Here is a 57671-nt window from a genome sequence, read left to right as displayed (position 1 = left end):
ACTTTAATATTATCAAACGGATTAAACATAATTCTAGACCCTATGTTTATTTTTGGATTTGGACCTATTCCTGCTTATGGGGTAGAGGGAGCTGCTATTGCTACTACCATTGGGCGTGGAACAGCAGTATTGTTTCAATTAGCTATTTTGTTTTATGGTTACAGTAAAATAAAAATAGGTATTAAAGATATAATAATTCGAGTAAGCGTGATGCTTAATTTAATTAGAGTGTCATTAGGAGGGATTGGTCAGTTTTTAATAGGCACTTCTAGTTGGGTTTTTTTAATGAGAATAGTAAGTGAGTTTGGAAGCGAAGTGTTGGCAGGTTATACTATTGCCATTCGTGTTATGTTATTCACATTGATGCCTGCGTGGGGCATGAGTAGTGCTGCAGCATCATTAGTTGGACAGAATTTAGGAGCGAAAAAACCAGATCGAGCAGAGCAGTCAGTTTGGAAAACTTCGACGTATAGTTCTATATTTATGGGGACTATTTCCATATTTTATCTCGCTTTTGCTCCACAAATTATCGAGATATTTAATGAAACAACAGATGTTGTAAAATATGGTAGCTTGTGTTTACGAATTATGACTGCTCCATTTATTTTTTATGGTTTTGGTATGATTGTTCTTAATGCATTTAATGGTGCAGGCGACACAAAAACACCTACTTATATTAATTTTGTTTGTTTTTGGTTGTTACAATTGCCGTTTGCCTATATTGTAGCTATTAATTTAGATTATGGTCCTATTGGTGTTTTTTGGTCAGTTGCATTAGGGGAAGTAGCAATGACTATTATATCTGTTATTTGGTTTAAAAAAGGATATTGGAAATTGATAAAAGTATAAGAAAATGGCTAGTATTTGTCAAAATAAAAAAGAGCTCAAATTAAGCTCTTTTTTATTTTGACAAATTTATACTATTAAAGGTGTTCTTCTAATTGGTGGTGTTCATCAATAAGTGGTCCACCTTCCATAATTTGTTGAGATGCTTCATTAGCAAACTTCTCAAAGTTTAAGTGGAAGGAATGTGCTAATTGAATTGCTTTACTAATGTAACCGCCTTTTTGCAACCAAGTATTCATTGGGTCTAACATTTCTATTGGAACATTAGGACAATATTTAGGCATGAATAATCCGAAAATTGGGTGTTGGTCATACTCTACGTTATCTAAACTACCTTTAAGGATTTCAGTAATCATAGCTCTTGTATATTTAAGTTTAATACGAGAACCTACTCCATGAGGACCACCAGACCAGCCAGTGTTGATTAACCATACGTTAACGCCAGCTTCAGTCATTTTTTTACTTAACATTTCAGCATAAACTGTTGGGTGTAATGGCATAAAAGGTGCTCCAAAACATGCAGAGAATGAAGGTACAGGTTCAGTAATTCCAGCTTCAGTTCCTGCTACTTTTGCCGTATAACCAGAAATAAAGTGGTAAGCAGCCTGGCCAGGAGTTAATTTAGATACTGGAGGTAACACACCAAAAGCATCACAAGTTAAGAAGAATATGTTCTTAGGGTTATTAGCATAAGATGGCTTTTGAATATTATCGATATGATATATAGGATAACTTACACGTGTGTTTTGGGTGATAGTTCCGTCCATATAATCTACATCCCCATTTTCTTTAAATACTACATTTTCTAGTATTGCGCCAGGTTTAATAGCTCTAAAAATATCTGGTTCTTTTTCTTCAGTTAAATCAATAACTTTTGCATAGCAACCACCTTCAAAGTTAAAGATATTGTTTTCAGCTGTCCAACCGTGTTCATCATCTCCAATTAATTTTCTCTCCGGATCTGCAGAAAGTGTTGTTTTACCTGTACCAGATAAACCAAAGAAAATGGCTGTATCTCCGTCTTCACCAACATTGGCAGAACAATGCATTGGTAAAACATCTTTATCTGTTGGCAAAATCATGTTTAAGGCAGAGAAAATACCTTTTTTCATTTCACCGGTATAAGCAGAACCTCCAACTAAGGCTACTTTTTTCGTAAAGTCTAATATTGAGAAGTTTCCTTGACGAATTCCAAAATCTTTAGGATCTGGACATACATACCCTGGTGCACATAAGATTAACCAATCTTCTTCAAAATTTTCTAATTCGGATGCATCTGGACGTAAGAACATGTTATATACAAACATATTAGACCAAGGTAATTCGGTTACGGTTCTCACATTCATCCTATATTTAGGGTCTGCACATACGTAACCATCTCTAACATATAATTCTTTACCAGATAAATATTTTTCAATTTCTGTTTGTAATCTGTTAAAATTTTCAGGAGATACCGGCTTGTTAACATTTCCCCACCATACGCGATCTTTTGTATAGTCATCTTTTACCAAAAAACGGTCTTGAGGAGATCTTCCAGTAAATTTACCAGTATTTACAGCAAGGGTTCCATTAGACGTTTCTTTACCCATTCCTTTTGCTACAGTAATTTTCTGAAGTTCTTCCGGTGATAAATTCCAATGGGCAATAACGTCGTTTAGACCATATTTTTTCAAGTCTTTGTTTAATAAAGTTCCTGATTCTTTCATGTTGTTTAAGTTTAAAATAATAATAACTAATTTGACATTTATAGGCTTCCGTAATTGCTCGTTTTTAATTATAGTATAAAATTAAAGAACACAAATTCTTTTATTTATGACAAATATCATACTTTGGCTTGGTGCTTCATTTTTCAATAATTGTTATAATATAAGATAATAAAATTTAAAAATATTTACGAAAACGTAATAGAAATATTGAGTTATTAATAAATATTCGCTTTGTGTATAAAAAATTATGGGATAACATTTATTTCGTTCAAAAAAATATCAAATAATTAAGTCTTCACGGAAAAAAACATGAAATTTGTTATAAATTTATTTCTTAAATAATTCAATTTTGTTGTGATTTTTAAGATGATATAAAATATATAGATATGAAATTAGATATTCTTGCATTTGGAGCCCATCCTGATGATGTTGAATTAGGATGTGCAGCGACATTAGCCAAAGAAATTGCATGTGGTAAAAAAGTGGGTATTATAGATTTAACACAAGGTGAATTAGGAACGCGGGGTAATGCAGATACGAGATTTGAAGAAGCAAACAATGCTGCTGAAATTTTAGGGGTTTCCATGAGAACTAATATGGAGTTTGCAGATGGCTTTTTTGTTAATGATAAGAATCATCAAATAGAGATTATTAAAATGATTCGAAAATTTAAACCAGAAATTGTTATTTGTAATGCTATAGATGATAGACATATTGATCATGCAAAAGGAAGTCAATTAGTGGCTGATGCTTGCTTTTTAAGTGGACTATTAAAAATTGATACAAAAAGGGAGGATGATGACAAATGGCAAGAACCATGGAGACCGAAGCAAATATATCATTATATACAATGGAAAAATTTAGAACCAGATGTGATTGTAGATGTTTCTGGGTTTATGGATGTAAAAATGGATGCAGTAATGGCCTATAAAACCCAATTTTATGATGAAAACAGTAAGGAACCTGTCACACCAATTTCTACCAAAAACTTTACTGATAATATTAAAAATAGAGCAATTGATATGGGTAGATTGATAGGAGTAAAGTATGGTGAAGCATTTACAGTTGATAGAAATATTGCAGTAAACAGTTTGTTTGACTTGAAATAAATCTATTTAATAGTTGTTTTTAAGTAAGTTAAAAAGAAATTTACTCAAATCTTACTATTTGGGAGTGATTGTAAAGTAATAATAATAAAAAATCCATTTAAAATATTGATAAAAATCTTTGCAGAAAAACTGAAATCAGTTACATTTGCATGCGCATTGTAAAATGCAGTTACATGGTGGTTGTAGCTCAGCTGGTTAGAGCATTGGTTTGTGGTACCAAGGGTCGCCGGTTCGAACCCGGTCTTCCACCCAAAAAGATAAGCCTTTCAAAAAAATTGAAAGGCTTTTTTTGTATTTGTAATTAAAGTTAAATTATCTCAACTCAGCTCCAAGTTCATTTTCAAAATTACCTTGAAGGTTTTTCATTATTTTATCAATTTGTTTATCCGTAAGCGTTTTGTTTTCGTCTTGTAGCGTAAAACTAACGGCATAGCTCTTTTTCCCTTGAGGTAAATTTTCACCTTGATACACATCAAACAAAATTACATTTTTAAGTAATTGTTTTTCAGTTCTATTCGCAATACTATGAATATCCTTAAAACTCACCTTGTCATCTAAAAGAAGAGCAAAATCTCGACGTACTTCTGGATATTTAGGTGTGGCTTTAAATGATATTTTGTTTCGTTTAACCATATCAAGAATGGTATCCCAGTTAAAATCGGCAAATACAACGTCTTGTGAAATATCAAAATGCTTTAAAATAGATTTTTTGACTAATCCAAAGTTCACAAGTTTCATTTTACCGAGACCTAATTCTAAACCTTCGCTAAATAAATCATTATTCAAGGGTGATTCTTGAACTCTAGAAATGCCTAGTCGTTCTAATATTGAAAAAATAGTACCTTTTAAATAAAAGAATTCACTCTTTTTATTTGAAGACAACCAGCTATCGGTAGTTTGGTTCCCAGTAGCAAAAACCGTTAAATGCTTGTTCTCTATTCTTTGGCCGTTAAAATCATGATATGTTTTGCCAAATTCAAACAATTTTAAATCAAGTTGCTTTCTATTTAGATTATAAGAAAGAGCTTCCAATCCAGAGAATAGCAGAGATTGCCTTAATACAGACAAGTCATTACTTAAAGGATTTAAGATAGTAATATTGTGCTCTTTCTTTAATTGATCACTTAAACTAATATAGTTAGGTGTGGTTAAAGAGTTTGCTAATATTTCATAAAAACCTTGAGATACTAACTGATTTCCCACAATATTTTGAATTTTATAATCTTCAAATCTGGAAGTGTTAGAAATAGAAGCGTTTAACTTTTCAGTAGTTTTGATATTATTATAACCATAAACCCTTAAAATTTCCTCTATAATGTCGGCTTCTCTTTGAACGTCATTTCTGTACGCAGGAACCGTTAATCCTAATCCCGTTTCAGTGACATTATTCACTTTAATTTCTAAAGAAGTTAAAATACTTTTAATGACATCTTTAGGTATTTCTTCACCAATAAGCATTTTAGCATTATCAAAACTTAAGCGAACTTGAAAATCTTCAATTTTATTAGGATAGAAATCAACAATGTCCGATGAAATTTCTCCACCTGCCACTTCTTGTATTAAAAGTGCTGCTCTTTTTAATGCTAATTCTGTGAGATTTGGATCGATGCCACGCTCAAATCTAAACGAAGCATCCGTATTCAAACCGTGTCTTTTAGCAGATTTTCTAATGCTTACCGGATTAAAATAGGCACTTTCTAAAAAAATACTTGTAGTTGATTGAGAAACACCAGAATGAAAACCACCAAAAACACCCGCAATACACATTGGTTTTTCAGTATCACAAATCATTAAATCTTCACCAGATAGTGTTCTTTCAATACCGTCAAGTGTTGTAAATTTAGTACCTTCTTTAACCGTTTTAACTACAATCTTATTTCCTGTAATTTTTACAGCATCAAAAGCATGTAGGGGTTGTCCTAAATCATGCAACACATAATTAGTAGCATCTACTATATTATTTATAGGCGATAAGCCAATAGCTTTTAAACGGTGTTGTAACCAGCTCGGAGAGTCTTCAACTTTAATTCCTGAAATAGTAACACCACAATAGCGAGGCGCTAATTCTTTGTTTTTTACATCAACATCTATTTTTAATAGCCTATTATCTGTATGAAAAGCGCTCACAGACGGCGTAATAAGCTCTAAAAAAATATCCTTATGCAGCATACCCGCTCTTAAGTCTCGTGCAACTCCTAGATGGCTCATGGCATCTGCTCTGTTTGGTGTTAAGCCAATTTCAAAAACTATATCATTTTCAATTTCAAAAACATCTGCTGCTAAGGTTCCAACTTTATAAGAGTCATCTAAAACCATAATACCGTCGTGAGAAGACCCTAAACCAAGTTCATCTTCAGCACAAATCATTCCATGGCTTTCTTCACCGCGTATTTTACCTTTTTTTATGGTCCAAGATTCTCCTTCAGGTGTATACAAAGTAGTTCCGATAGTCGCAACAGGTACTTTTTGCCCTGCAGCTACATTAGGCGCACCACATACAATCTGTAATGATGTTTCTTCACCCACATCAACGGTAGTTATTTTTAATTTATTGGCATTTGGGTGTTTTATACATTTTAAAACCTTGCCAATCACTACACCTTCTAAACCACCTTTAACAGACTGATAGGTTTCAATACCTTCAACTTCTAGTCCTAAATCTGTCAGTAATTCAGCTGTTTGCTCTGGTGTCCAATCTGTTTTGATGAATTGCTTTAACCAATTATATGAAATCTTCATGTTTTATCCTTAAATAGGTGACAAAGATAATAATACTGGATAGTTATAGAAATGGTAAATAATTTTTATTTGTAAGTTTTTTAAATATCTTACAAATAAAAATAAATTCATATTAAAATGTATATCAAAAAAAGCCTCTTTTTAGTTTTTATAATTGTAATACTATCATGTAATGATGAGCGTAAATACATGGAAATTGGAGTGTATAGAGCTACTTTAAAAATAAATGATTTTATAGAACTTCCTTTTAATTTTGAAGTGACCTCCAGTAATACATTACAAATTTTTAATGCAGAAGAAGTGATACTTGTTGATGAGATTTTACACAAAAATGATTCAGTATTTATAAATATGCCGGTCTTTGAAGGATTTATCGTTGCTAAAATTTCAAAAGAAAATAGCCTTAATGGATTTTTTAAAAATGAAACTTTAAAAAGAAATGTTCCTTTTAATGCAGAAATAAATAATCCCAATCGTTTTGAGGTTTCAAGTTTACAACCTAAAACTGATATTTCTGGTAATTGGGAAACAGTTTTTAGTCCGGACACGGAGGGAGATAAATATTTAGCAAAAGGTATTTTTAAACAAGAGAATACTAAAGTAACAGGAACCTTTAGAACCACAACAGGCGATTACAGGTTTCTTGAAGGTGTTTTAGATGGCGATCAATTAAAATTATCAACCTTTGATGGCTCACATGCTTTTTTATTTACTGCAAAAGTAACCGATAGCACCATGGAAGGCATGTTTTTTTCTGCTAGCCATTGGAAGGAACCTTTTAAAGCAGTAAAAAATGATTATTTTCAATTGCCAGATGAAAATAAATTAACTTTTTTAAAAGAAGGTTATGATAGTATTGATTTTTCGTTTCCAGATATTGACGGAACAATGGTCTCTTTGTCTGATACAAGGTTTAAAAATAAAGTGGTTTTAGTACAGATTATGGGAACATGGTGCCCTAATTGTCTTGATGAAAGTAAATTTTATTCGGAGTATTATAATAACAATAGAAACAATGATGTTGAATTTGTTGCCTTGGCTTTCGAATATGTAAAAACACCAGAAGTTGCTTTTAAAAATATATCACGGTTAAAAAAAAACCTGTCAATAGAATATCCTTTATTATTAGCTCAAGTTGGTAGTTCAAGTAAAACAAAGGCACAAGAAAAGCTACCCATGTTAAATCATGTTTTATCCTATCCTACAACTATTTATATCGATAAGAAAGGAAAGGTTAGAAAGATACATACGGGGTTTAATGGTCCGGCTACGGGAGAAAAGTTTACCGAATTTAAAACGGAATTTAATGGGTTTATTGAATCCTTATTGAAAGAGTGATAATTTATAATTCCTTTTTCGAAATAATAAAAACCTATGATATGTAAATTTCTGTATTGACTATTTAATATCTTAACAAATAGTTTATTAACAGTTTTAGTATATGCTTTAACAAAACACTAACACTGAGCGAAGTGATTAGTAACTAAATTGATAAAAGCAAATCAACAAATCAATCAAAAAACTAACAATTTTGTTTTTAGCCCTATGAGAATAGGGCTTTTTTTAGAAAGCTTAAATCTTTAAATCATTTAAGTATGTACAATTTGTTCATCTGCGTTAAAAACCTTTAGATGATTCATTCCCATGGTAATTGCTTCTTTATTTAGAGGAATAAGGTGATGATATCGTTCAGAAAGCGATTTTTTTAATCCACTTAAAACGTTTTCAAGTTTTACGATAGGTTTTATTTTTAAGAAGGCACCTAGAATAATCATATTAAAAACTTTTTTGTTACCCATTTCCGCTGCTAATTTAGCTCCTTCAATTTGATAGATTTTAATATCTGTTCGCGTTGGATGATGTGAAATTCCGTTCGTGTCATAAAGTAAAATACCGCCAGTTTTAACAGTGCTTTCAAATTTATCCATAGATTGTTGATTTAAAATGATGGCAGTGTCATATACTTTTAAGTACGGAGAACTTATTCTTTCATCACTTAAGATAACAGTAACATTTGCGGTTCCACCTCTCATTTCCGGTCCGTATGATGGCATCCAGCTTACTTCCTGGTCCTGCATAATACCAGAATAGGCTAAAATTTTACCCATTGACAAAACACCTTGACCACCAAACCCTGCTATAATTATTTCTTCAGACATGATTCTTATTTTAATTTACCATTTACTTTGATGTCGCCTAACGGAAAGTAAGGAAACATATGTTCTTCCATCCAGATATTAGACTCATTAGGAGTCATTTTCCAACCAGAATTGCAATTGGATACAATTTCAACAAATGAAAGTCCTTTTTTTAAGCGTGTATTTTCAAAAGCGTTTCTTATTGCTTTTTTGGTTTTTCTAACATGCTTATGTGTATGAACGGATTGCCTTGTAACATAATAAACACCCGGAAGATTGGCTATTAATTCTGTTATTTTTAATGGACTACCCATGTTTTTGATATCTCTTCCGTAAGGAGACGTAGAGGTGTGCATTCCTTCTAAAGTAGTAGGAGCCATTTGTCCTCCTGTCATCCCGTAAATACCATTATTCACAAAAATAATGACGATATTTTCTCCTCTGTTGCAGGCATGAATTGTTTCAGCTGTACCAATAGCAGCAAGATCACCATCTCCTTGATATGTAAACACATATTTTTCAGGCCATGTTCTTATAATTCCTGTAGCGACTGCTGGTGCTCGACCGTGGGCAGCTTGTGTCATATCAATATTCATAAAATCATAAGCTAATACTGAACAGCCCACAGGAGCAACACCGATGGTATTTTCAACAATACCCATTTCATCAATCACTTCCATAGTTAAATTATGCGCAGTACCATGACCACAACCCGGACAATACGACAAAGTCGTATCTGTCATGAGTTTAGTTTTACAGAATACTTGATTCTCAGGTTTTATGATATCTAAAATCTCCATGTTTTATAATTTTTTGTTCTAAAGCTTCTAAGACTTCTTCTGGTGTATGAATAATGCCTCCGGTTCGTCCAAAATGTTCTACAGGAACTTTATGTTCAACTGCAAGTTTCACATCTTCAACCATTTGACCAGAATTCAATTCAACACTTAGAATACCTTTAACTTGGTCGGCTAAGTCGAATAATTGTTTTTTAGGAAAAGGAAATAGTGTAATAGGTCTTAATAAACCTAGCTTTATACCTTTTTTGCGAGCTAATTCAACAGCTTTTTGGCTTATTCTGGCGCTTGATCCGTATGCAACAATTAAGTATTCAGCATCATCACATTGTATGGTTTCATAGCGTAAATCTTCAAGTTCCATTTGGTCATATTTCTTTTGAAGTCTATGCACTCTAGCTTCCATTTTTTCAGATTGAAGATCAAGTGATGTTATAATGTTTCTATTTCTATTCTTTTTTCCTGTAGTTGCCCAACTACCTTGGTTTTTTATAAGGTTTTGATCTGTAATTCTGTCTAGTTGATTATTAAGAGCAACTTTTTCCATCATTTGTCCTATAAGTCCATCTGAAAGGATTAGAACAGGTGCTCTATATTTAAAAGCAATATCAAATGCATCTGCTACAAAATCAGACATTTCCTGAACCGAAGCAGGAGCAAGGACATATAATTTATAATCGCCATGACCACCACCTTTTACAGATTGAAAATAATCAGCCTGCGATGGCTGTATCGTTCCTAGCCCGGGACCACCTCTTACTACATTTACAATCACGGCTGGTAATTCTGCCCCAGCCATATAAGAAATACCTTCTTGTTTTAGCGATATACCTGGGCTTGAAGATGATGTCATTACTTTTTTTCCAGTGCTAGCGGCACCATATACCATATTAATGGCTGCCACTTCACTTTCGGCCTGTAAAACAACCATACCGGTTCTTTTTTCAGGACGCTCGGTCATTAAATATTCAATGACTTCAGATTGCGGCGTAATAGGATAACCAAAATAAGCATCAACTCCAGCTCTAATAGCAGCTTCAGCCAATGCTTCATTTCCTTTCATTAATTTTAATTCTGACATATAATTTTTCTTAAATTATTCAGACGTTTTAACACGATATACTGTTATAGCTCTATCAGGGCACACCAAACCACAGTTAATACATCCTGTACAGTCTTCCGGATGTTCCATATAGGCAAAATGAAATCCTTTTCTGTTAACATCTGATGACATACCAATAACTTTTTCAGGACACACAGGAATACAAACTTCACAGCCTTTACAAGTTTCTGTATTAACTACTATCGCACCTTTAACTTTTGCCATATTGATAATTTTACACGTAAATAACCCCTAATAATTTTATTATATTCAAAATTATGTATTATTTAATAATTAAAACATGATAATTATCAAGTTTGAAAACACAAATTATCTAATTACTAGCGTGATTAGCTAATGTAATTCCAAATGTTTTTGTATTTACCTAATTGTTTATAGGTTTCTATGATGTTTTTATTCTCAGGACGCCTAAGTGAAGGGTCGAGTTTTAATATATTTTTGGCATGATACCTCGCCAATTGAAATATATCTTTGTCTTTAACAATATCAGCAATTTTTAAATTTAAAACGCCACTTTGTTGTGTTCCCATAATATCCCCGGGACCACGCAATTTTAAATCAACTTCCGCTATCTCAAAACCATCATTAGTTTTAACCATGGTTTCTAAGCGTGTTTTACTGTCATTACTTAATTTATGACTCGTCATTAATATACAGTAGCTCTGTTCAGCCCCACGACCAACGCGCCCTCGTAACTGGTGTAACTGAGATAATCCAAATCGTTCAGCGCTTTCAATAATCATGACTGAAGCATTAGGAACGTTAACGCCAACTTCAATCACAGTGGTTGCGACCATAATTTGTGTTTCGCCTTTTATAAAGCGCTGCATTTCATAATCTTTATCGGCAGGTTTCATTTTACCATGTACTATGGATATTTGATAATCTGGTAATGGGAAGTCTCTTGAAATACTTTTATAGCCATCCATTAAATCTTTATAATCCATGGCAGAACTTTCCTGTATTAATGGATAGACTATATAAATTTGTCTTCCTTTCTTTATCTCATCCTTCATAAATTTAAAAACATTCAACCGATTTTTATCATATCTATGAACTGTTTTTATTGACTTTCTTCCTGGTGGTAATTCATCTATCACAGAGATATCTAAATCACCATAAACCGACATGGCCAAAGTACGTGGAATAGGGGTAGCGGTCATAATTAAAACATGCGGCGGAAATGTGTTTTTATGCCATAATTTGCTGCGTTGTGCAACTCCAAATCGGTGTTGTTCATCAATGATGGCAAGGCCTAAATTTTTAAATTTCACCTTGTTTTCAAGTAGAGCATGGGTACCAATTAAGATGTGTAATTCCCCATTTTCTAAAGATTTATGAATTTTTTTTCTATTTGAAGTTTTAGTTGATCCAGTAAGTAATGAGATACTGATATTCAATTTATTACATAGTTCTTTGAGTCCATTATAGTGTTGGACTGACAAAATTTCAGTCGGCGCCATTAAGCAGGCCTGAAAACCGTTGTCAAGTGCTATTAGCATTGACATTAGTGCTACTATGGTCTTTCCGGAACCTACATCGCCTTGCAAAAGTCGATTCATTTGTGCATTACTTCCTAAATCTGCTCTAATTTCTTTTAGAACTCGCTTTTGTGCATTGGTTAATTCGAAGGGTAAATATGATTTATAAAACGTATTAAAATAAGAACCTACATTCCTAAAAGGATAGCCTTTTATTTTTGATTTATGAATAAGATTTTTGATTATTAATTGTAGTTGAATATAAAATAATTCTTCAAACTTTAATCGGTATTGTGCCTTCGCTAAAAGCTCTTGATTTTTTGGAAAATGCACATTAAACAGAGCCTCACTTTTATTAATGAGTTTTAAATTGTTTCTTAAATCATCAGATAGCGTTTCAGTAAACCTTCCTTTAGCTTCTAAAAATAATTGCTGCATGATTTTTATAATGACGCGATTTGTAATACCCTTATTTGATAGTTTTTCAGTTGAGGGATATACTGGTTGCATCACACTTTGAAGATTCTTCTGGTGTTCTTCAAGAAGTTCCATTTCTGGATGGGGCATATTAAACTTATTGTTAAACCAATTAGTTTTTCCAAAAACCACATAGGGCTTATTTAGTTTTAAGCTCTCTCTAATCCATTTATGACCTCTAAACCAAACCAATTCCATAACACCTGTATCGTCTTTAAAAGTTGCAATTAAACGCTTTGAGCGACCTTCACCGGCGTTCTGTAAGCTTATGATGACGCCAGTAACTTGAACATCGGATGAGTTTCTTTGTAATTGATTTATTTTATAGTAATGTGTTCTGTCAATATACCTGTTTGGAAACAGATTGATTAAATCCTGATAAGTATGAATACCTAGTTCTTTACGAAGTAAATCGGCTCGATTGGGCCCAACGCCTTTTAAATAATCAATAGGAGTTTGAAGATTGGTATTCATAGAAGACGAATTTAAACAATTCAATTAAAAGTTTAAACACATATTGTAAGCATTTATAATCTATTGCTTTTACTTATTGTTATACATGTTAGATAAGGTGTTCTTTTGTCATCTCTGTGTGAATTAAATAATTTTTAGAATGCACATTTCTTAATATCTTATTAGATTTAGATTATTTTTATCTGTATTAAAGATTTCTTTTTAAAAAATCTTGAAAACAATACACTTTTAGCGCGTTATTCTATTTCAATAGTTAAATTTGAAATTTAAAATCATAATTAATTATAATTATTAATGAGAAAACTCAACGAATTTATTTGGGAAACACATGGAATTCATGCTGGTACAGAACAGGATCATGTTAAGCATGGTATTGATAGGTTGGAAGATATTGTTGATAAAGCCATTGAAGCTAAACATCCTAGTATCACCTTCATAATTCATTCGCCACGTTTAACTAATTTTAGATACATTGCCGAAAGAGATACCAATGTAAAATTTATTCGCGGTAATAAATCGTATTTAAATTATCCAAAACGTATTGCAAATCTTCGTGAAAAATATAATGGCCAAATTAACATTAAATATGGTGTAGAATTAGAATGGATGGGGCCAGATTTAGGGTTACAGTGGAGTAGATCAAAGATTTTTCAGGCCGAAGATGCCGATTATGTGATTGGATCTGTTCATTTTGCTCCTGAAGGATTGCCTTATGATGGTTCTAAAGAAGAAGCTCTTGAGTTACTTAAAATGCGAGGTAGCCTAGAAGCTTATTGGGATGGCTATTTTAATGAAATGATACAAATGATTGAATGCTTTGGCGATATGATTCAGATTATTGGTCATATTGATTTGCCAAAGCTTAATGTTGATATGCCCGACGCTCTCATGAATTTTGAAACCAGTTCTCATCCATTAGCTAATAAGTTTAGAACACTTTTAGAATTGATTGCAGACCGCAACTTGTCTCTAGATGTTAATATGGCTGGTAAATTTAAAGGTGTAGGTGTGTATCCTGTTCAGGGTATATTGCGCAGAGCTAACGAACTGCATATTCCAGTTTGTGTTGGTACAGATACACATCATGTACGTTATTACGGGTTAAACTTTCAGGAAAGCTTAGAGTATATTCGGGAAGCAGGTTACGAGAGTTATGTAAGCTATTCCAAATTAATTCCAGAAAACAGGACGATTTTTGATGACCACGAGTTAAAAGTGAAATATACCGTTTTAAACAAAGGGATTGAATTGTTAAACCAGCGATTAGATAGTGATCAAAGACGGATTATTCCTGATTTCTCATTTGGAGGTTCGTTTCTAGAATTTGTTGACATCTATAAGAATGCGACAGGTATGGGGGATTACAATGCCATTAGAATTAGAAAATGGGGTAAGTCAATTACGATTACCAATGAGATCCCTAAAATGACGAATCAAAAGGTAAATGGATTGTTTTCGGAACATTTAGATGAACCTGGTGTCATTTCATCATTGTTTAACACCTTGGCGTCAGAAGGTATTAATGTGGAAACTGCCCGATTAAAATCTAATAATGATGGCACTGCTATGGCGTTTTTATCTATTGAAAGTGATAACGGTAACGTTATAAATGCGATTGATTTTATTAAAGGAACGGATGCTGGTCTCTTTAAAAAATTGACCTATAAAGAAAATGCAGAACTACCAAATTATTATAGCGAGGGTGTTTACTTATTAGAAATGGATGGTGTTAAACTAAATTTGGCATTAAAAGAAAAAGTAATACTTACGAAACATCATAATGCGCCGGGTGTTCTTTTGATATTGCTATCTGCTTTAGCTTCAAAGCATATTAATATTATAGATTTACGATTAGGAAAACTGAATAATACGGGCTATTCTGCTATAGCAACAGATGGTGATAGTAATATTATTAAAAATTTATTATCAAAATTAGGAGACCAATATTATGAAGCTAATCTAATTGAGTTTCACAGTATGTAGTTTCATTTTTTGTATGTTTTATATGAATCGTTTTATAACTATAATATTTTTTTTTGGTATTCAATTTTCGATAGCCCAACAAAGTCAATATGTAGATTTTAAAACGGCTAAAGCTAATCTTGTTTTTGGAGATATAAAGAAACATGAAGTTGGGGGAACTATTACTTATGAGTTTCAAATTTTAAAAGATATTGATTCTATTTTTGTTGATGCCATAAACATGACCTTTGAAAACGTTTCATTAAGTAATGAAACTATTTCGTATTCAAATGATGGTAAAAAGTTATGGTTGAAATACGAGTTTAAAAAGGATTCATTGTATCAATTGTCATTCAATTATAAAGCATCGCCAAAAAAATCTATATATTTTATAGATTGGGGTATTGAAAATGGTAACCGGCAAATATGGACTCAAGGACAAGGGAAATACACGAGTAATTGGTTACCTAGTTTTGATGATATGAATGAAAAAGTCGAGTTCGATTTAAACATCACTTTCGATAAAAACTATGACGTTATTGCTAATGGTAAATTAACCAATAAACAAATTAACGATTCCACAATAGCCTGGCATTACGATATGCAACACCCCATGTCGAGCTATTTAGTAGCTTTAGCAATAGGTAAATACGATAAAAAAGTTACCTACTCTAGCAGTGGTATTCCATTAGAAATGTATTATTACCCAGAAGATTCTCTAAAGTTTGAACCAACATATCGCTATACAAAACAAATCTTTGATTTTTTAGAAATAGAAATTGGTGTTCCATATCCATGGCAAAATTATAAGCAAGTCCCTGTAAAAGATTTCTTGTATGCAGGTATGGAAAATACGACCACTACTATTTTTTCCGATGCTTTTGTAGTTGATTCGATAGCCTTTGTTGATAAAAATTACGTAAACGTCAATGCGCATGAACTCGCACATCAATGGTTTGGTGATTTGGTGACGGAAACCTCGGGAACACACCATTGGTTGCAAGAAGGATTTGCAACCTACTATGCGTTACTAGCAGAACGAAGCGTATTTGGAAACGATTATTATTATTGGAGACTGTTTGAATACGCTCAAGAATTATTAGAGCAAGATAAAGCTGGACAAAGCACTTCTTTGCTAAATCCAAAATCGAGCAGTACGACGTTTTATAAAAAAGGCGCCTTGGTATTACATATGCTTCGTGAAAAAGTTGGGGATAAACCTTTTAAAAAAGCAATACAAAATTATCTTCAAAAACACCAGTTTAAAAATGTTGAAACTGAAGATTTTATAAATGAAGTAGAAAAGACGAGTGGACGAGATTTAAAATCATTTATCACACTTTGGTTAGAGAGTGATGTTCTTAACTTTGATGGGATTATAGAAAATTTAGAGTTGAATTCAACATCTATCAAGCAATATCTCCAATATGACTGTAAAGAAACTCCTGAAATTTGTAAATTATTTTTATTAAATCAAAATGATTCGTTTTATAAAGAAAGAATTGTTGAAAGTTTAAAAAATAACATTTCTAAATCTACATTTTTAACAGATGACATTAAAACTCGTCAAGCAATCGCCAAATCATTAGTTGCGGTCCCTTCAAATTTGAAACAAGATTATGAGACACTTTTAGATGATAAATCGTATCTTACTATGGAAATAGCTCTCTACAATCTTTGGAAAAATTTTCCTGAAAGCAGGAAAGAATATTTAGGAAAAACAAAAGGTGTTTATGGGTTTAACGATAAAAATGTACGAATGCTTTGGTTGGCATTAACCTTAAACACACCTGAATTTGAATTTGGTAATAACGATGTGTATTTTGAAGAATTAAGAAATTACACGAAACCAAGATATGATTTCAATATTAGGCAAAATGCATTTCAGTATTTAAGCGCAATGCAAGCATGTGATTCTATTTGTAAAGCCAATTTGCGAGAAGCAACACAGCATCATAATTGGCGTTTTTCTAAATTTGCAAAAAGCATGTTATCTGAAATTTCAGAGACTAAAGAATAATTAATAAAAAAATGAATGCATTAGTTATTTCTGGTGGCGGTAGTAAAGGTGCCTTTGCAGGCGGCGTGGCGCAATATCTTATTGAAGCGCTAAAACGCGATTATCAATTATTTATTGGAACCTCTACAGGGAGTTTGCTAGTCTCTCATTTAGCTCTAAATAATATTGAAAAAATTAAATCGGTTTATACAAATGTTACTAATGAAAGTATTTTTAACGTTTGTCCGTTTATTATTAAAGAAAAGCACGGTAAACAGAATATTGCTATTAATCATTTCAGTGTATTATTGAATTTTTTAAGAGGGAGTAAAACCTTTGGCGAAAGTCAGAATTTAAAAAAACTCATTAAAAACACATTATCAAAAGATGATTTTTTAACTTTAAAGAATTCATTGAAAGACATCGTGGTTACGGTGTCAAATTTATCTTTAAATCAGGTAGAGTATAAGTGTTTAAAAGACTATGATTATGATGAGTTTGTAGAGTGGATCTGGATTTCGTGTAATTATACGCCATTTATGACACTAGTTAAAAAAAATGGTTGTGAATATGCTGATGGAGGCTTGGGAAGTATGGTGCCTATTGAAGAGGCAATTAGTCGTGGAGCAACAGAAGTTGATGCGATAATTTTACAAACAGAAGTGACTCAATTAAATAGAATGCCATCTAGAAACCCTTTTTCATTATTAACTAACATGTTTGGTTTTATGTTAGACCGAATTGAATCTCAAAATATTAAAATTGGTAAATATGTAGCAACTCATAATAATACGGTCATAAATTTTTATTTTACTCCAACCGTATTAACGACAAATTCATTAATTTTTAATAAAGATAAGATGACAGAATGGTGGCAAAGTGGCTACAATTTTGCGCAGCATAAAAATCAAGAAGTAAGCCCCATAGAAATCTAATTATGAAAACTTATTTTTTAAATCGTTAGCTAGACAACATATCAGAAAAGGGTATTCACTTCACTTTAATAGAATAATAAATAGTAATAAATGAAAGCATTAGTAGTGTCTGGTGGAGGCAGTAAAGGAGCATTTGCAGGCGGTGTTGCGCAATACCTTATGGAAGAGAAAAAACATGAGTACGATATGTTTTTAGGAACCTCTACAGGTAGTTTGTTAATCCCACACCTCGCCATAAATAATATTCCTAAAGTATATGATATTTTTACCAATGTCAATCAAAAAACTATTTTTAGTATCAACCCTTTTATTCAGCGGAAAAAGGATAATCGAGAGTACGTAACTATAAATTATTTTAATTCTGTTTTGCAGTTTATTCGAAAGAAGAGAACCTTTGGAGAGAGTAAAGCTTTAAGAAGAAACATCTTTAAAAATTTTACCATAGAAGAATATGATATTATAAGAAAAACGAAGCAAGATGTTGTTGTAACCGTGTCTAACTTATCAAAAAATCGAGTAGAGTATAAGTCTATTAAAGACTTTAGCTATGAAGAATTTTGTGATTGGATTTGGATTTCTTGTAATTACATACCATTTATGTCATTAGCCACACGAAATGGATTTGAATATGCCGATGGTGGTTTAGGTTGCGTTATACCCATTAGAGAAGCTATTTTAAGGGGTGCAACTGAAGTTGATGCGATTGTCTTAGAAAGTGAAAATTTAGAATACAATAAGGTGCTTGGTAAAAATCCTTTTTCGTTACTAATTAGTTTGTTTGGTCATTTGTTAGATCAGGTTGAAAAGGGAGATATTGCAATTGGCAAGTTGGCCGCAGCTCATAAAAATGTAAAACTTAATTTATATTATACACCAACGCAGCTTACTGAAAATTCTTTGATTTTTAGTAAAAAATTAATGATAAAATGGTGGCAGCAAGGTTTTGATTATGCAAAGGGAAGAAATCAAAATGGTTTAGAAATGAATGAATTGAGGAATAAGTAATATTACCATAGATCATTCACTTCTTCTTTTATAAAAGACAGCGCAGTATCACTAGGAGCATGTCGCTCCATCATTTCGGTTAAAACGACTTCGCGAAGTTTGTTGGCAGTATCAGTTTTTTCAAGTAAACTAGCTTTTCTTATTAATTGAATCGTGGTATTTTTTGAAGCATTAATTATGCTCCAACATTTATCACTGATATAAATTTGTTGCGATAAATTATGTTCAAATTCTTGTTCAATGTTTTGTATAATTAAGGATGCATATTCCTCTTTATTTGAGGTGTTTGGAGTTACTCTTATTAATAATTTTGAAGGTTTTATTCTTTCTAAAAAAATAGTTAAACGCTCATAAGCTTGTAATCGTAATGGCAAAGACTCTACTTGCATATCTTTTTTTAATAAAAAGCGTCTTCTGCCATCTTCATTGTTTGTATGAGTTTTAAAAAAATAATAAGCAATAAGCCCTGTTATTAAAGAAGGGACAGTATATAAAATCAGGTCAAATAAACGATTTACTTCCATTTTTTAAATTTTAATTTTTTCTATAAAAACCACCCAAATATAAACAATCTTTTAATTGTTGCATATTTTCAAAAGGGACTTTTATTTTTCGTTCCCAAATGTCATATTTAATGTATTTGAATATTTTAGTCATCATCATTTATTTTTATGTTGGTCATTTTAATCTGTTAGGGATGCTCGTAACTTGCTACGTACGTAATTTTAATAAATTCTTTTCTATAGCGTTTAAAATATGCAGCCAGTCGTTCAGATTTTAAAGTTGGATTAATTCTATTTTGTAACCATATGCTTTGGGTTAGCATACCGATATGTCTTTAAAAAAAAGATATCTCGAAAAGCTATAATATATAAAACAATTAAAGGCCATTACCATTAAGAAATAGATATAAAAAATAAATTTAGAAACCAAAAAAAGATAATTGATTTATAAAAATATATAAAATAAAGGAATCCTGTAAGAATTAGAATTGTTTATAATTATTGATAAATCTACTCGATTAAAAGCATAACTATAGTTATTTTCACATCGTAAAATTATATAACCTTTGGAGAAGTATTTAAGTCAGTTAAATGAAGCACAATTAGAGCCAACTTTACAAAAAGATGGCCCTATGATAATTATTGCAGGTGCGGGTTCTGGAAAAACACGTGTATTAACGTTTCGTATTGCTTATTTAATGAATCAAGGTGTCGATGCCTTTAATATTTTAGCACTCACTTTTACCAATAAAGCGGCTCGTGAAATGAAAGAGCGTATCGCTAATATAGTTGGTAATAGCGAAGCAAAAAATTTATGGATGGGTACGTTTCACTCCGTATTTGCAAGAATTTTGAGAAGTGAAGCCGATAAACTCGGATATCCAAGTAATTTTACCATTTATGATACTCAAGATTCTGATAGGTTGATTGCATCCATTATTAAGGAAATGAGTCTTGATAAGGATATCTATAAGTATAAGCAAGTGCGTTCTAGAATTTCATCATACAAAAATAGTTTAATCACAGTTAGAGCCTATTTTCAAAATCCAGAATTGGTTGAAGCGGACACCATGGCAAGACGCCCAAAATTAGGTGATATTTATAAAGAATATGTAGACAGGTGTTTTAAAGCTGGTGCTATGGATTTTGATGATTTGTTATTGAAAACAAATGAGTTACTCACGCGATTTCCAGAGGTGTTGATGAAATACCAAAACAGATTTAAATACATTTTGGTTGATGAGTATCAAGATACCAATCATTCGCAGTATTTAATTGTTAGAGCGTTGTCTGATAGATTTCAGAATATTTGTGTGGTTGGTGATGATGCACAAAGTATTTATGCCTTTCGTGGTGCGAATATCAATAATATTTTAAACTTTCAAAAAGATTATGATGATGTGAAGGTTTTTCGTTTGGAGCAAAATTATCGTTCTACAAAAAACATAGTTAATGCAGCTAATTCTATTATTGATAAAAATGAAACTAAACTTGATAAAGTAGTTTGGACAGCTAATGACGAGGGCAATAAAATTATAGTCAATAGATCCTTAACAGATGGTGATGAAGGACGTTTTGTGGCGAGTACTATATGGGATAATAAGATGCAACATCAATTGAAAAACAGTGATTTTGCAGTGTTATATAGAACCAATGCGCAATCTCGTGCTATTGAAGATGCTTTGCGAAAGCGTGATATTCCTTACAGGATTTACGGGGGATTATCCTTTTATCAGCGCAAGGAAATTAAAGATGTCTTGTCTTATCTAAGGCTGATTGTTAATCCCGCCGACGAGGAGGCTTTAAAGCGTATTATTAACTTTCCCCCAAGAGGAATTGGACAAACAACAGTTGATAAATTAATTGTTGCGGCAAATGGTTATAAAAAGACCATTTTTGAAGTCATCAAACATATTGATAAAACCGAAGTCAATGTGAATTCAGGTACCAAGACAAAACTTCAGAATTTTGTAACCCTTATTGAAAGTTTTCAGGTACTCAATAAAACAGCCGATGTTTTTGAGTTAGCAGAGCATGTTACCCGTGCCAGTGGTTTAATTAGAGAATTCAATAAAGATGGAACACCAGAAGGTGTAACAAGAATGGAAAATATTGAAGAACTCTTAAATGGTATGAAAGATTTTGTTGAAGGTCAAAAAGAATTGGCTGATACAACAGGATCATTAGCTGAGTTTCTTGAAGATGTTGCTCTTGCAACCGATTTAGATGCTGATAAAGGGGATTCTGATCATGTGGCCTTGATGACCATTCACTTGGCAAAAGGTTTAGAGTTTCCTTATGTTTATATTGTTGGACTGGAAGAAGATTTATTTCCAAGTGCTATGAGTATGAATACAAGAAGTGAACTGGAGGAGGAACGTAGATTGTTTTATGTAGCTGTCACACGTGCCGAAAAACAAGCGTATTTAACCTATGCGTTGTCAAGATACCGTTGGGGAAAATTGATAGATTCTGAACCTAGCCGTTTTATAGAAGAAATTGACGAGCAATATATAGAAAACACAACGCCCATAGAAGAAAGACGTTTTAATCCCATGCTAGATGCGAACATTTTTGGAGATGTTGAACCTAATAAAATTAGGTTTAAGCCGGCAAAAAAGGCTGTTTTACAAAAGAGAAGTGCTTCAAATGCTGATGCTGAAAAGTTTCAGGTAACTACACCTAAGAATCTAAAACCCGTCACAAAAACCACCGGAAACACGAACTTGTTCGATAGTAATTTAGTGGTTGGTAATTTGGTTAAACATATTCGTTTTGGAAATGGTAAGGTTATTAAAATTGAAGGTGTAGGCGCTGATATAAAAGCTGAAATTAATTTTGAAAATGGGGGTGTTAAAAAATTGTTGTTGCGTTTTGCAAAATTAGAAGTGATAGGTTAGCCTTATTTAATCATGCACACAGAATTGATGTGTCCGTTATCATCATATTCCATAACAGAGTTGTTAGGATCAACAATCCATTCACCATCAACAATAAATTTGTAATGATGTTTACCTCCGGATAAGGGAATTACATACTTCCAACCATCATCCATTTTAAGCATTTTAATTTCATGTTCGTCCCAATTATTAAAGCTTCCTGTTAAAATAACCTCACGAGCATCAGTATAACCACTAAGTTTAAATGCAGTATATTCTTTTATATTTATATGAGAGTTGTTTTCACCAAACTCATTGACAACTTTATCAATATTATCTGGGTCTTCCATCCACTTCCCATCCACAATAAACCTATATTGATATTCACCTGGTTTTAATTGCAATGTAAGATGCCAACCTTCATCTGTTTTATTCATTATAAAAAGATCTTCACTCCATCTGTTGAAACTTCCAGATAAAATAACTTTTCTTGCATTTTCATACCCTTTCAAATTAAATTGTACATTTCCGTTTTTATCGGGGTAAGCCGTAAATAGCTTTAAATTATAGGTATGAAAATTAAAGCCATATTTCGATTGAGCCGGTGATATGTTTATATCGTTCTTTGAAGGTTCTGCCCAATAGGTGTTGTTTATCACGAATTTGAACTCCCAAGAAAATTCATCCGTAAAATCTATTAATTTTTTTCGAAGCTCATAGATAGAATCATTGATTTTATCCATCTGCCATTTATCTTTAGACCAATCATTAAATTGACCAGATACCACAACACTTTCAATATCAATATCATCAAAATCACGTTTAAAATTAATGTTATCTGCTGATGCTTTTTTATAATCATTTTTATGAAAAGAGAACACAACATCATCACCCTCAATTCTATACCCTTTATATGGATAATCTTGAGCAATTGATGTGAAACTTGTTAAAGCGACAACAATAAAAACAATATGTAAAATCAGTTTTTTCAATGTGCTGTTTTTGGGTAATCAATAAAATATAATTTTTCTTTTTTATAATTAATGATCGTTCTTTTTTGCTTAAAAAATTCATAACCTAAAATACCATCTAAATAAGTTCCAAACGCTTTATTCATATTACTAAGGTTTGTTAGAATGGTGTACATTGGACCAAAATAAACAGTTTTACTTACCTTTACACGATACAATTTTCCTAATAAAACCTCTATTTGATTATTTGCGGCACCAGATAGCAACAATCTCTTTTTTGGAACAAAATATTTTAATACTTTTTTATTTATACTTTTATTTATTTGATTGAATTCTGCACCACTATCTAATCCAAATTTAAGATTTTGTTTATTAATCGTAGTATTTAATATGATGGTATGATTTTTTAATTTAAAATTTATGCTATCAACAATTTTTTCTAAATATACTTTTTCGTTGAGTTTATTACCAAATTGATCAATTTTACTCAGTGTAATTTGATTTAAGTACAAATCGATAAAAACTTCGTAATCTTTTAAAATACTGAAACCAATAACACCTAAAATACTGATATTCTTACTTTTTTCTATGTGCGATAAATTTATAATATCAGAATTTGTACCAAATAGTTTAAAATTTTGTAATCTAAATTCTTTAACTCTTTTTTTATGGATTATGTCAATTTCAGATAAAATGCCAGACGTTTGATTGCTTTTTTCATCATATTTATATACCATAGGAAAATGTACCTTATTAAGAATAAGTGTTTCAGACCCCGTATCTATTATAAAGTTGCCTGTTTTATTTAAGATTTCGGCTTCTACAACTATTAGATGATCAATTAGCTTAAAAGGGATTCGTGTTGTATTACTATTTAATATTTCAGATTTGGGAAATGTAATCGTATTTAATGTGCCATCCAAAGCAAATAAAGAAGGCATACTAAAGAAGAAAATTAGAAAGTATGAAAATAATTTCGTCATACTAAAAAGACTATTTTTTCATCAAATTGTTACATAATTAAATAGTTTAATAACAAAACTTAATAGTATTTAAAAATGTGCTTAATTTGTATATAATTAATTAATAAGGAATTCTATGGCTGAATTTTTAAGAATATATGAAGAAAACCCTAATCCAAAAGAAATTGACAAGGTCATTAAGATTCTAAAAAATGGGGGGTTAATTATTTATCCTACGGACACTGTTTATGGTTTGGGATGTGATATAACCAACTTAAAAGCATTAGAGCGCGTAGCCAGAATTAAACAAGTAAAACTTGAAAAATCTAATTTCTCGTTTATCTGCCATGATTTAAGCAATTTGAGTGATTATGTGAAGCAAATTAATACTTCAACGTTTAAGATATTAAAAAGAGCTCTTCCAGGGCCTTATACGTTTATACTTCCGGGTGCTAAATCATTACCAAATCCATTTAAACAAAAAAAAACAGTTGGTATTCGTGTACCTAACAATAATATTGCGTTAGAGATTGTAAAACAATTGGGTAATCCTATTATATCAACCTCGATAAGAGATGAAGATGAAATTTTGGAGTATACTACGGATCCTGAGTTAATATTAGAAAAATGGGATCATTTAGTTGATTTGGTTATTGATGGCGGATATGGCGATAATGAACCATCAACGGTTATCGATTTATCAGAAGAGGAGCCTATTATTGTTAGAGAGGGCAAGGGGAGTTTGGAGATTTTTTAATGAGCTGTATGCCATTTTCGTCAGCGCAAATCTTTCAACTGTCGCTCAAGCCAGACTAAAGTGAAGTAATCTATAAGTCGTGTGCGTCATTGAGAAAGAAAGGAAGCAATCTTGTTGGTTTTAGTTCCATTTATAAGATTATTTCGTCATTTTCTCTATGCCCAAGAAGGCGCATTCGCTAAAAAAGCATACTATACATTTTATTTAGGCTCTGTGCCGTAATAACGGTTCAATTGATGAAATGACTTTGGTTGTTCCTTCCTTGCAATGGAGAATTGAAGTTATTTTGTAATACATTAAAGGATTTAATCAGTTCGTTATGTGTTGTATTTCGCGATAGGGATAGTAGTGAAAAGCCCTCAGCGAGGCAAGAGCGAGGATTTGTAACATATTGTGCGACCTCCTTTGGCAAAGACAAAAAAAGAGCCCAATCTGATGATTGAGCTCTTTAAAATTATTTTTATCAGGATTTTATTTATCTCCTGCAGAAAGATTTTTCATTTCTTTTTCTATCATATCATAGAATTGATCAATTTTTGGTAATACTACAATTCTAGTACGTCTGTTGGTAGCTCTGTTTTCAGCTGTATCATTTGATACTAATGGCACATATTCTGCACGACCAGCAGCAATTAATTGTTTCGGATTAACGCCTAACTCCTGTAATACTCTTATAATAGATGTAGATCGTTTAACACTTAAGTCCCAGTTATCTAATAATGGTTCTTTTCTGTAAGGTACATTATCCGTATGTCCTTCAACCATACATTCAAAATCTGGTTTACTGTTAACAACTTTAGCTACTTTAGCTAAAACTTCCTTTGCTCTGGTAGTTACGTTGTAGCTTCCACTTTGAAATAATAACTTGTCTGCAATTGAAATAAATACAACACCTTTTTCAACGTTAATTTCAATATCTGGATCATTTATTCCAACTTCACGTTTAAAACTGGTGACAATAGCTAGAGTGATACTATCTTTCTTAGTTAACGCATCTTGTAAGCGTGTAATTTTAAGTTCTTTTTCTTTAATACTTTCTAACGTTTTTTCAACATTAGATGCACCTTTTGATGATAAGACCTGTAAATTGTCATTACTTTTTCTTAAATCAGCAATTTGTTCTTCAAGTGCAGTTGCTCTGGCAGTTGAAGCAGCTTTGTCTGCTAAACAACTGTTTAATTTTACTGTAGCTGTGTTTAATAAATCTTGAGTTTCTTTTTGTTTAGCTTCTAACGATGTATATTCTTTCTTTGAAACACATGAACTTAGAAGCATTAAAATTGAAAAGCTGAGAACTAAAAGTTTTTTCATAATTATTTAGTGGATTAATTTTTTTATTGGGTTATTATTACAAAAGTATATAAAAATCAGTCGTTTTTAGCATTTTAACAAAACTTTTACTAACTATTTACAAACTTTTGTAAAGTCTATTATTATATACGTAATAGCTTAAAACAATAGATGTTTTTTTGTAATATTTTGTTTTTTTTGTAAAAGAGCTTCTTTGAATTAATAAGGTCTTTAATTGAACGTAAAAACTAAAATGAGCATGAATAATGGCTAAAAAATGATTAAACTTAAATTCAAACAAATATTTGAGTCCAGCTAGCCCATCTAAAATTAATCGTGTTAAGATTAAAAAAAATAAATTTCCTTTAGCATTTTTAGTTAAGGTAAATAAACTATTTCTAAAATTAAGATAGGTTTTCTTTGGATTTATGACGCTAAGTGTCGCTCCACCTACATGATAAACTTCAGATTTTCCGACGTATTTCACATCAAAACCCAAATTTTTTGTACGCCAGCACAAATCAATTTCTTCCATATGAGCAAAGAAGTTTTCGTCAAACCCATTTAAGTGTTTAAAAACATTGTTTCTTATAAAAAAACAAGCGCCTGAAGCCCAAAAAATATCAGCAACATCATTGTATTGTCCGTTATCTTTTTCAATTGTATTAAAAATACGTCCTCTACAATAGGGATAACCAAATTTATCAATAAAACCACCAGCAGCTCCTGCATATTCAAAAGTATCTCTGTGCTTATAATCTAATAATTTGGGTTGTATGATGGCTGTATTCAATTCCTCACTAAATATTTCAATAATTGGTTTTAACCAATCTTTCGTAACTTCAACATCATTATTAAGTAGGCACAAAATATCTTCATTCACATTTTTTAGCGCCTCATTATAGCCTTTAGCATATCCGCTATTTTCATTATTATTTACTAACTTTACAGTCGGATATGTCTCTTTCATAAAATCTATCGAATTATCTGTAGACCCATTATCAGCGACATATATGGTCGCTTCTTTTGAATGCTCTATAACTGAAGGTAAAAACTGCTCTAAAAGTTTTTTTCCGTTCCAATTCAATATAACAATAGCTATCTTCATTTTCGGTAATCTGGAATATCCTTTAAAAATTGATATTTTTCTTCTTTAAAGTCCATCTGACAATAATAATGATTTAATCCATTAGTAACCATTAAATAATTGGCATTTAAATTTAAATTATATTGAGCAATTTGATCAAATGTGTTTTGATTAATTTCAATTGTTGGTGATTTACATTCAACAATTAAATAAATGGTGCCATCAGGTTTAAAAATAACAATATCATAACGCTTTCGTAACTTATTAACTTTCAATTCCTTTTCTACATTTATTAAAGATTTTGGATAGCCTTTGTTTTCAATTAAATAATGTATGCAATGTTGTCTAACCCATTCTTCTGGCTGCAGAATAACAAATCTTTTACGTATCACATCGAAAATAGAAATTTTATTTTCGCTATTTTTGAATCGAAACGAAAACTTAGGAAAGTTTAGTTTTTGCAACACGTTTTAACTTTTGAATAATCAAAGTTAAACGACAATATTCAAATAACAAATAACTATATGCTTTTTTGAAATTTGGATGTTTTAATTTGAAATATTTGCATTTTGGACGACGTCAAACAATTAGTTACAGATATTAAAAACGGACTTATTAAACCCATTTATTTTTTAATGGGAGAAGAGCCTTATTACATTGATAAAATTTCTGATTTTATTGAAAAGAATGTCCTTTCTGAGGAAGAAAAGGGGTTTAATCAAGTAGTTTTATACGGTAGAGATATTACTATTGAAGATATTGTGGAAAACGCAAAACGGTACCCTATGATGTCTGAACGGCAAGTCGTTATTGTAAAAGAAGCTCAGGATTTATCTCGATCGATTGAAAAACTGGTGTCTTATGCCGAAAACCCTCAATTATCAACGATTTTAGTCATTAATTACAAATACAAAAAAATTGATAAGCGTAAGGCCCTTTATAAAACAATCAGTAAAAATGGGATTGTCTTTGAGAGTAAAAAGCTTTATGAAAACCAAGTTGCAGATTGGATAAGAAGAGTTTTGGTGTCTAAAAAATATACGATATCTCCAAAAGCAGCTCAAATGTTGGTAGAGTTTTTAGGAACAGATTTGAATAAAATTAATAATGAATTAGAAAAGCTTCAAATTATATTACCAAAAGAGAGTCAAATAACTCCAGAAGTTATTGAAGAGAATATTGGGATTAGTAAAGATTTTAATAATTTTGAGTTACGCAAAGCTATCGGAGAACGCAATGTTGTAAAATCCTATCAAATTATTAATTATTTTGCGGCTAATCCGAAGGACAATCCAATGGTGGTAACCGTTTCTTTATTGTTTAGCTTCTTTACACAAATACTTCAATTTCATGGGTTAGCTGATAAGTCTCCCAGAAATGTAGCCTCAAAATTAAAAATAAACCCTTATTTTGTGAATGAATATGTATTAGCTGCACATAATTTTCCTATGAAAAAAGTTAGTGCCATCATATCGTCATTACGTGAATTTGATGTTAAAAGTAAAGGTGTTGAATCTAATGCGGTTCCTCAAGGAGATTTACTAAAAGAAATGATGGTTAGAGTTTTTAATTAAGATAGTTTTTAAAAAATGGTAGCAATCGTTAACATAATCATGGTAAAAACTAACAAAATCAACACCAATGGCCAAACGAATTTTATCCACTTATCATAGCCCACTTTTACAATGGCTAAAGATGCTAAAATTAAACCAGTAGGATTTACAAATGCAAATAACCCCATTCCAAATTGGTAGGCATTAACAATCATTTCTCTTCCAATACCAACACCATCTGCTAATGGCGCCATAATGGGCATCGTTAAAACCGCCATACCAGACGATGAAGGAATAAAAAATGATAAACAACCATAAATGTATAACATGGCATTAATAAATATGCCTTTATTCATTCCATTGGTCATGTTACTAGCATAATAAAGCATGGTATCGCTTATTAAACCATCATTCATTAAAACCGTAATTCCTCTCGCTATCCCAACAATTAAAGCAACACCAAGCAAATCGCCTGCACCTTTAACAAACGTTTCTATAAAAACAGATTCTTTTATACGACCAATAAAACCTATTAGAATGGCACCAACAAGAAAAACAGTTGTCATTTCAGCAAACCACCATCCTAATATTGACACGCCATATACCATCACTATAAAGCTCATAGAAAACACAAATATAATAAGACGTAACCTCCATGTTAAATTTATATTAGTTAGAGTTATATTTCCAAAAAGCGCTTCTATTTCTAATTTTTGATCATAAATTATAGATTTTGAGGCATCATTTTTAACACGTTTAGCATACCTTAAAATGTATAAAACACAAATAAGGGTACCCAACGAATACATGATAATTCTAAATGTCATTCCAGATGTCCAATTAATACCAGCGGCATCTGATGCAATAATCACGCTAAAGGGATTAACGGTAGAGCACATACTTCCAATGGAAGAACCTACATATATCGAAGCTAAACCAACCATAGCATCATATTTAGCAGCAAGAAACACAGGGATTAAAATAGGGTAAAACGCAATAGTCTCTTCTGCCAATCCGAAGGTTGTACCTCCTATAGAAATTAAAAAAGTAACTAAAATAATAAGAATAAACTCTCGACCTTCTAATGCTTTTGCCATAAAGGCTATCCCTGCATCAAACGCACCAGTTAAGTTCATGATTCCTATTAATCCACCAATAATTAAAACAAGAAAAATAATATCTGCAGCCTCAATAATACCTTTAATAGGAGAGGTGATAAATTCTAATACTCCTTGCGGTTTGGCTTCTAATTCTTTATATGTGTTTGGTATATTTATAGGTTTCCAAATATCACCATCTGTAAATTTTTCAATAGGAATTTTAATATTTAAATTCGTTAAGGTTTCCTGAGTTGCTTCTTTTGATGTTTGTTTCTCGAGACTGTTTAAAATAAACATATTGTCTGAGGCATTATATACTAATGTATCGTACTTTCCTGCAGGAACAATCCATGTAAGTAATGCAACTAAAGCTGCTATGATAAGCAAAATAGTTTGGGCGGTTGGAAATTGAAGTTTTTTCAAAGAATATAGTTTTGTTTAAATAAAGATAATGCTAATTTAGAATAAATTTTATTGATACATATGAATGTTAATATTCACCATAGTTGGAAGAATCATTTAGAATCCGAATTTTCGAAACCATATTTTAAAGATTTAGCAGGTTTTGTAAAGGAAGAATATGCGAAGCACCAATGTTTTCCTCCATGTAATCAAATTTTTAACGCCTTTGAACATTGCCATTTTGATGACGTTAAAGTGGTTATTATTGGTCAAGACCCTTATCATGATGTTGGTCAAGCCAATGGATTATGTTTTTCTGTTCATGACGGTATTAAGCATCCACCATCATTAAAAAATATTTTTAAAGAAGTGGAAAACGATTTAGCAGTTAAGTACCCAAATAGCGGTAATCTTTCAAGATGGGCAGATCAAGGTGTTTTATTACTAAATGCTACGTTAACTGTAAGAGCGCACGCTGCAGGTAGTCATCAAGGTAAGGGTTGGGAAGTTTTTACAGATGCTATTATTAAAACGATAAGCGATAAAAAAGAAAACATAATTTTTCTACTTTGGGGCGGTTATGCTAAAAAGAAAGTTAAATTGATTGACACTAATAAGCATCATATATTAGAAAGTGGTCACCCATCTCCGTTGAGCGCGAATAGAGGGTTCTGGTTTGGTAACAAACATTTTAGTAAAACTAACTACCTGTTGGCACAAGCTCTTGATCAGCCAGTTCACTGGTAGCCTTAGTATTAGGTACGATAGGTTTCTTGTTTATTTCTTTTGAAGAAGTAGTTTTATTACAACTAAATTTCAATAGAAGGAAATTTACCATTACTAAAAACGATCCTAAAAGGGTAATTGTTAAAATCATGGAAAAGGGGATTTTTCTTGAAAATAAATATAAAAAATAAATCGACAAAACACGTTTTTAATCGTTAACAAAGCTTTAATTGTATGTGAATTTTACAAAATATTAAAAATTAACACATTAAAATTACAATATTACAAACTTAATGCTTAAATAATTATTAAAAAATACGTAGTTATGCGTACGTTTTATATTGAAAATTCAACAAAATAAAATTATTGATTCATATTATGTAATATTTGAGTCGTTAGTTTTTAAAATATTTATATAAATATAAAAATTAAGTTAAGGACTCCTCGAAGACCGAGCCCACCAAAGTTATTTTCTTTTTATTTTTCAATCCTGAAATACCTAAAAAGAATAGGACTTAATGCTTAATTTTAAATTAATACATAGCTATTAATAAAATAAAATTTATTTTTGAATAAATTATAGAAAATGGAAGATGTAAATTGGGTAACCGTTCAAGAATATGAAGATATTACTTATAAAAAGTGCAATGGGGTTGCTCGTATAGCCTTTAACAGACCCAACGTTAGAAACGCGTTTAGACCAAAAACAACAAGTGAGTTATTTGATGCTTTTTATGATGCTACAGAAGATGTTAATATAGGTGTTGTGTTACTATCTGCAGAAGGGCCTTCAACAAAAGATGGTGTCTACTCCTTTTGTAGTGGAGGCGACCAAAAAGCCAGAGGCCATCAAGGATATGTTGGAGATGATGGTTACCATCGATTAAATATTCTTGAAGTACAAAGATTGATTAGGTTTATGCCAAAAGCCGTTATTGCTGTAGTTCCAGGTTGGGCTGTTGGCGGTGGCCATAGTTTACATGTTGTATGTGATCTTACTTTAGCGAGTAAAGAGCATGCTATTTTTAAACAAACGGATGCAGATGTTACTAGTTTTGATGGTGGCTATGGATCAGCGTATCTTGCAAAAATGGTTGGTCAAAAAAGAGCTAGAGAAATCTTTTTCTTAGGCAGAAATTATTCCGCACAGGAAGCTTTTGATATGGGAATGGTTAATGCTGTTGTTCCTCATGACGAATTAGAGGCTACAGCATATCAATGGGCTCAAGAAATTTTAGCTAAATCACCAACTTCAATTAAAATGTTAAAATTTGCCATGAATTTAACTGATGATGGTATGGTTGGACAACAAGTTTTTGCCGGTGAAGCTACCCGATTAGCCTATATGACAGATGAAGCAAAAGAAGGTAGAAATGCCTTTCTTGAGAAACGGAAACCTAATTTTGAAAAAAAATGGATTCCTTAATATGAAAAATATTTCACTATGGGTTTCCGCAATGAGATTGAGAACACTTCCCTTGTCAATTTCGGGTATTATTTTAGCATCTTGTTTAGCAGAATACAATGGCGTATTTAATTGGAAAACCTGTACTCTAGCTATCTTAGCGACTTTGAGTTTTCAAATTTTATCAAACCTAGCAAATGATTATGGAGATGGTATTAAAGGAACAGATAGCAATAATAGAATTGGTCCAGAAAGAGCGATTCAAAGTGGTAAAATATCACCGGAAAAAATGTTTAACGGTATTAAAATATCAGTTTTAATATCTATTATTCTTTCAACGTTATTAATTTTTACATCTTTTAGAGCGCGACATTTTTTTCTAGCATTGACCTTTTTTATTTTAGGAACAGCTAGCATTATAGCTGCTATGAAATATACCATTGGAAAAAAAGCCTATGGCTATAGAGGTTTAGGGGATATTTTTGTGTTTATATTTTTTGGTTTGGTAAGTGTTATTGGCTGTTACGTCTTATTTGCAAAGCGCATCGATCATATAACTATTTTACCCGCCATAATAATTGGCTTATTGAGCACAGCGGTTCTCAACCTCAATAATATGCGAGATATTGAATCAGACAAAAAATCTAAAAAGTTAACATTAGCTATTATTCTAGGTGAAAAGAATATGAAAAAATATCACTATATTTTAGTGTTATTAGCTATTTTATTATCAGCCCTATTTGGAGTTTTATATTTTACATCTATATATAATCTCATGTTTATGATTATGTATATTCCTTTATTATTACATGTAATTAAAGTAAAAAATAATCAAGATTTAAAATTGCTAGATCCAGAATTAAAAAAGGTGGCTATTTCTACATTTCTTTTAGCAACCCTTATGGGAATAGGGTATTTGTTATAGATTTTTTGTATTTTTCTTATTTAAAAAATAATACTATTTAGACTTATGAAAATCACATTTTTGGGACATGCATCTTTAGGAATACAAGTTGGAGATATTAATATTCTAGTAGATCCTTATATATCTGCTAATCCAAAGGCTTCACATATTAATATTGAAGAATTAAAAGCAGATTATATCTTATTAACTCATGCACATCAAGACCATATTTTAGATGTTGAAGCAATTGCTAAAAGAACGAACGCTATTGTCGTTTCAAATTTTGAGATTGTATCCTATTTTGAAAAGTTAGGAATTGATGGACATCCTATGAATCATGGTGGTCAATGGGATTTTGATTTTGGAAATGTGAAGTACGTTAATGCCATTCATACTTCATCGTTTCCTGATGGAAGTTATGGTGGGCAACCAGGTGGGTTTGTTATTGAAGGCGAACATAAAAACATTTATATAGCAGGTGACACGGCTTTAACAATGGATATGCAGCTCATTCCTATGTTTATTAATTTAGATTTAGCAATTTTACCAATAGGAGATAATTTTACAATGGGAATTGATGATGCTATTATTGCCAGTGATTTTATTAACTGTGATAAAATATTAGGCTATCATTATGACACATTTGGCTATATAGAAATCAATCACGAAGAAGCTAAGCGTAAATTTTTTGATAAAAATAAAGACTTGATGCTTTTAGAAATTGGAGAGAGTATTGAACTATAATTTTTTTAGATATATTTCTTCTTAAGAAATGAAAAATTATTAAGTATTTTTGGCGTGTGAAATCAGTAACCTACCAAAAATACACCTTAAACTTTAAACAACCTAGCGGAACTTCTAGAGGTTTTTTAAAAACAAAAGATACTTGGTTTATTATTATAAAAGATAATGAAAAACTAGGGATTGGTGAATGCGGTAGGTTTAAAGGGCTTTCAATAGATGATAGACCAGATTTTGAAGAAAAACTACAATGGACTTGTGCTCATATTCATTTAGGTTTAGAAGCTTTATTACAATTATTAACGGAATTTCCAAGCATTCAATTTGGTTTAGAAATGGCATTTATCTCATTAGAAGCTAATAATCCATTTGAAATATATCCTTCGGACTTTACTAAAGGAAAAAAATCAATTTCCATAAATGGACTTATTTGGATGGGTACAGAAGATTTTATGCGACAGCAAGTACAACATAAAATTGAAGCAGGATTTACATGTATTAAAATGAAAATTGGTGCGATAAATTTTCATACAGAAGTTGAAATTTTGAAATCTATTAGAAAACAGTTTTCATTAAACGATATTGAATTACGAGTGGACGCAAATGGCGCCTTTTCTCCATCAGGAGCACTAGAAAAACTAAAAATATTATCAGACTTAGAGTTACATTCTATTGAGCAACCTATAAAGCAAGGTCAAATAGAAGAAATGGCTCTACTTTGTGAAAAATCACCATTACCAATAGCTTTAGATGAAGAATTGATAGGTGTGTTTTCAAAAGAGGAAAAAGAAAATTTACTTAAAGACATCAATCCGCAATACATCATTTTAAAACCCACTTTAGTTGGTGGTTTATACGGCAGTAATGAATGGATAAGAATAGCTAAAAACAATAAAATTGGTTGGTGGATAACCAGTGCTTTAGAAAGCAATATTGGTTTAAATGCGATTGCACAATATACGTTCACAAAAAACAGTGCACTACCACAAGGCTTGGGAACAGGAAGTTTATTCACTAATAATTTTGAATCGCCATTAGAGGTTAAAAATGGTGCACTTCACTACAATATTAACAAGAATTGGAATTTTAATTTATAAAACATGTATATCTCTCAAGCTTTTAATGTGTTTCACGAATGGTGGCGCTATTTAGTTGGATTAATTTTAATAGTCATAGCTATAATAATCGGACAAATACCTTTTACAGTGGCGGTTATGTTGAAATCTTATTACAATGGGGATAGTCTTTTAAATATAGATGAAAAAAAAATGATGTCTCTTTTAGAGCCTAACTTAAACCTTTTTTTAATGTTATTATCATTTGCCATTGGTTTGATTGGGTTGTTGTTGGTTACTAAATATTTACATAATCAATCATTTATTCAACTTACAACTTCAAGAAAGAAAATAGATTGGAAACGTTTTTGGTTTATATTTTGTCTTTGGGGACTTATTTCAAGCAGTTTTATTCTAATAGATTACGTGATGTCTCCAGAAGATTATGTGATTAATTTTAAGGTGATACCATTTTTAATTCTTTCTATTATTGCTATTATTATGGTGCCGTTACAAACAAGTTTTGAAGAATATTTATTTCGAGGCTACTTAATGCAAGGAATAGGAGTGATTTTAAAAAATAAATGGGCGCCCTTATTAATTACCTCTTTCACATTTGGAATGCTTCATATTGCCAATCCGGAAATTGATAAATTAGGAAACATTTTATTAGTTTATTATATAGGAACGGGATTGTTTCTCGGAATTATAACCTTGATGGATGAAGGGATGGAGTTATCGTTAGGGTTTCATGCAGCGAACAATTTATTTGCTTCCTTATTAGTTACAGCAGATTGGACTGCATTTCAAACTCATTCTATTTTGAAAGATATGTCAGATCCAACTGCGGCGGCATTTGTAGATATATTTATGCCTGTATTTGTAGTATTTCCAATAATTCTCTTAATTTTATCTAAAAAATACAAATGGACTAATTGGAAAGATAAGCTATTCGGGAAAGTAACATTACCAGAAAAAGAAAATTAAAAATAAAAGACTAAAACCAACAATTACGTGATACCTAGTTATAATAAAGTACATTTAAAGTTTAAGCTTAACGGCGTTAATTACAATCAAGATGATATTAGAGAAATAGCTTATAGTTTTATTAAAGAAGGGTTCCCTTATGAAGAGGCTATCGGAGATTTTTTATTAGACTGGTTAGATAAAAAGAGTTTTATTAAAGTAAAATCTACTGGAACTACGGGTAGGCCAAAAGTGATAAAAGTTGATAAGCAAACTATGGTTAATTCCTCCATATTTACTGGAAATTTTTTCGATCTTACTCCTGGGGATAAGGCATTACACTGCTTACCTGCTAAATTTATTGCTGGTAAAATGATGTTGGTTCGCGCTATGATATTAGGTCTTGAATTAGATTTAATCGAACCTACATCTTATCCAATATTCAAAAGCAATAAAAAGTATGATTTTGTAGCAATGTTACCCATGCAATTAGAAAATTCACTTCATTATATCGATAATTTTAGAAATGTTATTGTTGGAAGTGTTAAGGTATCAAACAAATTAATAGAAGCTATACAAAATAGTCCTGCATGTGTTTTTGAGACTTTTGGAATGACAGAAACCGCTACGCACATAGCTTTGAGACCTTTAAATAATTTTGAAACTGAGCAAAAAACAACAGCTTTAGGGAAGTCTATTTTTAAGACTTTGCCCGATATATCAATTTCTAAAGATGATAGAGGTTGCTTAGTGATTGAGTCTGGACATTTAGCTAATCACCCTATAATTACAAACGATCTTGTAAAATTGTATTCTGATGATGAATTTGAATGGTTAGGACGATTAGATAATATTATTAATTCTGGAGGAGTAAAAATATTTCCTGAAAATGTTGAAGAAAAACTTACAGATAAAATTAAAGACAGGTTTTTTATAGCTTCTGAAAAGGATGAACGACTAGGAGAAAAAGTTATTTTAGTTATTGAAAATAGTTCCAACGATATTGACCCATCTGTTTTTGATGTTTTAGATAAATATGAAAAGCCTAAGCATGTTTATGCTGTTAAAAAGTTTGACTTAAGCCAAGAAAAAATTCAAAGAAAAAAGATTTTAAATAAATTAGGAATATGTTAAACTTGTAAAACTCCTAAATTAAATTTCTTTTCAATAGGAGCGTGGTTAGCTGCTTCAATTCCCATACTTATCCATTTTCTCGTATTTAAGGGGTCGATGATGGCATCGGTCCATATTCTGGCAGCGGCATAATAAGGTGATACTTGAGAATCATATCTATCTTTTATTTTATTAAAAAGAGCGTCTTCTTTTTCTTTTGTAATAGTTTCTCCTTTCTTTTTTAAAGAGGCTTTTTCAATTTGTAATAATACTTTAGCCGCAGAATTTCCGCTCATAACAGCCAGTTCTGCGCTTGGCCATGCTACAATCAAACGTGGGTCATAGGCTTTACCGCACATAGCATAATTACCAGCACCATAGCTATTTCCAATAATAACTGTAAACTTCGGAACTACCGAGTTACTTACAGCGTTTACCATTTTAGCACCATCTTTTATAATACCACCATGTTCACTTTTACTACCTACCATAAACCCGGTAACATCTTGTAAAAATAATAGTGGAATTTTCTTTTGGTTGCAATTAGCAATAAAACGCGTCGCTTTATCTGCACTGTCATTATAAATAACACCTCCAAATTGCATTTCTCCTTGTTTTGTTTTTACTAGTTTACGTTGATTAGCTACAATACCAACAGCCCAACCATCAATTCTTGCATAACAAGTAATAATGGTTTTGCCATACCCAGCTTTATATTCATCAAATTCTGAATTATCTACCAATCGTTTTATGATTTCGTACATATCATATTGATCAGCTCTCGATTTTGGTAAAATACCATAAATATCTTCTGGTTTTTCTTTAGGTTTTACAGATTCTATTCTATTGAAACCTGCTTTATCATAATCACCTATTTTATCTATGATATTCTTGATAGTATCTAAAGCATCTTTATCATCTTTGGCTTTATAATCAGTAACTCCTGATATTTCACAATGTGTTGAAGCGCCTCCTAGTGTTTCATTATCTATACTTTCTCCAATCGCAGCCTTAACTAAATAACTTCCAGCCAGAAAGATACTTCCTGTTTTATCGACAATTAAAGCTTCGTCACTCATTATAGGTAAATATGCCCCACCAGCAACACAGCTGCCCATTACAGCTGAGATTTGGGTTATTCCTATACTACTCATAATGGCATTATTCCTAAAAATGCGACCAAAATGTTCTTTGTCTGGAAAAATTTCATCTTGTAATGGTAAATAGACACCGGCACTGTCTACAAGATAAATGATAGGTAAACGATTTTCAATAGCAATCTCTTGAGCTCTTAAGTTTTTCTTAGCCGTTATGGGAAACCAAGCGCCTGCTTTAACCGTAGCATCATTGGCAACAACCATACACTGTTTTCCTTTTATATAACCTATTTTAACTACAACACCAGCTGATGGACAACCACCATGTTCTTTATACATATCCTCTCCAGCAAAAGCCCCAATTTCTATTGATTCAGTGTTGGAATCTAGCAAATAATCAATCCTCTCATGAGCAGTCATTTTACCTTTTGCGTGATGTTTTTCAATACTAGTTTTACCACCTCCAAGATTTACTTTGGCAAGCCGTTTTGTGAGTTCAGAAAGTAATAGTTTATTATGATCTTCGTTTTTATTGAAGTTGATATCCATGTTCACTTAGTTTGTTGCTAATGTACAAAAGATTGAAAAAAAGATTTACACAATGTTAATTAATTATTATAATATATTACATGGAAATAGTTTCCTTGGAAAATAAATATTTTTATGGTACATTTGCACTTAATAAATTTAATAATTATGAAACATATAATAGCCTTTGCGGGTTCCAACAGTAAAGATTCCATAAATAAGCAATTAGTTACTTATACAAGTAATATTATAGAAGGTGTTAGCGTATCCATTTTAGATTTAAATGATTATGATTTACCCATTTACGGAATTGATTATGAGCAAGAACATGGCATTCCTGATAATGCACGGAAGTTTTTAAATGCCATTAAAAATTCAGATGGCATTATTCTTTCGTTAGCAGAACATAACGGAGCTTATTCCACAGCATTTAAAAATCTTTTTGATTGGATGTCAAGAATAGACAGTAAAACTTTTTTAGGTAAGCCTATGCTTTTAATGGCAACATCTCCTGGAGGTAGAGGAGGAGCCTCCGTTTTAGATATAGCAAAAGCTAGGTTTCCTTTTCATGATGCAAACATTGTTGGAGTATTTTCATTACCGTTTTTTGAAACTAATTTTAAAGACGATCAAATTATTGAAAAAGATTTGGACGAGCAATTGAAAGATGAAGTTAATAAACTTGTTAATGAACTTTAATAAGCAAATAGAATACTAATGATATCAATATGGGAGATTTTTCAAAAGATATTAATTCAACATTTGCTAACAACAGAATAAAAGCCTTATTGAATATTCTTTATACGGCTAGCTGGATTTCAAATTGTCAGAATGAATTTTTTAAGTCGTATGGTATATCGCCACAACAATATAATATTTTAAGAATCTTGAATGGAGCTAATCAGCCGCTTAATGTTCAAGTTATAAAGAATAGAATGATAGAGCGGTCACCAAATGCTACCAGACTTATGGATAAGTTGTGTGTAAAAGAATATATAGACCGTTTACCCTCTGAACAAGATAGGCGTGTAGTTAAAATTACGATAACGAAAAAAGGAAAGGAATTACTGGAATCGATACCAAACAATTTTAATAAAGATTTATTAAGAAATTTAAATGAAAATGAAGCAGAACAACTAAGTAACCTGCTTGATAAAATGCGATAGTCGTATTTTTTTAATAAATATTTTCCATGGAAACTGAAAAATACCAGAAATGAAAATCAATACAATAAAAACAATAGGGCGTAGTGATTTTGTGAATATGGGACCCATAAGATTGCGTCAGCCTTTACCAAATCAAAAAATTGATATGGTAGACCCGTTTATATTATTACACCATTATGGACCTTATCATATATCAGAAGAACATAACCCTTTTGATTTGGGACCACATCCACATCGCGGTTTTGAACCCATAACATTCTTATTTCAAGGTGAACAATTACATAGAGATTCACTAGGAAATGAAAGTGTGGTAAAGGCAGGAGATGTTCAATGGACAACTGCTGGTAGAGGTATTGTTCATGCGGAAGCGCCAACAAAAGAATTTATTAAAAAAAGTGGTTACATTGAAGGTATTCAATTATGGTTGAATTTACCAGCTGGAAAAAAAATGATACCAGCCAATTATCAGCATGAAAAAAATAAAGATTTTAAAGTGGTTTCTTTTGATGATGAAAAAGTTAAGCTTAAAGTCATAGCAGGAGAACTTGAAGGTGCTTTTGGACGTATTAAAACACAAACGTCTGTTAATGCTTTGATAATTGATGCTAATGAAGAAGGAATTGCTTCTATAAAAATACCTAGTAATCATCAGGCCTTTTTATATTTAATTAGTGGAAGTGTTATGGTTAATAATGCAGAACAATTAATACAAGATGAGAATCAATTTGTTCAATTTAATCAAGATGGAGAAGGCATTTTAATAAAAGCAGATAAAGAAAGCAAATTGTTATTAATGTCTGGAGAACCCTTAAACGAGCCCGTTACTAGTTATGGACCCTATGTTATGAATACACAAACTGAAATTCTGGAAGCTATGAGAGATTACCAAATTGGGAAAATGGGATTTCTTCCAGTTAGTTAAATTTTTTAAAAAAATAAAATGAACATAATAATTGATAAATCAGAGAGTAGAGGTTTTGCAAACCATGGTTGGTTAAAATCATATCACACGTTTAGTTTTGCCGGTTATCAAAACCCAGAGCGCATGAATTTTGGAGCACTAAGAGTACTTAATGATGATCTTGTACAACCGAAAATGGGTTTTGGGACACACCCGCATCAAAATATGGAAATTATATCAATTCCGTTAAAAGGCGCTTTATCTCATAAAGACAGTATGGGGAATAAACGTGCTATAGAGGTTGGTGAAGTTCAAGTTATGAGTGCTGGAACAGGATTAACACATTCTGAATTTAATGACAGTAAAACTGATGAAACTAATTTTTTACAGCTTTGGATAATTCCAGAAGAAATGGGTGTTACTCCAAATTATGAGCAGCGTAAATTTGATACAACTTTACAAAAAAATAGTCTGCAAACAGTTGTTGCTCCAAAAGATAAACTGGTAGAAAATGCATTACCTATAAGTCAACAAGCTTATATATATCGTACGGAATTAGATAGGGAGAAAACAGTGTTATTAACTCCAAAAAACCAAAACAACGGCTTTTACATTTTTGTTGTTGAAGGTGAAGTTGAAGTAGGAGATACTAAATTGGTTTCAAGAGATGCTATAGGTATTTCAGAAACTGATGTTGTTAGCGTTAAGGGAAAATCAAATTCTAGTTTAATAATTATTGAAGTGCCTATGGTGTTTTAAATATTAATTTAATCGAAACATATAATTAAGCATCCATCAAAGGATGCTTTTTTATTTAAAAATACGATATTTGTGTTTCAATTTGCGCAAAGGATAGAAGCGATATCCTTTTTTAGGCTGAATTAAACAGTGTGAAAAAGATTTAGCGAATAGCCAGACCTTGTTAACTAACAAGGATGCGCCCTAAAAATAAAGATTTAATTATGGCAATGAATAAAAATACAGTTTTGGCATGGGCAACATGGATTATGATTTTGGTAGGCTTAGGATTAATAGCGCTTGGTGCTTTTAGATATGACGAAGTAGCAGGATGGGGGTTTGCCTCTGTAGGGGTAGGCTTTTTTGCTATAGCATGGGTTTTTAACGCATTAAAAGGGAGAGTATAATGAGTGACGATAAAAAAGTAATTTTTTCAATGACTGGGTTAACCAAAACCTATCAAGGCGCTAATACGCCTGTTTTGAAGAATATATACTTGAGTTTCTTTTATGGTGCTAAAATTGGAATTTTAGGTCTAAATGGGTCTGGTAAGTCTACGTTACTTAAAATTATTGCGGGGTTAGATAAGAATTATCAAGGAGATGTAACGTTTTTACAAGATTATTCTGTTGGATATTTAGAACAAGAACCAAAACTTGATGATGATAAAACAGTTATTGAAGTTGTTAGAGAAGGCGCAGCAGAAACGGTTGCTATTCTTGACGAATACAACAAAATAAACGACATGTTTGGGTTAGAAGAGGTGTATTCTAATTCTGATAAAATGGAAAAATTAATGAATCGGCAAGCAGAATTACAAGATCAAATTGATGCTGCTGATGCTTGGGAACTTGACACCAAACTTGAAATAGCTATGGATGCCTTGCGAACCCCTGATGGAGACAAAAAAATAGGTATTCTTTCTGGTGGCGAAAAAAGGAGAGTGGCTTTGTGTCGATTATTATTACAGGAGCCAGATGTATTGTTGTTAGATGAACCTACAAACCATTTAGACGCAGAATCGGTTCATTGGTTAGAGCATCACTTAGCACGATATAAAGGAACTGTGATTGCTGTTACGCATGATAGATACTTTTTAGATAATGTGGCTGGCTGGATTTTAGAATTAGATAGAGGAGAAGGAATCCCTTGGAAAGGTAATTACTCATCTTGGTTAGACCAAAAATCTAAACGAATGGCACAAGAAAGCAAAGTAGCTTCAAAACGCCAAAAAACCTTAGAGCGAGAGTTAGAATGGGTGCGTCAAGGTGCAAAAGGACGTCAAACAAAGCAAAAAGCCCGTTTGAACAATTATGATAAGTTGATGAGTCTAGATCAAAAGCAACTTGATGAAAAACTTGAAATATATATACCTAATGGACCGCGTTTAGGAACTAACGTGATTGAAGCCATTGGGGTGAGTAAAGCCTATGGAGATAAACTATTGTATGAAAATTTAAATTTCAAATTACCGCAAGCAGGAATTGTTGGTGTTATTGGTCCTAATGGCGCTGGAAAAACAACCATTTTTAGAATGATAATGGGTGAAGAGACACCTGATAAAGGAGAGTTTAAAGTGGGCGATACTGCAAAAATTGCTTATGTAGACCAAAGTCACTCTAATATTGACCAAGAAAAAACTATTTGGCAAAACTTTAGTGATGAACAAGAGTTAATTTTAATGGGTGGACGACAAGTAAACTCTAGAGCCTATTTAAGTCGTTTTAATTTCTCTGGAAGTGAACAAAATAAAAAGGTAAAACTATTATCTGGAGGAGAAAGAAACCGGTTGCATCTAGCTATGACTCTTAAAGAAGAAGGCAATGTGTTACTTTTGGATGAGCCTACTAATGACCTTGATGTTAATACATTACGGGCTTTAGAAGAAGGATTGGAAAACTTTGCGGGTTGCGCAGTGGTTATATCGCATGATAGATGGTTTTTAGATAGAATATGTACACATATTTTAGCATTTGAAGGCGATTCTCAAGTATATTTCTTTGAAGGGAGTTTTAGTGAATATGAAGAAAATAAAAAGAAACGCTTGGGTGGTGATTTGATGCCTAAACGAATTAAGTATAAAAAATTAGTGAGATAGTTAAAAAAAAGCCTGCTTTTAGCAGGCTTTTTTTTTTAATTTTGTATTGTAACAAGTTTCATCAATGATCACCATACATATGGCCTTCGGTAAAATCCTTGTATTTTTCTTCTTCTTTGGCCATTTCTTCACTTATTTTGTCTAATCGCTCATTTTCTTTTTTAAGCTTATACGAATTTCTAACGCCTAAAATTAATAAAATTGCAAAAAAGATAACCACTATAATTAACAAGGTAACAATATCACTTTGATCCATTAAAGCATATGTAGAGAAATAAGATAAATAGGTTTTTAATTGCATTTTATAGCAAATTGATTTAAACGCTATCAAATATAATATTTTTTATTTACTACTAAGGATAGTTTGTTTCTTATAAATTTTATAATGATAAATCTTTGTAAATGAAATAATCCAAATATTTTAACGAAATTGCCTAATAAGAACTTAAATATGGTTTATAATGAATTCTAATCCTAGATTAAAAAATATAAAATCAGAATTGTTATCGAATCATTATTATATTTTAAATAAAATTACGTTTGATTATTTAATGAGAAATGGCGAATGGGTAAGCCAAATGCGGGAATGTTATGATAGAGGAGATGGAGCAGGTATTTTATTGTATAACAAAGAAAAGCAAACGGTCATTTTAACGAAACAATTTAGAATGCCAACATATATAAATGACAATGAGAGCGGTTTTTTAGTTGAAATTTGTGCTGGTTTACTTGATAAAGATAATCCTGAAGCTTGTATTATTAGAGAAACTGAAGAAGAAGTTGGATATAGGCTAAAACATGTAAAAAAAGTTTATGAAGGGTATTCGTCTCCTGGTGTTATGACAGAGAAAATGCACTTTTTTATTGGTGAATACACAGACGCGATGAAAGTAAATGCTGGCGGCGGCTTAGAAAGTGAACATGAAGATATTGAAGTCTTAGAATTACCTTTTACAGATGCTGTTAAAATGCTGCATAACGGAGAAATTAAAGATACAAGGACTATTGTATTGTTGCAATATGCCCTTATTCATAACTTGCTTTAATAAAATCTGTTATTAAATAAGAAATCAACTTGCCTATTTGACTTTCATTATCCGGTGTTACTATAGCCTCACATATGTGCAGATAGTTGGCGTTTTCATGTTTCCCAAAGAAATACACAAAGGACCTAGCTTTATTAACACTAAATCCACTTGGTGTCATCGCGCTACTATTTATGTTTTCAATAGCATCACAATCAATTTCAATACCAAATGGCTTGTCGGATACATGATTTGAAGCACGATTTAGTTCCTTTTTAAATTTTAATTCATTTCTTATTTCTAAAGATTCAAATGTATTATAATCAACAGATTTTAATTTTTTAAGTGATTTAAGGAGCTTATCAGACGTGTAATTTTCATGCATTCCGAAAATAAAATAGTTGTTCAGAAACCCTTCTGCAAAGGCATATGAAAACCCATTTCCACTATGCCGACCTTCCTCTGGCCTAAAATCGGAATGAGCATCAAAATTTATAACATTTATTGGAAATCCGTGAGCTAATGAACATCCTTTAATATTGCCATAAGCATTATTATGACCACCACCAATGATAATAGGTTTTTTACCTGCTGACACTATTTGTTGAATTAAGTAAGTAACATGAGAATCCATTTTACTTACCAGCTTTCTAGCTTTTAAAACATCTTTTTTCTTTGATTGATTCAATGCTGAAACTTTTTTCATTTCAGAAGAAAAATCTAAATATCCTAATAATAAAATCTTAGTAGCATCATTAAATTCGTTATTTTGAATATTTAATAAAAATTTTATTGCCGTATTCCAGGTGTTATAAGCTCCTGATTTACCGTGGTTTGCGAAAATACCAACATCTTCTGGCAGACCAATAATAACATGTGTAACGTCCAAATTTTCAAGTTGTTCGTATATGTTAGAAATGGAATCTAGCATAGCAACATGTTCTCCAAATTTGGACTCACCTGTTCGCTTATTTAGTGTTTTTTTTAGTTCAGAATTATTAAATAAAACTAGTTTATCCATTGATAATAATAATATTTATGATTAATTAAAAATACATTTTTATTTATTCATAACATTAAAGAAAAAGTATAAAAATAAAAAAACCGTTAACACAAAAAACAAGTAATTATGGAAAACAATGGCAGTAGTGGTATGGGATTAAAAGTAGCTTTAGGCATCGCATTAGTCCTCTTTTTAGGAACCGCTTTTTACTCTCTTAATCTTTATAAAGAAAGTAATGAAACAAAAAAAGATTTGACTGAACAAAAACAATTAGTAATGAATGACTTAAATGCTATGGCAGAACAATATGATGCTGCTATTAGTGAAAATGAAGTTACTAATAATAATTTAACAGTAGCTAGAGAGCGTATTCAAGGATTGATAGATTCTTTAAAAATATCTGAGACGAATGTTAGAAGTTTATGGAGATATAAACAAAAATATGTATCCCTTCAAAAAGAAATGGATTTTCTATTAGCTGAAAATGATTCGTTAAAAGTACAAAACTCTTATTTAGCGACATCTTTAGATAGTACAAGAGTGCGTCTTGAAGAAAGAACTATGTTTACTGACTCATTATTAATTCAAAACACAGCATTGGCAGAAGTTGTTAATAATGCAGCTGTTTTATCGACAGTAGGTTTAAAAGGTTTTGGAGTTATTGAAAGAACATCTGGGAAATTAATACCTACAGAAAGAGCAAGTCGTACTGATAAAATTAGAATTTGTTTTACAGTTGCTAAAAATAATTTAGTACAAGCAGGAGATCAAGAATTATATGTACAGGTAATAGATCCTAAAAGCAACACATTAGGAGCCAATGAACAAGTTACTTTTGATGATAAAACATTAAACTACAGTATTGTTAGTAAGTTTAATTATGAAAACTCAAGTCTTAATATTTGTGAATTTGTAGAGTCAAAGACATCTAAAGATTTTGAAAAAGGGCGTTATATAGTAAACGTTTTTAATGAAAAAGACTTAGTTTCTACATCAGAATTCACATTGAAATAGGAATAATTATAATTAAACAAACCAATTTTAAAAGCCGAAAGACAAAACCTTTCGGCTTTTTTTACGGTTATAATTTGATAATTAATTTTTTAAATTTATAAATATTGTCATGTTTTAATACATGAAGTGAATGATTAAAAAAACTATTTAGTACTCAATTTCACATGTTTATTTTTAAATTATCAAAATTATCAAATGGGAAATATGAAAAGTTTATTAGAATTTATAAATAATAATAATTACTAAAAAATTCAATAATATGACTAAAATCATTTTTCTTTTCAAGAAAATAAATCCTAAAAATAATACCGTAAAAATCTTCTAAACCCTTGATATTATTGTGTTTATTATTTATCCACATAAAAATTTTAAAGTATCTTTGCAAAAAATATATACCAATGAATAAAGCAATTTATATTGCAACCAGTGAGCCTAACAGTGGTAAATCTATCGTTGCATTAGGTTTAATGAGAATGTTGTTAGGCAAAACCGCAAAAGTAGGGTATTTCAGGCCTATTATTGATGGAGGTTCATTAGAAAAAAAAGATAATCATATTAATACCATACTATCTCACTTTGATTTGAATATAGATTATAAAGATGCTTTTGCTTTTACCCGTCATGAATTTATAAATAAAAGAAATTTAGGAAAAGAAGGAGAGATTTTTGATACCATCATTGAAAAGTATAAGGCTCTTGAAGAAAAAAATGATTTCATGCTGGTTGAAGGAACTGATTTTTCTGGTGAAGGAGCAGCCATAGAATTAGATGCCAATATTTTAATTGCTAAAAATTTGGGCATCCCTGCAATCATAGTTTCCAGTGGTGTTAATAAGACTTTAGATGAGTTTGTTAATGGATTGCATTTAGCTTATGATACATTTTCTGAAAAAGAAGTAAAGGTTTTAGCGGTTATTGCAAATAAAGTTCAAGAAGAAAATTTAAATACTGTTATCGAAGGTGTTGAACAAAATTTACCAAAAGATGTTTTAGTAAATGCTATTCCTTTAATTCCTTCTTTAAATAATCCTACGGTAAAAGAAATTGTAAAGGCTATTAATGCAGAAATTCTTTTTGGTAAAGAATATATAAATAATCAAACTAACAGTTTCAAAGTTGGCGCTATGCAGTTGCGTAATTATTTGACTAAGATTGAACAAGATTGTTTAATAATTACACCAGGGGATAGAGCTGATATTATTTTAGGTGCTTTACAAGCCAATATTTCAAGTAATTATCCTTCAATCTCTGGTATTGTTTTAACAGGAGGGTTGATTCCAGAAAAGCCCATTGTTAAATTAATTGAAGGATTGCAACAAATTGTTCCTATTGTATCTGTTGCGTTTGGAACTTTTGAGGTTGCAAATAGAATTGGAGCTGTACGTTCACATATGTATGCTGAAAACAAGGACAAAATAGCCATGTCTTTAAACACATTTGATAAATATTGTAATGTTGAGAAGTTAACAGATAAATTTTTCACCTTTGAGAATGATGGTATAACACCAAGGATGTTCCAATATAATTTATTAAAGAGAGCTAAAATATCTAAAAAACATATTGTTTTACCAGAAGGTAATGATGATAGAGTTATTGCTGCAGCAGTGAGGTTAATTTTAATGGATATTGTTGATTTAACAATACTTGGAAATAAAAAACAAATACAAGAGACTTTGGTAAGGTTAGGATTGAAATTAGATTTAGATAAAGTCAACATTATTGACCCATTAGATTCTGAATACTCAAAGGATTTTGCAAATACTTTTTATGAATTAAGAAAAGCAAAAGGTGTAACCATTGATATGGCCGAAGACTTAATGAATGACGTGTCTTACTTTGGAACTATGATGGTTTATAAAGGGTTAGCCGATGGCATGGTTTCAGGTGCAGCTCATACGACTCAACATACAATTAAACCTGCCTTACAATTTGTAAAAATGAAACCTTCAGTTTCTGTGGTTTCTTCTGTGTTTTTTATGTGTTTGGAAGATAGAGTATCTGTTTTTGGAGATTGCGCCATTAACCCTAATCCAAATGCCGAACAATTAGCAGAAATAGCGATTTCTTCTGCCGAATCTAGTCTAGCTTTTGGTATTGAACCAAGAATTGCCATGTTATCCTATTCTTCTGGGACTTCAGGTAAAGGTGAAGAAGTTGATAAAGTTAGAAAGGCAACAGAAATAGTAAAAGAAAAACGTCCGGAATTAAAAATTGAAGGACCTATTCAATATGATGCCGCTGTAGATGCTGGTGTTGGAAAAAGTAAAATGCCAGATTCTGAGGTGGCAGGGCAAGCCACTGTTTTAATTTTCCCTGACTTAAACACGGGGAATAACACCTACAAAGCAGTGCAACGGGAAACAGGAGCTTTGGCTATAGGCCCTATGCTTCAAGGTCTAAATAAACCTGTAAACGATTTAAGTAGAGGTTGTACTGTTGATGATATTTTTAATACAGTTATAATAACCGCTATACAAGCTCAAGGAATTTAGGATGAATATATTAGTTATCAATTCAGGAAGCTCCTCTATAAAATATCAATTAATACAAATGCCTGAAGAGCATATCATTTGTTCAGGATTGGTAGAACGTATTGGATTAGATAATGCTCAAGTTCATTACAAAACAGCAGCGAATAAAATTAGTGAAGAAACACAGATACCTAATCATAAAATAGGTTTAGAAAAAGTTTCGGTTTTACTAATGGATACAGAGGTTGGCGTTATTAAAAATGAAAGTGAGATACATGCCGTTGGTCATAGAGTGGTGCATGGTGGAAGTTCTTTTTCTAAAACAACCGTTATTAATCAGATAGTTAAAGATAAAATAAAACAGCTTTTCGCCTTGGCACCGCTGCATAACCCACCTAATTATGAAGGGATTGAAGTTTCTGAAACTATTTTTAAATCTGCTACACAAATTGCTGTTTTCGACACAGCTTTTCATCAATCCATTCCCGTTGAAGCTTATAAATATGCGATTCCAAATGAATTTCTAACAGAAAAAAAGATTCGTTTGTATGGTTTTCATGGTACTAGTCATAAATACGTATCAGAAAAAGCAAAAGAAGTTTTACCAAATAATTGCTCAAAATTAATTACAATTCATCTAGGAAACGGATGTAGTATTACCGCTATAAAGGATGGAAAGAGTATGGATCATTCATTAGGTTTTGGTCCAATGAATGGTCTTATTATGGGAACTCGTAGTGGCGATATAGACCAATCTGTTATTTTTTATTTAGTAAATTCTTTAGGATATACCTTAGATGACGTCAATACCATTTTACAAAAGAAAAGTGGCATGCAAGGGCTTACGGGTTATAGCGATTTGCGAGATATTGAGTCAGAAGCTGAAAATGGAAATAAAGATTGTCAATTGGCTTTAACCATGTTTGCTTATCGTGTAAAAAAATATATTGGTTCATATGCCTCAGTATTAAACGGATTAGAAACCATTGTTTTTACAGCAGGAGTAGGAGAAAACTCAATTTTATTGCGTAAAATGATTTGTGAGGGTATGGATTATTTGGGTATCAAAATAAACCTTGAAAATAACAATGTAAAAGCTCGTGAGATTATAGATATTAGTGCTGTCGATTCAAATGTAAAAATATTGGTAATTCCTACTAATGAAGAGCTTGAGATAGCAAAACAATCCTATCGTTTGATATCGTAATTTTTTAGATATTCTACATTTTTTTTCAATAATAATAGAATTTAGTTTAAATTTGGTGGAATCCTTCTTAATTGCTATAATTAACGATAATATTTGAATCCAAATTTAGAATATTTAAATTCTTTTATTGATGTGTCTGATGAAACTTTTGAGAAGCTTCAAAAGATTTCCACATTCAAAAGGGTAGAAGCTAATATTCCGATAGCAAAGGCTGGAGAAGTGGCTTCCAATGTATACTTGTTAGTTTCTGGACTCATGCGAGTTTATTTAAGTTCAGAATCTGGTAAAGAGTGCAACAAGAACTTTTTTATACCCCTTTGTTTTGTAGGATCATTTACTTCATTAATTACAAAACAACCATCAAAATTAACTTATGAAACACTTACTGATTGTAAGTTATATGAAATTGATTTTAATGCTTTAGTGAATCTTTGTGAATGTGATATTGTAATAAGTAACTTATATAATAAAATATTAGAACATATTTTTATAGCATATGAAGTGAGACAACTTGAATTAATTTCTCTTAATTCTAAAGAACGCTATTTGGCACTTAGAAAGCGAATTCATAATATTGATGACATGATTACCCAATATCAAATAGCTTCATATTTAAGTATTACTCCGGTACAATTGAGCAGAATAAGAAAAGATTTATTATAGCAATTAACATTTGTTAATGAAAAGTCAACTACTTTAGAATATATTTATATTCCTAAAAGTTGAATTAATTAGCATCGATAACTAACCAACCTAAAAAAAACAGGTAATTTTAATTACCTGTTTTTTTATATTAATTTCTAAATAGAATATTATTGCATTGTTATAACAATAAACTCAGTTCGTCTATTTAGTTGGTGATCTTTTTCTTCACAGATTATTGTTCCATCACAATTATTTATTAATTGACGCTCACCAAAACCTTCATGCTTAGTAATTCTTGAGGCATCTACGCCTTTTGAAACTAAATATTCATACGTTGATTTAGCCCTCGCTTGAGATAACCAATCATTGAAAATTTTGGATCCTCTTGAATCTGTATGAGACTCAATTCTAATTATCATTTTAGGGTACTCATTATTCATTAAATTGACTATTTTATCAAGCTCAGATGATGCATCTTGTCTAATGTCATATCTTTCAAAATCAAAGTAGATAGTGTTTAATTCTGCTAATTTAATAACATCCTCTACAGGATTTAGAGAAAAATTAGCGGTAATACTGCGAGTTGTTTTTGCGATATTTTTAGAAGTAAACACTTTAGAATTTTCAATATATTTATCTTGTTTTACTAAAATATTATAATCTGTATCTCTATCAATATTAATTTCGTAGTGTCCATTTTCATCAGATTGTAGAGAAGCAATTGGATTATCATTAGCATCTAATAACGAAACCGTCGCATTTACTATTGGTTTACCATTAATAGAATCAGTTAAAATGCCCTCTACTTTTAATGGTAATATTCTTTTATAAGCATATATATCATCACTACCAATGCCACCCTCTCTGTTCGATGCAAAATAGCCACTTATGCCATCTTGACTCATAAAAAATGAGAAATCATCTTTACTTGAATTAACAGGAATTCCTAAATTCAACACACTAGTAATAGAATTGTCTTTATCAGAAATGGTTGCAAAAATATCTAATAAGCCTAATCCTTGATGGCCATCTGATGAAAAGAATAAAGTCTCTTCGTTGTTTACATAAGGGAATACTTCATTTTTATCTGTATTAACAATCTCTCCTAAGTTTGTAGGTGTTCCGAAAGTTCCATCATTATTAATGTCAACATAATAGATGTCTGATCCACCAATACCCCCGGGCATATCAGAAGCAAAATATAATTTTGTATTATCACTATTTAAAGCTGGATGAGCCACAGAATATTCATTATTATTAAATGGTAGTGCCTCAGCATTTACCCATAATCCATTCATTAAAGACGCTTTATATATTTTTAAATTATTAATCCCATTTTTGTCCTTTTCTATACCGTTTTTATCATAGTTGTTTCTAGAAAAATACATTGTTTTTCCGTCATTAGTAATTGCTAAAGGACCATCATGGTAAACAGAATTAACATCGCCTTTAATTTTAGATTTATGATTTACAATACTATCATTATCACTTTCAGATTTTACATAAATATCTAAAAAAGGTTCTTTATTCCAACCATATAAGTGTTTTGAAGAAACACCCTCATCTCTGGATGATGTGAAGTATGTATTCCCATCATGAACATAAGCTCCAAAGTCACTAAACTTTGAATTAAATTTCACATCCTCTAAAAAATATTGTTGCTTGGCACTAAAAACTGATGTAATGAAATCGACATCTTTTGATAACTTGTTTTTAACTATTACGCCACCCATTTTTTTAAACTTTTTCAACCAAACTCTAGACTCTTTATAGTCTTTAATCCCCCTTAAAGCTTGCGCGTATTTATAGAAATATTCGACAGGCACATTATTTTGTTCAACAGCTTTTTTATAATAAACCACCGCACTATCAGGGTTTCTCATATAGGCATAACTATCAGCTAATTGTCTTACAGAATAATCTGTATTAAAATTATTATCAATTAAGTTTTTATAAACCTCTGAAGCATTAACAAATGAAAATTTGTTAAATAAATTATCTGCTTTTTTTTGCTGACCGTATTGTGCAAATACTGAAAGGTTTATCAGCAAAACAAGATAAAAACATATGTGTTGTTTTGATTTCATGGGGTCGTAGTTTAAATTAAAAAAACCGAAGTGTTTTTAATATAGGTTCATTTGGATTTATAGGGGTTATTCCATTTTAACAACAATAAATTGTGTACGTCTATTTAATTGATGGTCTTCTTCTTCACATTTAGAACCATCTTCACAACCATTGGTTAATCTTCGTTCACCAAAGCCTTCGTGTTCTGTAATTCTAGAAGAATCAATTCCTTTAGAGATTAAATACTCATAGGTAGCATTAGCTCTATCAATTGATAATTTATCATTATAAGATAAAGCACCTCTTGAGTCTGTATGAGATTCAATTCTTATAACCATATCTGGATAATCATTCTGCATTAAATTGACTATTTTATCAAGTTCTAAAGCAGCATCTTTTCTTATGCTATGCTTATCAAAATCAAAATAAATAGTATTTAATTCTGCAAGCTTAACAACATCTTGTACTGGGTTTAACAATAAGTTTGCCGTTATGGTTGTAAGTTCTGTTTGTAAATGTTTTGATGTAAAGGTTCTATAATCATCAATATATTTTTCTTGACTTCCTACAATTTTATAATCTTTATTTCGGTCAATATTTATTTGATAAAAACCGTTTTCATCAGTAACTAAATAAGCTATTTGCTCATCTTTATCATCATATAACGTAATGATTGAATTCGCAATAGGTTTTGTATTAATAGCATCACTTACAACACCTTCAACTTGTAGTGTCGGAACTCTGTGATATGCATAAATATCATCACTACCTCGACCTCTATCTCTGTTTGAAGCAAAATATCCAGTTATTCCATTAGGGTTCATACTAAACGAAAAATCATCTTTATTTGAATTGATTGGAATTCCTAAATTAATAACATCAACAAATTCACCATTATCTCCTTGGATTGTTCCAAAAATATCTAATAGTCCTAGTCCAGGGTGGCCATCAGACGAAAAGAAAAGCGTTCCTTCACTATTAATAAAAGGGAATCCTTCTGAGTTTTTAGTATTTATAACCTCTCCAAGGTTCTCAGGAACACCTAAGGTTCCATCAGGTTTAATATCAACAACATAAATATCTGAGCCACCAAAACCACCTGGCCAGTCTGAAGAAAAATATAATTTAGTATTGTCTTTATTTAATGCTGGATGTTGTGTTGAATATTCAGAATGATTTATTGATAAATCTTCAATATCTGTCCAGATACTATCTCTAAAGGTAGCCCTATAAATTTTCATATTGCTAATCCCTTTTTGATCTTTAGACAGACCATTATCATCAATATTATTTCTACTAAAATACATAGTCTGACCGTTATTAGTTATGGTAACAGGGCCATCATGATAAATAGAGTTTACATCTCCTTTTAGTTTTGCAGTATGATCTACATTTTTTTTAGTGCCAACTTCGGTTACATAAACATCAAGAAAAGGCTGTTCATTCCATCCATATAGACGTTTTACAGATACACCTTCGTCTCTTGAAGATGCAAAATATATTTTTCCATCATGTTCAAAAGCTCCAAAGTCACTAAACTTCGAGTTAAATCTTACTTTATCTAAAAAATATTGCTGTTTCGCATTAAAAACACTAGTGATAAAGTTCACGTCTTTTTCAAAATCATTAGCATTTATAACACCTCCCGAATCTTTAAAACGTTCAAGCCAAACACGAGATTCTTTATACTTTTTAACACCTCTTAATGCTTGAGCATAACTGTAATAATATTCAACGGGTACATTGTCTTGTTCAACAACTTGTTTATAATATCTAGCGGCATTTCTTGGATCTCTTAAAAGTCCATAACAATCCGCTAAACGCCTTGTGGCATAATCTTTATTGTAATTATTTTCTATTAGTTCTCTATAAACGTTCGCAGCTTTAACAAAGGAAAATTTATTAAATAAGGTATCTGCTTTTTTTTGCTTACCATATTGAGCAAATACAGATAGACTCATCATTATAAGAATACAAACTAATATGTGACTTTTTAATTTCATAATAAATTAATTAGAAATATCTAGGTGATTTTAATTTAGAGCTTAAGAACTTAAACTCATAGATTAATAAAATTTCATGTGTTCCAGAGGTATAACTGGCAATATCAGAAATAGGTTTTTCATAAGCATAACCTACACGTAATTGTCTAGAAACTTGAAAATCTACAATACCTCCAATAGCAGCGGTTTGTTCATTAATTCTATATGAGCCACCTAACCAAAATTTTTCATTAAATAGAAAGTTTCCTGTTAAATCATAAGATACTGGCGCACCATTTGTAGCTTTTACTAAAAAGGCAGGTTTAAATTTAATAGTTTTACTAAAATCAAATACATAACCACCTGTAAAATAGTAACTAATACGCTCCAGAGCTTCAAAATCCTTCGTTTTGTTATAATCTGTGTTTAAAATTCTTGGTGCAGAAAGGCCTAAATACCATTTGTTTGAATGCCAAAAAACACCAGCACCTAAATTTGGACTCCATCTGTCTTCAACACCATAGATAAGCGGATCATTTATATTACTTTGATCTTGACGAAAATCAGTATCAAAACTAAATCCTGTAAATCCTGCTTTTAAACCAAATGCTAACTTAGAATCTCTTCCAGTTGGAATGGTATATGAAAAATCTCCGTATAAATATGAGAAATTTTGCGGACCTAAATCATCTTGAATAAACGATAAACCTAACCCTATTCTATCATTTCTTAATGGGGTATGAATGGAAAGTGTTTGTGTTATAGGACCTCCTTTAAAGCCAACCCATTGGCTTCTATGTAAGCCAACAATGCTTAATGCTTCTCTACTACCAGCGTATGCAGGATTTATAGAGATTGTGTTGTACATGTATTGTGTGAATTGCGGTAACTGTTGTGCAATACCCACCGTACAACTAAACAACGCAAAAGCGATTATATAATGTTTAATAAGTCTCATAGGTTAAAGTTTTATTTGGTTCCGATATAAAGTGGTCCAGTAAAAGGAGCCAATCCACTTTCTCTTAAGGTTACTATATAATAATATGTTCCATTAGGTAAAGTTCCTGCAGCTCCAATAGAACCGCCACTTGATTTACCATTCCAATCATTTTGATAGTTATTGGACTCATATACTAATGCTCCCCAACGATTGAATATCTTAATTTGTAATACAAATCCACATAATTCAACACCTGTAATTTCAAAATTTTCATTGTATTGATCACCATTAGGCGTAATTGCTTTTGAAATAATAACATCTTCACTACCACAAGGTAATACGACACAATCAGCATTAACATTCAAAGATATATAAGTAATATTTATACATCCTTCGTCAGTAGTCGTGTATTTGAAAACATAGTTAATTCCACCAGTTCCTGGTTTAAAATCTAAACTCAGCTCTAATAGTGTTGGGTTAAATATGTTACCTTCAAGTGTAGCATCAGTATCACCTTCTATCATTTCCCAAGTACCTGTTAAGTTAGGTACTAGTAAATAATCATTTAAATCAACAACACCATCATCATAACATCTATCATTGGCAACTATTTCAGTAACTACTTCATCTAATGTGACTTGTAGTGTTTGAGTATAAGTGTTTTCATTACCACAAGCATCACTAACTGTCCATGTTCTTATAATTTCATAATCCGTTAGAATAGTTTCACTAAACGTGTTAGTTTCATCAAAAACTACGTTAACATTTGATGCGCAGTTATCTTCAAAATCAAGATTTGGTACATCTGGGATACTAGCACAACTTACTGATAATTCTCTGTCTAAATCAGATGTAAGAACAGGAGCAGTTGTATCTATCACAGTAATTATTTGAGAAACCCAACTGGAATTATTGCAATCATCAGTAAATGTCCAAGTACGAGTAACAATAACATTACAAGGATTCGTATTATCAATACTATCAACTCCAGCGACAGTAATGTTCCCAACACAATTGTCAACTGCTGTTAAATTTCCAGAGGTTGGTATATCATCAATGCATTCATATGTCATGTCTGCAGGTGCATCAGGAGCTACAGGAGACTCTGTGTCAGAAACTGTAATAACTTGAGAAACTGAACTCGTATTATTACAAGTATCGGTAAAGGTCCAAGTTCTAATAATAGTAACATTACATGGGTTAGATGTATTAACATTGTCTACCCCAGCAACGGTAATATTACCTGAGCAATTATCTATAGCAGTTAAGTTTCCAGGAACAGGAACATCATCTAAACATTCGTAAGCTATGTTATCTGGTGCACTTGGAGCTACGGGAGCTATATTGTCGTTAATAGTGTACGTATAAAGCCAATCAGCAGTATTATTAGCACAATCGGTATAGGTGAATGTGTAAATTTTATTTCCAGAACAAATAGGGTCATCATTCTCAGTCATTATAGGAGTGATTACATTACCATTAGCATCTAATACAGTAGGCGGAGTTGGTTGTACTTGCGCATCAGCAAGACAGTTTACCGTACTACTTCCATCAGCAGGCACAGTAAACGGTGCTAAAATAACT

The 57671-nt window shown here is 31.5% G+C and carries 49 protein-coding genes and 1 tRNA gene (1 of these 50 running past the window's edge); 29 read left to right on the top strand and 21 right to left on the bottom strand.

What is annotated here, in order from left to right:
* Positions 1 to 849, top strand: the 3' portion of a protein-coding gene (locus tag AC15TD_RS15000) for an MATE family efflux transporter (RefSeq protein WP_484452955.1). The gene continues 558 nt to the left of window position 1, outside the view; only the last 849 of its 1407 coding nucleotides appear in the window; its start codon lies off the left edge, out of view; its stop codon occupies positions 847 to 849.
* A 74-nt stretch (positions 850 to 923) separates the two neighbouring features.
* On the opposite strand, the gene pckA is transcribed toward AC15TD_RS15000, so the two are convergent.
* Entirely contained in the window at positions 924 to 2552 is a 1629-nt protein-coding gene (gene pckA / locus AC15TD_RS14995) for a phosphoenolpyruvate carboxykinase (ATP) (RefSeq protein WP_484452954.1), read from the bottom strand.
* A gap of 386 nt (positions 2553 to 2938) precedes the next feature.
* On the opposite strand from pckA, the gene bshB1 reads away from it, so the two are divergent.
* A complete protein-coding gene (gene bshB1, locus AC15TD_RS14990; protein WP_484452953.1) occupies positions 2939 to 3661 on the top strand; it encodes a bacillithiol biosynthesis deacetylase BshB1 in 723 nt (240 codons plus the stop codon).
* A 175-nt stretch (positions 3662 to 3836) separates the two neighbouring features.
* Positions 3837 to 3912 (top strand) — tRNA-His (locus AC15TD_RS14985).
* 61 nt (positions 3913 to 3973) lie between these two features.
* On the opposite strand, the gene pheT is transcribed toward AC15TD_RS14985, so the two are convergent.
* Complete coding sequence (gene pheT, locus AC15TD_RS14980) at positions 3974 to 6400, bottom strand: phenylalanine--tRNA ligase subunit beta (protein ID WP_484452952.1); 2427 nt, start codon at positions 6398 to 6400, stop codon at positions 3974 to 3976.
* A 117-nt stretch (positions 6401 to 6517) separates the two neighbouring features.
* On the opposite strand from pheT, the gene AC15TD_RS14975 reads away from it, so the two are divergent.
* A complete protein-coding gene (locus tag AC15TD_RS14975) occupies positions 6518 to 7738 on the top strand; it encodes a peroxiredoxin family protein (RefSeq protein WP_484452951.1) in 1221 nt (406 codons plus the stop codon).
* A gap of 251 nt (positions 7739 to 7989) precedes the next feature.
* Here the strand turns inward: AC15TD_RS14975 and AC15TD_RS14970 are convergent, their stop codons facing one another.
* The 5 genes from AC15TD_RS14970 to recG all read right to left on the bottom strand — a co-directional run bounded on the left by AC15TD_RS14970 (position 7990) and on the right by recG (position 12890).
* Positions 7990 to 8559 (bottom strand): 2-oxoacid:acceptor oxidoreductase family protein, encoded by a 570-nt coding sequence (locus AC15TD_RS14970; RefSeq protein ID WP_484452950.1) that lies wholly within the window; start codon positions 8557 to 8559, stop codon positions 7990 to 7992.
* A gap of 5 nt (positions 8560 to 8564) precedes the next feature.
* Entirely contained in the window at positions 8565 to 9338 is a 774-nt protein-coding gene (locus AC15TD_RS14965; protein ID WP_484452949.1) for a thiamine pyrophosphate-dependent enzyme, read from the bottom strand.
* The gene (locus tag AC15TD_RS14960; RefSeq protein ID WP_484452948.1) at positions 9310 to 10416 is read right to left on the bottom strand and encodes a 3-methyl-2-oxobutanoate dehydrogenase subunit VorB; all 1107 of its coding nucleotides are present in this window, start codon (positions 10414 to 10416) and stop codon (positions 9310 to 9312) included. The genes AC15TD_RS14965 and AC15TD_RS14960 overlap by 29 nt, the downstream gene beginning before the upstream one ends.
* 15 nt (positions 10417 to 10431) lie before the next feature.
* On the bottom strand, positions 10432 to 10662 hold the full coding sequence (locus AC15TD_RS14955; protein WP_484452947.1) for a 4Fe-4S dicluster domain-containing protein: 231 nt from the start codon (positions 10660 to 10662) through the stop codon (positions 10432 to 10434).
* 125 nt (positions 10663 to 10787) lie between these two features.
* A complete protein-coding gene (gene recG / locus AC15TD_RS14950; protein ID WP_484452946.1) occupies positions 10788 to 12890 on the bottom strand; it encodes an ATP-dependent DNA helicase RecG in 2103 nt (700 codons plus the stop codon).
* Positions 12891 to 13184: 294 nt separating this feature from the next.
* Here recG and AC15TD_RS14945 point away from each other — a divergent pair, with 294 nt between their 5' ends.
* The 4 genes from AC15TD_RS14945 to AC15TD_RS14930 all read left to right on the top strand — a co-directional run bounded on the left by AC15TD_RS14945 (position 13185) and on the right by AC15TD_RS14930 (position 18791).
* Positions 13185 to 14873 carry a histidinol-phosphatase HisJ family protein gene (locus AC15TD_RS14945; protein ID WP_484452945.1) on the top strand — a complete coding sequence of 563 codons (1689 nt, stop codon included), beginning with the start codon at positions 13185 to 13187 and terminating at the stop codon, positions 14871 to 14873.
* A 22-nt stretch (positions 14874 to 14895) separates the two neighbouring features.
* The gene (locus AC15TD_RS14940) at positions 14896 to 16872 is read left to right on the top strand and encodes a M1 family metallopeptidase (protein WP_484452944.1); all 1977 of its coding nucleotides are present in this window, start codon (positions 14896 to 14898) and stop codon (positions 16870 to 16872) included.
* An 11-nt stretch (positions 16873 to 16883) separates the two neighbouring features.
* Positions 16884 to 17786, top strand: coding sequence for a patatin-like phospholipase family protein (locus AC15TD_RS14935; RefSeq protein ID WP_484452943.1), 903 nt, complete (start codon positions 16884 to 16886; stop codon positions 17784 to 17786).
* A 90-nt stretch (positions 17787 to 17876) separates the two neighbouring features.
* Positions 17877 to 18791 carry a patatin-like phospholipase family protein gene (locus AC15TD_RS14930; protein WP_484452942.1) on the top strand — a complete coding sequence of 305 codons (915 nt, stop codon included), beginning with the start codon at positions 17877 to 17879 and terminating at the stop codon, positions 18789 to 18791.
* Positions 18792 to 18793: 2 nt separating this feature from the next.
* Here the strand turns inward: AC15TD_RS14930 and AC15TD_RS14925 are convergent, their stop codons facing one another.
* Positions 18794 to 19315 (bottom strand): DUF7935 family protein, encoded by a 522-nt coding sequence (locus AC15TD_RS14925; protein WP_484452941.1) that lies wholly within the window; start codon positions 19313 to 19315, stop codon positions 18794 to 18796.
* A 545-nt stretch (positions 19316 to 19860) separates the two neighbouring features.
* Between AC15TD_RS14925 and AC15TD_RS14920 the strand changes: the two genes are divergently transcribed.
* Positions 19861 to 22194: an ATP-dependent helicase gene (locus AC15TD_RS14920; protein WP_484452940.1), complete on the top strand. Its 2334-nt coding sequence runs from the start codon at positions 19861 to 19863 to the stop codon at positions 22192 to 22194.
* 2 nt (positions 22195 to 22196) lie between these two features.
* Here AC15TD_RS14920 and AC15TD_RS14915 read toward each other — a convergent pair whose 3' ends face one another.
* Together AC15TD_RS14915 and AC15TD_RS14910 are read right to left on the bottom strand one after the other, a co-directional pair.
* Positions 22197 to 23165 (bottom strand): hypothetical protein, encoded by a 969-nt coding sequence (locus AC15TD_RS14915; protein WP_484452939.1) that lies wholly within the window; start codon positions 23163 to 23165, stop codon positions 22197 to 22199.
* Complete coding sequence (locus AC15TD_RS14910) at positions 23162 to 24127, bottom strand: hypothetical protein (protein ID WP_484452938.1); 966 nt, start codon at positions 24125 to 24127, stop codon at positions 23162 to 23164. Before AC15TD_RS14910 ends, AC15TD_RS14915 begins: the two co-directional genes overlap by 4 nt.
* 115 nt (positions 24128 to 24242) lie before the next feature.
* Here AC15TD_RS14910 and AC15TD_RS14905 point away from each other — a divergent pair, with 115 nt between their 5' ends.
* The gene (locus AC15TD_RS14905) at positions 24243 to 24863 is read left to right on the top strand and encodes an L-threonylcarbamoyladenylate synthase (protein ID WP_484452937.1); all 621 of its coding nucleotides are present in this window, start codon (positions 24243 to 24245) and stop codon (positions 24861 to 24863) included.
* Positions 24864 to 25334: 471 nt separating this feature from the next.
* On the opposite strand, the gene AC15TD_RS14900 is transcribed toward AC15TD_RS14905, so the two are convergent.
* The 3 genes from AC15TD_RS14900 to AC15TD_RS14890 all read right to left on the bottom strand — a co-directional run bounded on the left by AC15TD_RS14900 (position 25335) and on the right by AC15TD_RS14890 (position 27704).
* Positions 25335 to 26174, bottom strand: a complete 840-nt coding sequence (locus tag AC15TD_RS14900; protein WP_484452936.1) for an OmpA/MotB family protein — start codon at positions 26172 to 26174, stop codon at positions 25335 to 25337.
* 97 nt (positions 26175 to 26271) lie between these two features.
* Positions 26272 to 27261, bottom strand: coding sequence for a glycosyltransferase (locus AC15TD_RS14895; protein WP_484452935.1), 990 nt, complete (start codon positions 27259 to 27261; stop codon positions 26272 to 26274).
* A complete protein-coding gene (locus AC15TD_RS14890; protein ID WP_484452961.1) occupies positions 27258 to 27704 on the bottom strand; it encodes a type I restriction enzyme HsdR N-terminal domain-containing protein in 447 nt (148 codons plus the stop codon). Before AC15TD_RS14890 ends, AC15TD_RS14895 begins: the two co-directional genes overlap by 4 nt.
* Positions 27705 to 27809: 105 nt before the next feature.
* Between AC15TD_RS14890 and holA the strand changes: the two genes are divergently transcribed.
* Entirely contained in the window at positions 27810 to 28814 is a 1005-nt protein-coding gene (holA, locus tag AC15TD_RS14885) for a DNA polymerase III subunit delta (protein ID WP_484452934.1), read from the top strand.
* 8 nt (positions 28815 to 28822) lie between these two features.
* Here the strand turns inward: holA and AC15TD_RS14880 are convergent, their stop codons facing one another.
* Positions 28823 to 30316 (bottom strand): YfcC family protein, encoded by a 1494-nt coding sequence (locus AC15TD_RS14880; protein WP_484452933.1) that lies wholly within the window; start codon positions 30314 to 30316, stop codon positions 28823 to 28825.
* A gap of 60 nt (positions 30317 to 30376) precedes the next feature.
* Between AC15TD_RS14880 and AC15TD_RS14875 the strand changes: the two genes are divergently transcribed.
* From AC15TD_RS14875 to AC15TD_RS14845, 7 genes are all read left to right on the top strand, one after another.
* Positions 30377 to 31042, top strand: coding sequence for a uracil-DNA glycosylase (locus tag AC15TD_RS14875; RefSeq protein WP_484452932.1), 666 nt, complete (start codon positions 30377 to 30379; stop codon positions 31040 to 31042).
* 565 nt (positions 31043 to 31607) lie between these two features.
* Positions 31608 to 32447: a 1,4-dihydroxy-2-naphthoyl-CoA synthase gene (locus AC15TD_RS14870; RefSeq protein ID WP_484452931.1), complete on the top strand. Its 840-nt coding sequence runs from the start codon at positions 31608 to 31610 to the stop codon at positions 32445 to 32447.
* Position 32448: 1 nt separating this feature from the next.
* Positions 32449 to 33351, top strand: coding sequence for a 1,4-dihydroxy-2-naphthoate octaprenyltransferase (gene menA / locus AC15TD_RS14865; protein ID WP_484452930.1), 903 nt, complete (start codon positions 32449 to 32451; stop codon positions 33349 to 33351).
* A gap of 45 nt (positions 33352 to 33396) precedes the next feature.
* Entirely contained in the window at positions 33397 to 34074 is a 678-nt protein-coding gene (locus tag AC15TD_RS14860) for a metal-dependent hydrolase (protein WP_484452929.1), read from the top strand.
* Positions 34075 to 34130: 56 nt separating this feature from the next.
* Positions 34131 to 35168: an o-succinylbenzoate synthase gene (locus AC15TD_RS14855; protein ID WP_484452928.1), complete on the top strand. Its 1038-nt coding sequence runs from the start codon at positions 34131 to 34133 to the stop codon at positions 35166 to 35168.
* Between the two features lie 3 nt (positions 35169 to 35171).
* Positions 35172 to 36113, top strand: coding sequence for a lysostaphin resistance A-like protein (locus AC15TD_RS14850; RefSeq protein ID WP_484452927.1), 942 nt, complete (start codon positions 35172 to 35174; stop codon positions 36111 to 36113).
* Positions 36114 to 36140: 27 nt separating this feature from the next.
* Entirely contained in the window at positions 36141 to 37226 is a 1086-nt protein-coding gene (locus AC15TD_RS14845) for an AMP-binding protein (protein WP_484452926.1), read from the top strand.
* On the opposite strand, the gene AC15TD_RS14840 is transcribed toward AC15TD_RS14845, so the two are convergent.
* Positions 37223 to 38851 carry an acyl-CoA carboxylase subunit beta gene (locus tag AC15TD_RS14840; protein WP_484452925.1) on the bottom strand — a complete coding sequence of 543 codons (1629 nt, stop codon included), beginning with the start codon at positions 38849 to 38851 and terminating at the stop codon, positions 37223 to 37225. The two genes, AC15TD_RS14845 and AC15TD_RS14840, sit on opposite strands and share 4 nt — an antisense overlap.
* Before the next feature lie 147 nt (positions 38852 to 38998).
* Between AC15TD_RS14840 and AC15TD_RS14835 the strand changes: the two genes are divergently transcribed.
* The 6 genes from AC15TD_RS14835 to ettA all read left to right on the top strand — a co-directional run bounded on the left by AC15TD_RS14835 (position 38999) and on the right by ettA (position 43733).
* Positions 38999 to 39529 carry an NADPH-dependent FMN reductase gene (locus AC15TD_RS14835; RefSeq protein WP_484452924.1) on the top strand — a complete coding sequence of 177 codons (531 nt, stop codon included), beginning with the start codon at positions 38999 to 39001 and terminating at the stop codon, positions 39527 to 39529.
* A gap of 29 nt (positions 39530 to 39558) precedes the next feature.
* On the top strand, positions 39559 to 39996 hold the full coding sequence (locus tag AC15TD_RS14830) for a MarR family winged helix-turn-helix transcriptional regulator (protein ID WP_484452923.1): 438 nt from the start codon (positions 39559 to 39561) through the stop codon (positions 39994 to 39996).
* Positions 39997 to 40045: 49 nt separating this feature from the next.
* Positions 40046 to 40918: a pirin family protein gene (locus AC15TD_RS14825; RefSeq protein ID WP_484452922.1), complete on the top strand. Its 873-nt coding sequence runs from the start codon at positions 40046 to 40048 to the stop codon at positions 40916 to 40918.
* A gap of 18 nt (positions 40919 to 40936) precedes the next feature.
* Positions 40937 to 41656, top strand: coding sequence for a pirin family protein (locus AC15TD_RS14820; protein ID WP_484452921.1), 720 nt, complete (start codon positions 40937 to 40939; stop codon positions 41654 to 41656).
* Positions 41657 to 41859: 203 nt separating this feature from the next.
* Positions 41860 to 42042, top strand: coding sequence for a CAL67264 family membrane protein (locus AC15TD_RS14815; protein ID WP_484452960.1), 183 nt, complete (start codon positions 41860 to 41862; stop codon positions 42040 to 42042).
* Entirely contained in the window at positions 42042 to 43733 is a 1692-nt protein-coding gene (ettA, locus tag AC15TD_RS14810) for an energy-dependent translational throttle protein EttA (protein WP_484452920.1), read from the top strand. The genes AC15TD_RS14815 and ettA overlap by 1 nt, the downstream gene beginning before the upstream one ends.
* Before the next feature lie 61 nt (positions 43734 to 43794).
* Here ettA and AC15TD_RS14805 read toward each other — a convergent pair whose 3' ends face one another.
* Positions 43795 to 44034, bottom strand: coding sequence for a hypothetical protein (locus AC15TD_RS14805; protein ID WP_484452919.1), 240 nt, complete (start codon positions 44032 to 44034; stop codon positions 43795 to 43797).
* Between the two features lie 160 nt (positions 44035 to 44194).
* On the opposite strand from AC15TD_RS14805, the gene AC15TD_RS14800 reads away from it, so the two are divergent.
* Complete coding sequence (locus AC15TD_RS14800; RefSeq protein ID WP_484452918.1) at positions 44195 to 44779, top strand: NUDIX domain-containing protein; 585 nt, start codon at positions 44195 to 44197, stop codon at positions 44777 to 44779.
* On the opposite strand, the gene AC15TD_RS14795 is transcribed toward AC15TD_RS14800, so the two are convergent.
* A complete protein-coding gene (locus AC15TD_RS14795; protein ID WP_484452917.1) occupies positions 44760 to 45779 on the bottom strand; it encodes a formimidoylglutamase in 1020 nt (339 codons plus the stop codon). The genes AC15TD_RS14800 and AC15TD_RS14795 overlap by 20 nt on opposite strands.
* Before the next feature lie 108 nt (positions 45780 to 45887).
* Between AC15TD_RS14795 and AC15TD_RS14790 the strand changes: the two genes are divergently transcribed.
* The 4 genes from AC15TD_RS14790 (at position 45888) to AC15TD_RS14775 (ending at position 51116) form a co-directional block, all read left to right on the top strand.
* A complete protein-coding gene (locus AC15TD_RS14790) occupies positions 45888 to 46775 on the top strand; it encodes a chromosome partitioning protein ParA (RefSeq protein WP_484452916.1) in 888 nt (295 codons plus the stop codon).
* A 398-nt stretch (positions 46776 to 47173) separates the two neighbouring features.
* Complete coding sequence (gene pta, locus AC15TD_RS14785; RefSeq protein WP_484452915.1) at positions 47174 to 49267, top strand: phosphate acetyltransferase; 2094 nt, start codon at positions 47174 to 47176, stop codon at positions 49265 to 49267.
* 1 nt (position 49268) lies between these two features.
* Positions 49269 to 50453 carry an acetate/propionate family kinase gene (locus tag AC15TD_RS14780; protein ID WP_484452914.1) on the top strand — a complete coding sequence of 395 codons (1185 nt, stop codon included), beginning with the start codon at positions 49269 to 49271 and terminating at the stop codon, positions 50451 to 50453.
* 93 nt (positions 50454 to 50546) lie between these two features.
* Positions 50547 to 51116, top strand: a complete 570-nt coding sequence (locus tag AC15TD_RS14775; protein ID WP_484452913.1) for a Crp/Fnr family transcriptional regulator — start codon at positions 50547 to 50549, stop codon at positions 51114 to 51116.
* A 149-nt stretch (positions 51117 to 51265) separates the two neighbouring features.
* Here AC15TD_RS14775 and AC15TD_RS14770 read toward each other — a convergent pair whose 3' ends face one another.
* The 4 genes from AC15TD_RS14770 to AC15TD_RS14755 all read right to left on the bottom strand — a co-directional run.
* The gene (locus AC15TD_RS14770) at positions 51266 to 53185 is read right to left on the bottom strand and encodes an OmpA family protein (protein ID WP_484452912.1); all 1920 of its coding nucleotides are present in this window, start codon (positions 53183 to 53185) and stop codon (positions 51266 to 51268) included.
* A gap of 66 nt (positions 53186 to 53251) precedes the next feature.
* Entirely contained in the window at positions 53252 to 55168 is a 1917-nt protein-coding gene (locus tag AC15TD_RS14765; RefSeq protein WP_484452911.1) for an OmpA family protein, read from the bottom strand.
* A gap of 10 nt (positions 55169 to 55178) precedes the next feature.
* Entirely contained in the window at positions 55179 to 56105 is a 927-nt protein-coding gene (locus AC15TD_RS14760; RefSeq protein ID WP_484452910.1) for a PorP/SprF family type IX secretion system membrane protein, read from the bottom strand.
* 11 nt (positions 56106 to 56116) lie between these two features.
* A partial coding sequence (locus tag AC15TD_RS14755; RefSeq protein ID WP_484452909.1) for a T9SS type B sorting domain-containing protein occupies positions 56117 to 57671 on the bottom strand: 1555 nt, incomplete at its 5' end.

The sequence above is a fragment of the Yeosuana sp. genome, assembly GCF_057126245.1.
The sequence above is the reverse complement of the archived record's forward strand: the minus strand, read 5'-3'. Positions and strand labels throughout refer to the sequence as shown.

Coding starts and splice junctions, on each gene's coding strand:
- pckA (WP_484452954.1), bottom strand. CDS start 2,552: ATGAAAGAATCAGGAACTTTATTAAACAAAGACTTGAAAAAATATGGT.
- bshB1 (WP_484452953.1), top strand. CDS start 2,939: ATGAAATTAGATATTCTTGCATTTGGAGCCCATCCTGATGATGTTGAA.
- pheT (WP_484452952.1), bottom strand. CDS start 6,400: ATGAAGATTTCATATAATTGGTTAAAGCAATTCATCAAAACAGATTGG.
- AC15TD_RS14975 (WP_484452951.1), top strand. CDS start 6,518: ATGTATATCAAAAAAAGCCTCTTTTTAGTTTTTATAATTGTAATACTA.
- AC15TD_RS14970 (WP_484452950.1), bottom strand. CDS start 8,559: ATGTCTGAAGAAATAATTATAGCAGGGTTTGGTGGTCAAGGTGTTTTG.
- AC15TD_RS14965 (WP_484452949.1), bottom strand. CDS start 9,338: ATGGAGATTTTAGATATCATAAAACCTGAGAATCAAGTATTCTGTAAA.
- AC15TD_RS14960 (WP_484452948.1), bottom strand. CDS start 10,416: ATGTCAGAATTAAAATTAATGAAAGGAAATGAAGCATTGGCTGAAGCT.
- AC15TD_RS14955 (WP_484452947.1), bottom strand. CDS start 10,662: ATGGCAAAAGTTAAAGGTGCGATAGTAGTTAATACAGAAACTTGTAAA.
- recG (WP_484452946.1), bottom strand. CDS start 12,890: ATGAATACCAATCTTCAAACTCCTATTGATTATTTAAAAGGCGTTGGG.
- AC15TD_RS14945 (WP_484452945.1), top strand. CDS start 13,185: ATGAGAAAACTCAACGAATTTATTTGGGAAACACATGGAATTCATGCT.
- AC15TD_RS14940 (WP_484452944.1), top strand. CDS start 14,896: ATGAATCGTTTTATAACTATAATATTTTTTTTTGGTATTCAATTTTCG.
- AC15TD_RS14935 (WP_484452943.1), top strand. CDS start 16,884: ATGAATGCATTAGTTATTTCTGGTGGCGGTAGTAAAGGTGCCTTTGCA.
- AC15TD_RS14930 (WP_484452942.1), top strand. CDS start 17,877: ATGAAAGCATTAGTAGTGTCTGGTGGAGGCAGTAAAGGAGCATTTGCA.
- AC15TD_RS14925 (WP_484452941.1), bottom strand. CDS start 19,315: ATGGAAGTAAATCGTTTATTTGACCTGATTTTATATACTGTCCCTTCT.
- AC15TD_RS14910 (WP_484452938.1), bottom strand. CDS start 24,127: ATGACGAAATTATTTTCATACTTTCTAATTTTCTTCTTTAGTATGCCT.
- AC15TD_RS14905 (WP_484452937.1), top strand. CDS start 24,243: ATGGCTGAATTTTTAAGAATATATGAAGAAAACCCTAATCCAAAAGAA.
- AC15TD_RS14900 (WP_484452936.1), bottom strand. CDS start 26,174: ATGAAAAAACTTTTAGTTCTCAGCTTTTCAATTTTAATGCTTCTAAGT.
- AC15TD_RS14895 (WP_484452935.1), bottom strand. CDS start 27,261: ATGAAGATAGCTATTGTTATATTGAATTGGAACGGAAAAAAACTTTTA.
- AC15TD_RS14875 (WP_484452932.1), top strand. CDS start 30,377: ATGAATGTTAATATTCACCATAGTTGGAAGAATCATTTAGAATCCGAA.
- AC15TD_RS14870 (WP_484452931.1), top strand. CDS start 31,608: ATGGAAGATGTAAATTGGGTAACCGTTCAAGAATATGAAGATATTACT.
- menA (WP_484452930.1), top strand. CDS start 32,449: ATGAAAAATATTTCACTATGGGTTTCCGCAATGAGATTGAGAACACTT.
- AC15TD_RS14860 (WP_484452929.1), top strand. CDS start 33,397: ATGAAAATCACATTTTTGGGACATGCATCTTTAGGAATACAAGTTGGA.
- AC15TD_RS14850 (WP_484452927.1), top strand. CDS start 35,172: ATGTATATCTCTCAAGCTTTTAATGTGTTTCACGAATGGTGGCGCTAT.
- AC15TD_RS14840 (WP_484452925.1), bottom strand. CDS start 38,851: ATGGATATCAACTTCAATAAAAACGAAGATCATAATAAACTATTACTT.
- AC15TD_RS14835 (WP_484452924.1), top strand. CDS start 38,999: ATGAAACATATAATAGCCTTTGCGGGTTCCAACAGTAAAGATTCCATA.
- AC15TD_RS14830 (WP_484452923.1), top strand. CDS start 39,559: ATGGGAGATTTTTCAAAAGATATTAATTCAACATTTGCTAACAACAGA.
- AC15TD_RS14825 (WP_484452922.1), top strand. CDS start 40,046: ATGAAAATCAATACAATAAAAACAATAGGGCGTAGTGATTTTGTGAAT.
- AC15TD_RS14820 (WP_484452921.1), top strand. CDS start 40,937: ATGAACATAATAATTGATAAATCAGAGAGTAGAGGTTTTGCAAACCAT.
- AC15TD_RS14815 (WP_484452960.1), top strand. CDS start 41,860: ATGGCAATGAATAAAAATACAGTTTTGGCATGGGCAACATGGATTATG.
- ettA (WP_484452920.1), top strand. CDS start 42,042: ATGAGTGACGATAAAAAAGTAATTTTTTCAATGACTGGGTTAACCAAA.
- AC15TD_RS14805 (WP_484452919.1), bottom strand. CDS start 44,034: ATGCAATTAAAAACCTATTTATCTTATTTCTCTACATATGCTTTAATG.
- AC15TD_RS14800 (WP_484452918.1), top strand. CDS start 44,195: ATGAATTCTAATCCTAGATTAAAAAATATAAAATCAGAATTGTTATCG.
- AC15TD_RS14795 (WP_484452917.1), bottom strand. CDS start 45,779: ATGGATAAACTAGTTTTATTTAATAATTCTGAACTAAAAAAAACACTA.
- AC15TD_RS14790 (WP_484452916.1), top strand. CDS start 45,888: ATGGAAAACAATGGCAGTAGTGGTATGGGATTAAAAGTAGCTTTAGGC.
- pta (WP_484452915.1), top strand. CDS start 47,174: ATGAATAAAGCAATTTATATTGCAACCAGTGAGCCTAACAGTGGTAAA.
- AC15TD_RS14780 (WP_484452914.1), top strand. CDS start 49,269: ATGAATATATTAGTTATCAATTCAGGAAGCTCCTCTATAAAATATCAA.
- AC15TD_RS14770 (WP_484452912.1), bottom strand. CDS start 53,185: ATGAAATCAAAACAACACATATGTTTTTATCTTGTTTTGCTGATAAAC.
- AC15TD_RS14765 (WP_484452911.1), bottom strand. CDS start 55,168: ATGAAATTAAAAAGTCACATATTAGTTTGTATTCTTATAATGATGAGT.
- AC15TD_RS14760 (WP_484452910.1), bottom strand. CDS start 56,105: ATGAGACTTATTAAACATTATATAATCGCTTTTGCGTTGTTTAGTTGT.